Origin of the sequence: Nocardioides sp. 31GB23 (assembly GCF_040012395.1) — a bacterium.
Classification (GTDB): domain Bacteria; phylum Actinomycetota; class Actinomycetes; order Propionibacteriales; family Nocardioidaceae; genus Nocardioides; species Nocardioides salarius.
The window spans coordinates 1-54,670 of sequence record NZ_JBDYKJ010000023.1 but is presented as its reverse complement, the minus strand read 5'-3'; the positions used below and the strand labels follow the sequence as shown (position 1 = coordinate 54,670).

The following is a 54,670-nucleotide window of genomic DNA, read 5'->3' as shown; positions in this document are numbered from 1 at the left end:
ACCCCAAACGTTGATGACCGTGACCTGGTCGCGGAAAGTCGCACTGTCCATGGTGGACCCGTCGAGCAGCCGTGCGGTGAAGTCCGAGACCTGTGTGCGTTCGGAAGGCACGTACTGCTGGACCAGGTCCACCTCCCGCCCCGAGGGTGTCGCCCGGGGCGTGCCGGGCTCCTCCGGCCACAGCATGACCGCGATCAGACCAGCGGCGACCACCGCAATGGTGACCGTACCCAGCAGTCGGCGCCCGCGGATCACAACGGGGCCTGCCATCCCGCGACAAGGACCTGGACCTGCGCGATCAGCTGCGACCAAACGCCAGTCACCTGCAAGACCCCAACGCCGACCAACACGACTGCCCCTCCGCGGGTCAACCAGACAGTTCGAACACGGACCCAGGCGAAGACACGGATCGCCCGAGCCAGCGAGAATGCAGCGAGAATGAACGGGAGTCCAAGTCCGATGGCGTAGGTCAACGAAAGGACCGCTCCCCTGCCCGCGGTCGCCGACGTGGTGGCCAGCGCCAACACCGCAGCCAACGCCGGGCCGATGCACGGCGTCCAGCCCACGCCGAAGGCCGCGCCGAGGAGGGGAGCGCCTGCGAGCCCGGCACGCGGGGTCACACGTGGTCGCACAGTCCTACTTAGCAGCGGTAGGCGTCCGGCCGCACCGGCGAAAAGGAGACCCAAGATGATCGTCAGCATGCCTGACAGACGCCAGATCAGATCCTGATGGACGAGCAGCCGGGAGCCCAGGGAGCCGAGCGCCAGCCCGTAGCTGGTGAACACGGTCGCGAAGCCGAGGACGAACAGCACCGCGCCGGCAACCATGCGCGAACGTGTGTCCGCGACCGGACCGGGCTCCCCGGACTCAGTCCCGGCCATGCCCGCCACATACGAGAGGTAACCAGGCATCAGCGGTAGCGAGCACGGGGTGAAGAAGGACACCAGGCCGGCGAGCAGGGCCACCGGAAGGGCGACCAGCAAGGACCCGTCCAGGATCAGGTCTCGTGCCAAGCCCACGTTCAACGAGACTCCCCCCTCACCACAGGGTCGACCAATACGACCAGAACTGGACAGCAACCAGGGCGAGGACACCGACGAACACCAGAAGCAGCACGGGCGCATGCCAGTCCCGAACAGTGCGGGTTATAGCACTGTCGGCCATGGCGGCTCCCAGCACACCCTGGGCCAGGTTGCGCACGGTGACGTAGTAGAAGAGTGGTACCACGACCGCCCACACCACCATGCAGTACGGACACAGGGCCCCGATGCGGTAGAGGCTCTGAAAAGCCAGCCAACCCACCAACGCCAGAGCCGCGGTGGCGCCGACCTGGAGCCCCATCCAGTACCAACGCGCCAGCCTTGCCCCTGCCAGGAGCGCCGCACCGGTGGCTAGCACCACCGGAAAGCCGGCTACCCCGATGACCGGGTTGGGGAAGCCGAGCAACGAGGCTTGCGCGGACTCCATGATCGACCCGCAGCTCAGCACTGGGTTGAGGCTGCACGTGGGCACGTACTCCTCGTCCCCTGCCAGGCGCAGGCGTTCGATCAGCAGGGTCGTCGAGGCGACCAAGCCGATCAGGCCGGCCGCGAGCAGACCGAGAGCCAAGCGCCGGTCGGACCCCCCGCTCACCCGGCCAACGCCTCGTCGAGGACCTGTGCGAAGTCATCCACGGTCTCCGGCTGGAACGGGTCACCATCGACGAAGAAGGTGGGGGTCCCCTCGACACCTAAGGACCGGCCGTCCTCGACGTCGCGCTGCACCCGATCGGCCACCGACTTGGAGGCGTAGTCGGCGTCGAACTGCTCCATGTCGAGCCCGATCTCCTCGGCGAAGGAGCGAAACAGGTCGTCCTTCGGTTCTCGCGACTCACCCCACGTCGATTGGGTCTCGTACATCCGCGTGTACATCGCCTCGAGCTCGCCCTGTCGAGCAGCTGACTCGACGGCGCGAGCCGCCCGATCTGCGTTGAAGTGACCGGGAAGGGGGAAGTAGCGGATGACGAAGGTGATGTCCCCGGCGTAGTCCTCGCGCAGTTCCTCGACGATCGGGAAGGCTGCCCCGCAGGCTTCGCACTCGAAGTCCAGGAACTCTACGAACGTCACATCGGTCGAGCCCGGTTCGCCCAGCACCCGGCTCTCGTCGCGCACGATGGCGTCCTCCAGGGACGGAATCGTGGCGACGGGCTCGGTGCCATCAAGGCGTGACTGGCTGACCACGCCCAGCACCACTGCAGCTATCGCCAGCATGACGGCCGCCACGACCGTCACCTTGGTCTGCTTGCGCACCCTGATCTCATCTCCTCGATTAGTACTATCGGTGATAGTAACAAAGAATGGGACGTCGCGACCTATGCAGAGGAGGGACCACTCGTGGGATCAGAGCATGGACACGGGCACGCCGGCGCGCGGCACCGTTGGCGTCTCGGCGTCGCGTTCGCGCTGGTCGCGGGCTTCTTCGTCGTCGAGTTGGTCGTCGGTCTGGTCTCGGGCTCGCTCGCACTTCTTTCCGACGCCGGCCACATGGCCGCAGACGTCGTCGCGCTCGGCGCCGCCCTGACGGCCACGACGATCGCCTCGCGACCGGATCGCTCCGGCCGCCGCACTTACGGCTCCTATCGCGTCGAGGTCTTCGCGTCAGGCCTCGCCGTGCTGCTGATGCTGGGCGTCTCGGTCTACGTCATCGTCGAAGCGGTCAGACGCATCGGCGAACCGGTGTCGGTCTCGTTCGGGCCGATGCTCTCGGTCGGCGCCCTCGGGCTGCTCGTCAACGTCGTGTGCCTGCTCCTTCTGCGATCCGGGTCGCGAGAGTCGATCAACGTCAAAGGGGCCTATCTCGAGGTAGTGGCCGATGCCGCCGGTAGCGTGGGGGTGCTGTTGGGTGGACTGCTCGTCGCCCTTACCGGCGCCTCTGGCTGGGACACTGCCGTGGCACTGGCCATCGGGGTGTTCGTAGCCGTGCGGGCAGTGCTTCTAGGGCGGGAGGTCCTGACCGTGCTGGGCCAACACGCTCCCCGGGACGTGGATCTCCAAGCCCTGGTAAGCGACCTCGAAGCACTCCCGGCGATCGCCCAGATCCACGACGTCCACGCCTGGACACTGACCTCGGGGATGAACGTGGCGACAGCACACCTTGTCCTTCGGGTTGGAGCCGACTCGGGCGAGGTGCTGCAACGCGCACAGGCGATCCTGCGCGACCAGCACAGGATCGAGCACGCCACCTTGCAGGTGGAAGCCGATCCCACCCAGGAGTGTCACAGCGCCACCTGGTGAGGAGGTCACCGCTTGACCGGCCAACTACGACGAGAGGTGGGATATGCGCTCGCGGACGCACCTATACCACGAGCGACTGCGGGCGCCCCTGCGATGGTGGGTGCTCTGGAACTTGATGCTCGCCAGCTTCTGGGTCGCCATGATCGTCGCGGTCCCCGAGACCCTGACTTGGGGCATCACCGGAGTGCTGGTGCTCGTCTCGGCGGTCATGCTTCGCACCTACGGGTCAGTCACAATCATTGTCGACACCACGTCGCTGCACGCCGGCCGGGCCCACATCGCAACCCACCACCTAGGTGCGGCGCAGGCGCTCGGCGCGCGCGAGATGAGAGCCGCGGCTGGCCACCGAGCAGATGCTCGCGCCTACCTGCTCCTACGCCCCTACATCCGAACCGGCGTCCGGATCTGGATCAACGACACGCGCGACCCCACCCCCTACTGGTTGATCAGCTCGCGGCGGCCAGCCCTCTTGGTGGCCGCCCTGGACGCCACGGCCCGCGAGTCAGCGCGCCGTCCCGACGAGTCGGTCGACTGAGCCAGCCGCGTCTACTATTGTGGTTAGTATTGACTTCGCCGGCGACCCAAGGATTCTTGCAGTGGCTCAGCATCGTCTCGACCCGGCGCCACGGGTCCCAACTCCTCTACACGCACGACGCGCAGTGGGCCTAGCAGTGGCGGCAACGCTCGCCGTCGTCTCGTGGGGCGTGTCCACCAACTCTCTCGAATCCTCGGTGACCATCGAGGCTGCGGACGGCTCTGGCGTGAGTCCTCGCCCGACCACGGCCCTCGACGAGCACCAGGTCGAGCGACAGCCCGTCATCTCTCGTTCTGCGGAAAGGCTGGAGCCAGAGCCAGCACCCACCCGCGCTGAGCGCATGCTTGAGCCCGGACCGACACGTGCAGCCGTGCGTCGAGCGAGCAAGAAGCGATGGACCACGGCCCCGCTCAACATCTGGAAGACACCCGCCGAGAAGTCCCGCCTGACGGGCCTTCTCGAAAGGGGCTCCCCCGTCCTCGTGACTGGCCGGTCGCTTCGAGGGCGCGTCGAGGTCGTGCTGGACGGTCGCTCCCGCTGGGTCACCCAGGGGTACCTCGTCGACGACTTGCCCGAGCCGGAACCCACCGAGGCGATCAAGGGCTCCGAGGAGGACCAACCTGTCGACGGAAATTGCACGAACGGCACGTCAGTACCGTCGGGGGTCAGCCCCAACATCGTCGAGGTCCATCAGGCTGTGTGCGCAGCATTCCCTGAGATCAGCACCTACGGAACGTTGCGCAGCGACGGTGAGCACGCCCAAGGAATCGCTGTCGACATCATGGTCAGCGGCGACGCGGCGTGGCAGGTGGCCAACTTTGTCAGGCAGAACTCCAGCCGGCTCGGCGTCTCCTACGTGATCCATGCCCAGAACATCTGGTCGGTGCAGAGAAACGGGGAGGGTTGGCGGTCTATGGAGGACCGTGGGTCCGTGACGGCCAACCACTACGACCACGTCCACGTGACCACCAACTGACGACCGGGCGTCAGCCGCTGCCGACCACCCGCTGCCCCATCTCGCTTCCGGACAGGACCACCACGCATGCCCCCTCAGCACCACCCACGCCCCCGCAGGATGACCGCCCGCGTGATCGGGACCGCGGCTCTTGCCCTGACCCTGTCCTCACTCACTGGCGGCTGCTCCGACGGCGGTGGCACCGAGGCAGGGTCGATGGACGGCGACCGCTCCCCCACCAGCACGCCCACCGATGCCGCACCGAGCCGACCAGCCGCCGTTCCCGAGACTCCCACTCCGACCCCGCCAGCGGGCGCGGAGTTGGAGGTGATCGTGGACGGCTCGAGCATCTCACCGAACGGAGCCACGCTCGACCTGGCCGTGGGAGAGCCGCTGAGCATCACCTTCCAGACCGACCGAGCCGGCGAGCTGCACGTCCACTCGAGACCGGAGCAGATCATCAGCTTCGAGGCAGGGACGACGACCGCGCAACTAGTCATCGACAACCCCAGCGCCGTCGACATCGAAGAGCACGCGACCGGGACCGTGGTCGCGCAGCTGGCGGTTCGCTGAGTGGTCAGAACACACGGGATCGGCGGACCCGAAGACCTCCCGATCCCAGCAGACCTTGCCATCCTGGGCGGTGCCGCCGCCCTGGCGGTCTCGTTCCTGGTCCTGCTGATGGCCTGGCGCCGCCCACGCTACGCCGATCCGCGGCCCGAAACGCCGACGCGAGATCGCTCCCGGTTGACTTCGTTGTCCCTCGTCCCCTCAGAGGTGGGCGTCCCGGCCCCCGTGTTGCTGGGCAGGCTGGTCGACAGCCGTGCGTTCGAGGTCCTCTTGCGCGGCGCAGGGTTGGCTTTCTTCGCCTACGTCGCGTGGGCGGCGGTGATGGGCCCCGACCTGTCGATGAACCCGACGTTCGGGGTCGTCTTTGTGCTCCTCTGGGTCGGGATCGTCCCGGCCTCCCTGGTGTTCGGACCGTTCTACCGAGCCATCAACCCTGCCCGGAGCATCTACCTGCTCATCGCCGCGCTCGGCGGCGCTCAACGCTCCCATATGCCACCGCAAGGACTTTGCGGCCGACAACACCGCCACTCGACCGACGACACGCCGGGTCGCGAGTGCCCCGCCGGCGGCGTCGTCGGCGCACTACCCGCCTGGGTCGGCTACTGGCCTGCGGCACTCGCTCTTCTTTGTTTCGTGTGGTTCGAGCTCGTCTACCCTGAGGCCAACTACCTCGCGCCGGTCCGCCTGTGGTTCGCGGTGTACTTCGTGCTCGTCGTCATGGGCGGGGTGTTGCTCGGGCCCCGCTGGATCGCACGTGCTGACCCGTTCGAGGTCTATTCCACGGCGGTGTCCCGGCTCTCGGTCTGGGGGCGGCGCCAGGACGGCACGCTGGTCCTGCTCTCACCGCTGCGCAATCTCGCTACTTTGCCTGGCGAGCCAGGACTCGTGGCAGTCCTGTCCGTCCTCTTGGGGTCCACGGCGTTCGACAGCTTCCGGGGCTGGAATGTCTGGATACGTTACAGCCAGTCGACCGAGGCGAACATGCTCGTGGTCAACACCGCCGTCCTCGTTGTCATGTGCGCCGTAGTGGGCCTGCTGTTCGTTGCGGCAACGACGAGTACCGGCCTTGAGGGAGGTATGCGACGACAACTCCTGCCCGGCACCTTCGCGCACTCCATAATGCCGATCATCGTCGGGTACGTGACCGCTCACTACCTGACCTTGCTCGTCGAGTCCGGTCAGCTCACCCTGGTCCAGCTTTCCGACCCCCTCGGCAATGGTGCCGACCTTCTCGGCACCGCCACGTGGCAGGTCAACTACTGGCTCTCCGACCACCCAACGTTCCTGGCCACGACAAAGGTGTTGGCTATCGTTGCTGGGCATGTCTTGGGTGTGATCGCCGCCCACGACCGCGCGCTAGCCGTCCTTCCGCGGCGCTACCACCTCATCGGACAGCTGCCGCTGCTGCTCGTGATGGTTGCCTACACGTTCGGCGGGCTCTATTTGCTGTTTGGAGGGTGAGGTCGGCCTCCCAAGCATCAGTCGCCCGCGGCGATGATGTGGCAGGTCTCGGCGTCGGTGCAGTCTGCTGGGTCGAGGCGCTCGCTGCGCTCGATCAGGCCTTCGAGCTCCTTCGCCATCGTGGCGAGCTCGCGTTGCCGGGCCCCGACGTCGTCCAGCTTCGCCCGGAGCAGCGACTGGACGTGGGCGCACGGGACGGCGCCCTCCCTGCGTTGGTCGAGGACGCTGCCCAGCTCGACCAGGGTGAGCCCGGCAGCCTGTCCTGAACGGATGAACGCCAGCCGGGCCAGGACCGATTCGTCGTAGTCCCGGTACCCGTTGGGGGCCCGTTTCGGCTGGGGCAGGAGTCCCCGGCGCTCGTAGAACCGGATGGTCTGCGCCGGCACACCAGCAGCCTCGGCCACGTCCCCTATCCGCATGGCCCACCCTAGGGGTTGACCTTGCACCGCGGATCAAGGTCTAGCGTCCCAGCCATCGACGTCACACTGCTCTACTTCGAGGACTGCCCGAGCTGGAGGATCGCCGACGAGCGGCTCGCGGCCCTGGCCCTCGAGCGCGGCGACCTCCGGGTGACCCACCACCTCGTCGAAACCCCGGCTGAAGCCGAGCGCACCGGCTTCCGGGGCTCACCGAGCATCCAGGTCGACGGCGTGGACATCTTCGCCCAGCCCAGCGACGCGGTCGCCCTGGCCTGCCGGCGCTGCCCCACACCCGGCGGGTTCGAGGGCGCACCGACGCTCGACCAGCTCAGGGCGGCCATCGCCGATGCGTGACCGGACCGCCGTCCTCGCCCCGGTCGCGGTAGTCGCCGGCGCGCTCGGTCTCTGCTGCAGCCTCCCCATCCTGCTCTCGCTGGGCGTGGTCGGGGCCGTCACCGGCTGGTCCCTGCAGAGCTGGATCCTCGTCAGCATCGGACTCGCCCTCGCTGCCATCGGCAGCATCCGCTACCTGCGCAACCTGAACTCACGACGCCGTACTTCTCGAGAGGAAGTTCTTCATGAAGCAGACCTTTTACCTGATCGTGGTCGGCGCCGGCATGGCCGGGGTGGCCGCCGCGAACAAGTGCGCGGCCAGGGCTGGTCCGTGGCGATCGTCGACTCACTGCCCTACGGCGGCACCTGCGCCCTGCGTGGATGCGACCCGAAGAAGATCCTGCGCCGCGGCGCCGAGGGCATCGACAGCGCCCGGCTGATGCACGGCAAGGGCATCGACAGCGACGGACTCGCGATCAGCTGGTCGGACCTGATGGAGCACAAGCGCGGCTTCACCGACCCGGTCCCGCAGAGCATGGAGGACGGGCTGGCCGACAGGGGGGTCACCACCCTGCACGGCCGCGCACGGTTCACCGGCCCGCGGACCCTCGAGATCGACGGCGTCGCGCACGAGGCCGAGCGCTTCCTCGTCGCCACTGGCGCGCAGCCACGTCCCCTGGACTTCCCGGGCCACGAGCACCTCATCGACAGCTCCGACTTCCTCGACTTGGCGCAGCTGCCGGGCCGCATCCTGTTCGTCGGCGGCGGCTTCATCTCCTTCGAGTTCGCCCACATCGTCGCCCGGGCCGGCACCAGCGCCGTCGTGGTCGACCGTGGCGAACGACCCCTCAAGAGCTTCGACCCCGACCTCGTCGAGCTCATGGTCGAGCGCAGCACGCAGGTCGGCATCGACCTGCGGCGCCGCACCAGCATCGTGGAGGTGCAGCCGAGCGAGGACGGCTACCGGGTCACCATCGAGCGCGACGGCGAGCAGGAGACGATCCAGACCGACCTCGTCGTGCACGGCGCCGGCCGGGTCGCCGACCTGGCAGACCTGGGGCTCGACGCCGCAGGGGTCGAGTGGGGCGAGCGCGGCATCCAGGTCGCCGCGCACCTGCAGAGCACCACCAATCCCGCCGTCTGGGCCGCCGGGGACTCCGCCGACACCGCCGGCATGCCGCTGACGCCGGTCGCCGTCTCCGAGGCCAAGGTCGCCGCCTCCAACATGCTCAAGGAGAAGACCACCGTCCCCGACTACGCCGGCATCCCCACCGCGGTCTTCACCATCCCCGAGCTGACCCGCGTGGGCATGCTCGAGGCCGAGGCCCGCGACCAGGGCATCGACCTCGCAGTGCGCTACTCCGACACCAGCGGCTGGTACTCCAGCTACCGGGTCGGGGAGACCACCTCGGCGGCGAAGATCCTCATCGACCGCTCCACCGACCAGGTCGTGGGCGCCCACCTGTTCGGACCCGAGTGCGGCGAGCTCGTCAACACCCTGGGCCTGGCCATCAAGCTCGGCCTCACCACGAGGCAGCTCAAGTCCGCCACCGCCGCCTACCCCACCGTGGGATCCGACCTCGGCTCCATGCTCTGACCCCGGCCCGTGCGGCGCTCAGGCGGACATCGAGCGCGACAGCGCCGCCTCGAACGCCTTGAGACGCCGGATCAGCACGATGTTGCTGATGACCACGGCCGACATGAGAGACATCGGCACCAGCACCATGACCGGGAAGGCAGGTGCCTTCTTCATGCCTCAAGGCTAGGAAGGCACCCGCCCGTCGGGTCAACCACCGGACAGGTGAGCGGTCCGAGTGGCCGGTGGGACCCGCTAGTCCCGGAGTCCTGAGCTACGGCGGAAGTACTCGTCCTCGTCCAGCTCCCCCGCTGCGTAGCGGCGACGCAGGATCTCTTCAGGAGAGTCCGCCCGAGGAACCTGGCCGGCGCGGTTTGCGGGGCGCACCGCTCGGACCACGACGACCACGAGCCCGACCAGGAGAGCCAGACCCACCACGCCCCAGATCGTCATCCACAGCATCATGCCGCCCATGCCGTCCATCACGTCCACCATCTCCTCGGTTCCGGTCGTACAGGTCGCCGCGGCCCGCGATTCGAGCCTAGCCCGGGGCACGTGAACATGCGTTTGCGCTGGTCATCCGACGTAGACCGAGATTAGGGCGAAGACGGCGAACCCGGCGGTGAGGGCGATGGGGCCGAGGGGGCTGGTCTCGCCTTCGTGGGCTTCGCTCAACATCTCTTCGACGACGACGCTCGTGAGCGCGCCCCCGGTGGCGGCGAGGACGGAGAGGGTGACGACCTCGGGTGCGTCACGGAGGGCGAAGTAGCCGAGGGTCGCGCCGACGATGATGGGAACAGCGAACGACAAGGACATGAGGATGCGGGTGCGGCGGGTCATCTCGGTGCGACGCAAGGTCGCGACCGAAGCAAACCCCTCGGGGAAGTCGGCGGGGACCTGCCCCAGGGCGAGAAGCAGCCCGAGGGCAGGGTTGATGACCGTTCCGGTGCCGATCATGACGCCATCGCTGAACAGGTCGATGGACACGCCGGAGTAGATGGCGAGCGGACCTTTGGACTCTTCACCAGCCCCGGTGCGGGCTTGGACGTATCCGATGGCGCGTTCCAGAGCGACGAACGCTGCACCACCTCCCACGAACGCGGCGATGGGCACCCACGGCGGGTCGGCGGTGAGCGCCTCGGGCATGAGCTCCAGGCCGACGACGGCCAGGACGATCCCGGCGGCGAGGTGCAGGGCGAGGCTGAGCGATCGTTCGGACACGTCGAACACCTCGGCCGCCACCCCGCCGAGGAAGTTCCCGGCGGCGGGTAGGCAGGCAAGGACGAGTACGAGCGTGAAGCCCTCCAACATCGAAGGTCTCCCCTTTCCGAGGTGGGGTGGGGCGTGGTTGCGGGTCAGTTGCGTCGGCCCCACCAGCGGCGGGTGCGGTGGGTGTAGTCCGTGTAGTGATGCCCGTACAGCTCGGTGAGGTGGCTTTCCTCGACCGGTATCCACGCCGCGTAGATGACGGCGAGGGCGCCGGTCGACGCCAGGGCTGAGCCGCTGCGACGGCCCACTGCTGCGCCCGCGAGGGCTATCAGGTAGCCGAGGTACTGGGGGTTGCGGGAGTGGCCATAGCTGCCGGTGGTCAGCAGGGACTGATTCCTGGTGCCGGCCAGTTCGCCGACGCCGCCGAAACGGCACACTCCGGCCACGCAGAGCCCACTCCCGCCCACGACCAGGGCGGCGCCGGCAACGCGAGCCACTGCTGGTCGGATCGGGAGCGGCGCCCACTGCATGGCCAGTGTCCCTCCGGTCAGAGCAGCGTGGGCGACGTAGGCGGTCCCCATCACAGCAGCTGTCGAGGAGCGCAGCGAGCGGTAGCGCTGCATGTCGTCGGCCAGCCTCTGCATCAGCGGCAATCGGTGAGCGGCGGTCGCAAGCTTGGTGATCTCAGGCTCCTGTCTTCAAGGACCGCCTTTGCCGTCCCAGCCAGGGAAGGAACCGCCCGACTGCGGCTTGGTATTCGACGTAGGAGGCACCGTGCATTCGTCGCAGGTACGCTTCCTCCACCACTCGGACCTGTAGCTGCAGCGCTACCAGCAGCAGAGCGAGTCCGAGGAGTGCCACCATGTTGGGGACCATGAACGCAAGCCCTGCGCCGGTGACTGCCATGGCGGAGAAGATCGGGTTGCGGACAACCGCGAACGGGCCATCCGTGACCAGGTCGGTGGTCTCGGTCTCGGTCTCATCGACGCCGATACGCCAGCTCGATCCCATCGCCACCTGGGTGAGGAACGTGCCTGTGATGCCGACCGCGGCGGTCCCGCTCGCCACGATCTGTACGAGAGGCGTGGTGAGGCTGTCGATGGGATCCAAGCCGAACGTTGCGGTGACCGGACCGAGCACACCCGCGACCAGCGCCGCTGCGAAAGCGGCGCCGGCCCACCATTCCCGAGTGCCTGGACGACCGGAGATCCCCCTCCATCCCGAGTCCCCGGTCCGACGCACCTGGACGACGGTCCGGACCCCGAACCCGACGACCAGGTAGACGGCGAACAGGGTCAGCGCGGCCACGGTCATGGTGTTCCCTGGTTCTCGACGATGGTGGACTGACGGTCGGCCGGAGCGGCCGGTGCGCAGCTGCCATCGGTGCAGCTGGCGAGATCCTCGGAGCTCCCACAGCCATCCACACCCGTGGCAGCGGGGGCAGGTCCGCAGCCGCAGTTCTTCCCGCGCCAGGCGTCCAACCCTTCGCGGGCCGCGACCGCGGCGATGACGAGGCCGGCGACGGGGTCGGCCCACGACCAACCGAGGGTGGCATTCATGACCAGACCGACCAGCAGCACCGCTGAGAGGTAGGTGCACAGCAGGGTCTGCGTGGAGTCGGCCACCACGGCGTTGGAACCGAGGGCTCGACCGGTGCGGCGTTGCGCCCAGGAGAGGAACGGCATGATGAGCAGCGAAGCGGCCGCCAACCCGATCCCCACCGGTGAGGGGTCTGGCTCCGCGCCAGTCAGCAGCGCTCGCCCCGACTCGAAGGCGATGTAGGCGGCGAGCGCGAAGAAGGAGATCGCCATCAGCCGCAGCGCCTGCTCCTCGCGGGACTCCGGGAGCCGGTGGCGGAACTGCCACAGGATGATCAGACCTGACGACACCTCGACCACGGAGTCGAGGCCGAAACCCACCAGCGCGACAGATCCGGCGACGACACCGGCGGTGATGGCGATGACGGCCTCGATGGCGTTGTAAGCGACGGAGGCTGCGGCGAACAGCTGGGCTCGACGTCCCAGCTGTGCCCGATCGGCCGCGGACACGGTCTGGTCGGTGTGCGCGTGGATGGTCACGAACCCGCATCCTCGTGCAGTTGGACGCCGTGGTTGGGGCACAAGGTCACCGCATCCCCCGTCGCGTCCAGGAGTCGTTCAGCGGCCTTCCACAGGTCCATCAGCGCCTCCTCGTGGTTCAGCGAGTACACCGTGGCCCGCCCCACGGGCCGGGCCGTCACCAGTCCGCAGTCGCGCAGGCACGCCAGGTGCTTGCTCACTGTGGACTGCGCGAGACCCAGGTGGGCAGTGAGGTCGACGACTCGGTGCTCGCCCAGCGAGAGGTGTCGCAGGATGGCGATCCGAGACGGGTCCGAGAAACCGTGGAACAGGCAAGCCGCCGCATTCAGACCTCCAGTGGCCCGAAGGTGACTCATAACGCCATCAGACTTTATCATCGTCATGGGGCGATATTAACGCTTCGAATCTTTGAGTTGTCAAATCGCAGCGGACAGCGGACCGCCGCAGGGTCAAGCAACTAGCCGGACCCGTCGCAGAGTCCAACCGCCCGCCACACCGCCGCTTCTTCGAGTGCCATCGGCCCTGCACGCTGCCGTTACCGACCACGCATCTCAGTCACGCCCACGAAGCGCAGAGCCGGGACCCACACACCTCATGCATCTCTGGCCGAATCCGCGGGGTGAACGTTGCCTCTGTGTAGGTGATGAGCCTGCACAAGCTGACCGCTGGAGACGGGTACACGTACCTGACGCGGCAGGTGGCAGTCCAGGACGCCACCGATCGCGGGGCCAGTGGGCTGGCGGAGTACTACGCCGAGAAGGGCGAGTCGCCGGGACGGTGGTGGGGCTCAGGAATGACTGCGCTTGACGTCCCGGTTGGATCGACAGTCAGCGAAGCCCAGATGAAACGACTCTTCGGTGAGGGACGGCACCCGGACGCAGGTTCGCTCGGTCGCGCTCCGGACGGAGACAAGCTGGCGGCCAGCGTCGTTGACCGAACGGCGCGACTTGGGCAGCCCTTCAGGGTGACAACGGGGGCGACGGACTTCACCCGAAGGTTGGCGCGGCTGTTCGTTGACTACAACGGCGCACGGGGCATCGGGGGGTCGGAGCCGATTCCTCCGGGTGCACGGGCGCGACTTCGTACTGAGCTCGCCGACGAGATCTTCGTTGAGCAGCATGGGCGGCCTCCTGCCGACGCCCGCGAGCGCCACGGCTTCATCACTCGTGAGTCGAGGCAGCGGACCTGCTCGGTGGCGGGGTTCGACCTGACGTTCACCCCGGTCAAGTCGGTCTCCGTAGTGTGGGCGCTCGCGTCCCCTGACGTCGCCCACGAGGTCGAGGCGGCTCACGCGGCGGCAGTCCAGAGCACACTGTCGTGGCTGGAGCAGAACGCCCTGTTCACCCGGCGCGGCCACAACGGCGTCCAGCAAGTCCCCGCCCAAGGACTCATCGCGGCGGTCTTCACCCATCGCGACAGTCGCGCTGGCGATCCGAACCTCCACACCCACGTCGCGGTCAGCAACAAGGTGCAGGACTCGTCCGGGCACTGGCTGGCAATCGACGCACGGATCCTCTACAAGGCCAATGTCAGCCTGTCCGAGCGCTACAATACGCGTCTGGAGGCAGAGCTGACCACCCGTCTGGGTCTGCGTTTCGAAGCCGCGACCCGGGACAGCCGTGAGCTCCGACCTGTGCGAGAGGTCGTAGGCGTCGACTCTCGGCTCATGCAGATGTGGTCGCGTCGTCGCAGCGACATCAAGACAAGCCTGTCGTCGCTGACGGCTGGCTTTCAGGACACGCACGGCCGTCCTCCGTCCCCTTCCGAGGCGCTCGCCCTGGCGCAGCAGGCGAACCTGGAGTCCCGCCAGGCCAAGCACGAACCGCGCGCCGAAGCCGAACAGCGTCACGGGTGGGCCAGGCAAGCTGGGCAAGTCCTGGGCTCGCGAGCCGCGGTCAGCCGCATGGTGGCGCAGGCCGTTGGTGGCCGCATCAGCGGAGTCGAAGTTAGTACCTCTCCACAGTGGGTGGCGCGCACCGCTCGCGAGGTGGTGGGAGTCCTGGAAGGCAGCCGCGCCACGTGGCAGGTCTGGCACGTGCACGCCGAGGCTGAACGCCAGGCCCGGTATGCCGACATACCACTGGCGCGCTTGGACGCAGCGGTTGGGGCGCTCACATCGCGTGTCCTCGACGCCGAATCAATCGCGCTGCCCGATCCCGATCCGAGCCATAGAAACGGGCTCACCCCTCGGGCGCTGCGCCGCCGTGATGGGGCACCGGTTCACAGCGTGCACGGCGCCGCTCGGTACACGTCCCGCCGCATCCTGGAGGCGGAGAGGACCATCCTCGACGCGGCCAGCCAAAGCGATGGGCCGGCCGTCTCAGCGGAGCGGGCGCGGGCGTTCATGGAGGCTAGAGCCGCTTCTGCCGGGCGTCCGCGCCTTTCGCGCGAGCAGCAGGCACTTGTCGCCCGACTCGGCATGACGCCGCAGCCGGTGCAGGTCGCGTTGGCACCAGCGGGCTCCGGCAAGACCGTCTGCATGCGCGCGCTGGCTGATCTGTGGCAGTCCAACGGCGGCACGGTGGTCGGTCTGGCTCCCTCGGCCGCAGCAGCGCAGCAGCTCCGGTTGGCACTCGGTGATGACGCCCCAGACGGCGCCAAAGTCGAGTACCAGACTCGCCATGTTCCCGCCTGTGACACGTTGGCCAAGCTCGCTCGGGCGGTGACGCACCCCAAGGATGCGCCCGCGTGGATGTCGTCGATCGACGCCTCGACCATGGTGATCGTCGACGAGGCCGCGATGGCCGGCACCCTGGAACTCGCAGCGGTGGTGCGCCTGGTCGTCGAGCGCGGCGGTTGTGCCCGTCTCGTTGGCGACGATCGGCAGCTGGCCGGGTCGCCGTCGGCGACCACGCGCTGAGGCGTTTGCGGGGGCCGTTCCCGGGGTAGCACCCCGGGGCCGGCCCCTGTGCCGTCGCCCCACGTCCGCGCGGGCCCACTAAGGTGCCTGCGACCACCATCTCCTCGAGGACGGCCCCCATGTCTGCCACCACTGCGACGACCGGTCCGGTCGCGGACCGACCCGACGTCGAGATCCGCCTGCCCGCGGACGGCGCCTACGTCTCGGTGCTGCGCACGACCACCGCCGGCCTGGCGGCCCGCCTCGACTTCACCATCGACGACATCGAGGACCTGCGCATCGCCGTCGGCGAGGCCTGCGCGATGGTGCTGCCCGAGGCCGACGCGCAGTCCGACCTCGTCGGGCAGTTCCACCTGCGCCCCGGCGAGCTCACCGTCTCGGTGGCCGTGACCGCCGCCGCGCCCTCCGCGCCCGACTACGACAGCTTCGCCTGGCAGGTGCTCACCACGCTGGCCGACGCCGCCACGGTGGGCAGCAACGAGGGACGCTTCGTGGTCACCATGGTGATGCACCCGACCGCCCTCGGCGAGGGCAGGTAGCCCGTGCCCGCCTCCCTCCCCCCGGACCCGCCCGTCGCGGTGCCGACCCTGCTGCCGGGCGAGGCTCCCCCGGACCCGCCGGAGGACGACGACGCGACCCGGCGGCGCCTGGGCATCGAGCAGACCCGGCGCCGCAGCGCCGAGCTCTTCGCCGAGATGCGCCACGACGACGCCAGCGACACCACGCGCGAGGGTGCGCGCGACTCCCTGGTGCACCTGCACCTGCCGCTGGTCGAGCACTGTGCCCGGCGCTTCCGCAACCGTGGCGAGCCCTTCGAGGACCTGGTGCAGGTCGGGACGATCGGGCTGATCAAGTCGGTCGACCGCTTCGACCCCGAGCGGGGCGTGGAGTTCTCCACCTACGCCACGCCCACGATCATCGGCGAGATCAAGCGCTACTTCCGTGACAAGGGCTGGGCGATCCGGGTGCCGCGCCGGCTCCAGGAGCTGCGGATGCAGATCGGCAGCGCGACCGCCGAGCTGACCCAGTCGCTGGGCCGCTCCCCCACCGCGAGCGAGCTGGCCGAGCGGGTCGGCTGCAGCGTCGAGGAGATCATCGAGGGCATCGAGTCCTCCAACGCCTACTCGACCCTCTCCCTCGACGCCACCGACGACTCCGACGACGGCACGGCCTCGATGCTCGACGCGCTCGGTGCCGACGACGCCGGGCTCGAGCACGTCGAGATCCGCGAGTCCCTCAAGCCGCTGCTCGACCGCCTCGAGCCCCGCGAGAAGCGGATCCTGCTGCTGCGCTTCTTCAAGAACCAGACCCAGTCGCAGATCGCCGAGGAGATCGGGGTCTCGCAGATGCACGTCTCCCGGCTGCTCAGCCGCACCCTCGACCAGCTGCGCGCCTCCCTCGAGACCCCGGACTGAGGCTCGGCTACCGGGCCGGCTCGTCGCCCAGCGCCCGCATCGACTCGGGGTGGACCAGCCCCGCGATCGCCACCCCGCTGGTGACGGCCAGGACGACCACGACCCCCCAGGCGCCGCGGAAGCTGAAGGCCAGGCCCAGCCCGATGAGCTGGGCCAGCAGCACGGGACCCCGGGCCCAGGTGGCCAGCCGGGTCAGGGCGCCGGCGCACAGCAGCAGCAGCAGCCCGAAGAGCGCGAAGAAGGCCGCGGTGGTCGTGCCGAGGGCCAGCCGCTCGCTCGACAGGCTGGCCAGCTCGGCCGCGGCGAGCAGCAGGAGGACCAGCCCCTGCACCGCGCCGATCGATGCGGCGACCAGCAGCGGTGCCGGTGCGCGGTGACGGTCGGGGCTCGTCTCGGTGTCCACGTCGACGAGCGTAGAGTGCCCCGCCGAGGCCCGATGTCCCCCCTGCTTGGCAAATTGTGGCCGCTGTGACGTAGGAGACCCGACTCCTTGCGGCGTTGGGGGTTGTTTAACGGTCCAATCGTTGGGACGCTGGTCGCTGCGCTCGTCGTCGTCGCGTGCACCTTCGCGTGCCCAACGCCGCAGCCTCGCAGGCCCTGCCACCCCTGGCCTGCACGACGTACAGAAAGAGGGACACCCCAGCCATGGATTGGCGCCACCGTTCGGCCTGCCTCGACGAGGACCCTGAGCTGTTCTTCCCCATCGGCAACACCGGCCCGGCCATCCTCCAGATCGAGGAGGCCAAGCAGGTCTGCCGACGCTGCGACGTGCGCGAGCTGTGCCTGCAGTGGGCCCTCGAGGCCGGCCAGGACCACGGCGTGTGGGGCGGTCTGAGCGAGGACGAGCGCCGCGCGCTCAAGCGCCGCAACGCCCGCGCCCGGGTGCGCACCGCCTGAGGCAGGACCCGCACCACGGCTAGTCCAGCGGCAGGTCGATGTCGACGCGGGTGCCGGGGCCGTGCGGCACCTGGCCCAGCGCCAGGTGGCCCCCGAGCTCGGACTCCACGAGCGTGCGCACGATCGAGAGGCCCAGGCTCGTGGACCCCGCCAGGTCGAAGCCGGCCGGCAGCCCGTGGCCGTCGTCGTCGACGGTCAGGTGCAGGCTCGACCCGGGCCGTTGCACGCGCACCGTCACCGTGCCCTCGCGAGCGTCGTCGACACCCGCGTCGTAGCCGTGCTCGACGGCGTTCTGCAGCACCTCGGTCAGCACCATCGACAATGCGGTGGCCGACTCCGAGGGCAACCGGCCGAACGCACCCTCGCGGCGCACCCGCACCCGGCCGGGGGCGGCGCTGACCTCGGTGACCATCTGGCCGAGCCGGTCGGCGATCTCGTCGAAGTCGACGTCCTCCTCGACGGCCTGGCTCAACGTCTCGTGCACGATGGCGATCGAGCCGACCCGCCGCACGGCCTCCTCGAGCGCCTCGCGGGCCTCGGGCGAGCCGATCCGGCGCGCCTGCAGGCGCAGCAGCGCGGCCACGGTCTGCAGGTTGTTCTTCACCCGGTGGTGGATCTCGCGGATCGTGGCGTCCTTGGTGATCAGCTCGCGGTCGCGCCGGCGCAGGTCGGTCACGTCGCGCACCAGCACCAGCGCGCCGAGGTGCTCGCGGTCCGAGCGCAGCGGGATCGACCGGGCGATCAGGGCGACGCCGTCGCCGCTGAGCTCGGTGTCGCGGTGCACCCGCCCGCCCATCACGGCGCTCAGCGTCTCCTCGTCGACGCGGCGCCGCGGCGGCACCAGCGACCGGGTCAGGTCGGGCAGCACGTGCCCCGCCAGGTCGCCCGAGAGCCCGAGCCGGCGGAAGACCGACTGGGCGTTGGGGCTGGCATAGACCACGCGCCCCGACGGGTCCACCCGCACGAACCCGTCGCCCACCCGCGGGGAGTCGGCGTGGTCGCTGCGCTGGCCCGGCGGCGGGAAGTGGCCCTGGGCGATCATCCGGGTCAGGTCGGCGGCCGACTGCAGGTAGGCCAGCTCGAGGCGGCTGGGGGTGCGCACGCCCAGCAGGTTGGTGTTGCGCGCCACCACCGCGACCACCCGGCCACGGCGACGCACCGGGATCGTCTCGACCCGCACCGGCACGTCGTCGCGCCACTCCGGGTCGCCCTCGCGCACCAGCCGGCCCTCGGCGTGGGCACGGTCCAGCAGCGGTCGCGAGCCGGCGGCCGCGAAGTCGCCCAGCACGTCGTCGACGTACGCCGTCGGGGCGGTCGTGGGCCGCATCTGACCGCCCGCCCAGAACCCCGAGCCGGTGCGGTCGGGCAGCCACAGCACCAGGTCGGCGAAGGAGAGGTCGGCGATGATCTGCCAGTCGGCCTGCAGCAGCTGGAGCCAGGCGACGTCGTCGTCGTCGAGGTCGGTGTGGGCGCGGACGAGCTCGGCGAACGACGACACGCCGACAGCGTAGTGCCGCGCGGTGGCGGGTCGCTGCGCCGACCGGTCCACAGGTGCGCCGGGGGGCGGGGTTTGGCAGGATGGGCGCCATGTCGGCGTCGTACTGGAACCAGGTGCTCGCCGACGGTCTGACGGTCCCCGAGGACCGTCCTCTCGGGGACCTCACAGCAGAGCTCACGCGCATGCTCGGCGACCCCGATCCAGGCCGTCGGGACGAGATCGCACTGCTCACCCTCACCGCGTGGATCGAGCGCGGCGTCTACGACGACCTGCTGGTCGGGCTGGGCGACGGGATGAGCGAGGGCCTGCGCGTCGGGGTCGAGACGCCGGGCACCGACGACGTCTTCCGCCGCGGCTGCTCGGCGCTGGTGCTCGCGCGGTGCCTGGAGCGCGCCAACGCCCACGGCCTCGTGGGCCAGCCCACCATCCTCGACTGGGGCGACCGGCTGGCGACCTGGCTGCTGCGCGAGCAGGACCTGCGCAGCCTGGTCGAGGGCAAGGGCTGGGCGCACGCCGTGGCGCGGGGCGCCGACGCCATCGGCGCCCTGGGCGGCTCGCCGCACCTGGGCGCGCCGGAGCTGACGGTGCTGCTCGACGTGCTGGCCGACCGGGTGCTGGCCGAGCCGCTGGCCGGGCAGCCCCCGCTCGACCACGGCGAGCTCGACCGTCTCGCGATCGCGACCCTGCAGCTGCTGCGCCGCGACCTGCTGCCGCTGTCGGTGCTCGAGCCCTGGGTCAACCGGGTCGCGGGCGCGGCGACCGAGGCGATGGCGGCGCCGGCGGGCCAGGACCCCTTCCCCCGCTGGAACCACGCCGAGGGCTTCCTGCGCGCGCTCTACGTGCAGCTCGCGCTGACCAGCCGGCCGCCGGCGGTCCGCGCCGACCTGGTGCTGGTGGTGGTCGACGCGCTGCGCCGCACCAACCACGCGTTCCTGGGCTGAGCACCCCTGGGTGAACACTCCTCGGTAACCTGCGTCACATGAGTGAGCAGACCACCGACCAGGGTGCCGACCGGCCCGCCGCCACCACCACCGCGCGCGCGGGCGAGGAGCTCACCGGCCACGCCGGCGTGCTGGCCACGGCCGCCGCGCGCGCCCACGGCGTCGAGACGATGTTCACCCTCTCCGGCGCCCACGTCTTCCCGATGTACGACGCCGCCGTCACCGCCGACCCGCCGATGCGCCTGCTCGACGTGCGCCACGAGCAGACCGCGGCCTTCGCCGCGGAGGCCACCGGCAAGCTCACCCGGGTGCCGGGGCTCGCGGTGCTGACCGCGGGACCGGGCGTCACCAACGGCGTCAGCGCCATCGCCCAGGCCCAGTTCAACGGCTCCCCCATGGTCGTCGTCGGCGGCCGCGCCCCGCAGAACCGCTGGGGCTCCGGCAGCCTCCAGGAGCTCGACCAGCCCCCGATCCTGGCGCCGGTCTCGAAGCTCGCTCGCACCCTGCCCACCGCCGGCGAGGTGATGGGCGGGATGGACGAGGCCTTCACGCTGGCCGGCTCCTCGCACCGCGGCCCGGTCTTCGTCGACGTGCCGATGGACGAGTTCTTCAACAGCGCCAGCGGCGTCGTCCCCGCCGGCGGCCCGCAGCGCGGCGCCGAGCCCGACTCCGACGCGATCGACACCATCGCCGGGCTGCTGGCCGCGGCCGAGCGCCCGGTGCTGGTGCTGGGCACCGACGTGTGGGCCGACCGCGCCGAGGAGGCCGCACTGCGCTTCGTCGAGGCCACCGGGATCCCGACCCTGACCAACGGGATGGGCCGCGGGCTCGTGCCCGGCGGGCACCCCCTGCTGGTGACCAAGGCCCGGGGCCAGGCGCTCGGCGGCGCCGACGTGGTCGTCGTCGTCGGCACCCCCCTCGACTTCCGCCTGGGCTACGGCGTCTTCGGCGGCAAGGACGGCGCCCCGGCCGCCCGGGTCGTGCACGTCGCCGACTCCCCCGCCCAGCTCTCCGGCCACGCCGAGCTCGCGGCCTCGGTCAGCGGCGACCTGACCAGCGTGCTCGACGGCCTGCTCGGCGCCCTCGAGCGCCGCGGCCAGACGTCGTACGCCGCGTGGGCGAGCAGCCTGCAGGAGACCGTCGCCGCCGCCGTCGAGCGCGACCGCGCGCTGCTCGGCGCGGAGGCCGACCCGATCCACCCCGCGCGCATCTACGGCGAGCTGGTGCCGCGCCTGGCCGACGACGCCGTGGTCATCGGCGACGGCGGCGACTTCGTGTCGTTCGCCGGCAAGTTCGTCGAGCCCAAGCGGCCCGGTGGCTGGCTCGACCCCGGCCCCTACGGCTGCCTGGGCGCCGGGCTGGGCGCCGCGATCGCCGCGCGCATCGCCCGGCCCTCCGCCCAGGTCGTGCTGCTGCTCGGCGACGGCGCGGCCGGCTTCTCGCTGATGGACGTCGACACGCTGGTGCGCCACGGCCTGCCCGTGGTGATGGTGATGGGCAACAACTCCGCGTGGGGCCTGGAGAAGGGCCCGATGCAGATGCTCTACGGCTACGACGTGGCCGCCGACCTGGCGCCACGCACGGCCTACCACGACGTGGTCAAGGCCCTCGGCGGCGCCGGCGAGAGCGTCACCGACCCGCGCCAGATCGGTCCCGCCCTCGACCGGGCCTTCGCCTCGGGCGTGCCCTACCTGGTCAACATCATCACCGACGTGGACGCGGCCTACCCGCGCGCCACCTTCGGCATCTGAGCGTGCGGATCCGCCTGGCCCGGCCCGACCAGCTGGTCGTGGTCGGCGACGTCACGGCGGCGGCGTACGCGCCGTTCCTGGACGGGCCCGACGACCCGTACGTCGCCCGGTTGCGCGACGCGGCCGCCCGCGCGGGCGAGGCCGAGCTGTGGGTGGCCTCGCCGGACGACTCCGACGAGGTGCTGGGCAGCGTCACCGACTGTCCTCCCGGCTCCCCGTGGCGCGAGGTCGCCGCCGACGGCGAGGGCGAGTTCCGCATGCTGTCGGTCGCGCCCGGCGCGCAGGGCCAGGGTGTCGGTGCGGCGCTGGTCGAGCACGTGCTCCAGCGCTGGCGAGAGCGCGGTGCCGGGGCCGTCGTGCTCTCGTCGCTGCGCGAGATGGCCGGCGCGCACCGCCTCTACGGCCGCCTCGGCTTCGAGCGGCTGCCCGAGCGGGACTGGCAGCCGGTCCCCGACGTCCACCTCATCTGCTTCCGGAGGCACCTGTGAACGACCCGATGCACGCCACGACCCACCACGAGGTGGACGACGACGACACCGCGCTCGCGGTGGGGTCGGGCTCGCTGCCCGTCCTCGGCACCCCGCGGCTGCTGGCGTGGTGCGAGGCCGCCACCTGCGCCGCGATCGACCCCTCGCTGCCCGACGGCTCGACCAGCGTCGGCACCCGGGTCGAGCTCGAGCACCGGGGCGCCAGCCCGGTCGGGGCCACCCTCGAGGTGACCGCGACCCTCACCCACGTCGACGGCCGGCTGCACCGCTTCTCGGTCGCTGCCCGGCACACCGGCGACTCGGGCGGCAAGGTCGTGGCCTCCGGCGAGGTGACCCGGGTGGTCGTCGACGCCGAGCGGTTCCTGGCCCGCCTCTGACCAGGACCGGTGGGGGTGATTTCGTGCCTCGGCCGGTCGTTTGAGAGACTGACCCTTGGCCCAGCCACGGGTCGACCGCGATTCGGAGGAGATCACCATGGGCAAGACCGGCCGCAAGCGCCGCGCTCGTCGCAAGAAGGGCGCCAACCACGGGAAGCGTCCCAACGCCTGACGACGGCGCACACGCTGAAAGAGCCCTCGGACCAGTGGTCCGAGGGCTCTTCGCACGTCCGGGGCTGCGGGCCCGACGCGCGGGCGTCAGCGCTCGGTGATCTCCACCTGCACCTGGCGCATGCGCATCATCACGCGCTCGCGCAGCTCGGCGGGAGCCGCCTCCGAGCAGGAGCGGGCGACGATCTGCTTGACGGTGCGCTGCAGGTCGTACTTCTCCAGGCACGGGTTGCAGGAGTCGAGGTGCAGACGCACGGCGTCGCAGTCGGAGGCGTCGAGCTCGTTGTCGAGGAAGTAGACGATGCGCTCGAGGAAGTCGACGCACTCCTCGGCCGACACCTCGTCGGGGTGCTCGTGGTCGTGGGGCCGGTCCTCGTGGGACGGGGTCTCGTTGCTGGTCATGACACCTCCCCCGGCACCGTCGAGGCGGGCAGCAGGTCGTTGCGACGCACGTGGTCGGAGAGCATGTCGCGCAGCTGGCGACGGCCGCGGTGCAGCCGCGACATCACCGTGCCGATGGGGGTGTCCATGATCTCGGCGATCTCCTTGTAGGCGAAGCCCTCGACGTCGGCGAGGTAGACCGCGAGGCGGAACTCCTCGGGCAGGCGCTGGAGGGCGTCCTTGACCTGCGAGTCGGGCAGGTGCTCGAGCGCCTCGGTCTCGGCGGACTTCAGCCCCGAGGAGGTGTGCGACTCGGCACGGTGCAGCTGCCAGTCCTCCACGTCCTCACCCATCGACTGCTGCGGCTGGCGCTGCTTCTTGCGATAGGTGTTGATGAAGGTGTTGGTCAGGATCCGGTACAGCCAGGCCTTCAGGTTCGTGCCGGGCTTGAACTGGTGGAAGGAGGAGTAGGCCTTCGCGAACGTCTCCTGCACCAGGTCCTCGGCGTCGGCGGGGTTGCGGGTCATCCGCATCGCCGCCGAGTAGAGCTGGTCGAGGAAGGGCAGGGCGTCGCGCTCGAAGCGCGAGGAGCGCTCGGCGTCGGTCTCCGTGTCGCGGTCGACGACCTCGGGGGTCGTCGAGGCGTCGTCAGGGGTCAGGTCCGCGGGCGCGGGGGCCGGGGACTCGGTGGTGTCGCTCATCGAGTCCCAGCCTAGCCGCGGTGCGGTCGGTTCCAGCAGGGCCATCACGCTGGGGGAACCAGCGGGGCCGCCCGGATGTTCCCGGCACCCGGGAGACGCCTCAGGAGCGGGAGCCGGGGCTGCTGCCGACCACGTCGCGCACCAGCCACTCCAGGGTCGTCTCGACGAGCACCGCGAGCGCCTCCTCCTGCGTCAGGTCGCCACGCTTGAGCACCGCGAAGCCGTGGTCGGCGCCGGGCACGACCGAGAGCACCACGTCGGCGGGCAGCTCGTCGGGGAACTCCTCGGGACGCCCCATCGCGTCGCGCTCGCCCTGCACGACCAGCGTGGGTACGCCGCACCCGGTGAGCTCGTCGAGCCGCGAGCGCTCGGGCCTGCCCGGCGGGTGCAGCGGGAAGGCCAGCGCCAGGCAGCCGACCGCGCCGAGGTCGTGCGCGCACCGGGTCGCCGAACGGGCCCCGGCGGAGCGTCCGCCGACCACGAGCGGCGTACCCGTCGGGTGCAGCGACGCCAGCGCCGCGGCCGCCGCCCGCAGGCCGTCGTCGAGGGTGGGCGGCGGCGAGGCGACCTTGCGCCCGGCGACGCGCCACGGCTGCTCGAAGCGCGCCACGGTGATGCCGTTGGGCGGCAGCGCGGCGGTGAGCGCCTCGAGGTCGCGGGTGTCGATGCCGACCCCGGCGCCGTGGCTGAGCAGCAGGCGGCAGCCCTCGTCGGCGGCCGGGGTGACGACCAGGCGGCCGGGGCCGTGGGGGGTCTCGACGGTGCAGGTGGGCTCGTCGCCGCTCATGGCGTCAACCCGGACCGCGCGGCCACGAGGTCGTCGGCGAGCTCGTCGGCGACGCCGTCGGGCAGGTCGTCGAGCGGCAGCGGCGTGACCAGCTCGGGACCGTTGTTGCGCACGTTGCTGACCAGCGGTGCGACCGGGTAGGCCTCGAGCCGCCCCGGGGCGGCGGGGCTGAGCAGCGCCGAGAGGTCGGCGGCGCCCGGGGCCCTGGTCGGGTCGAGCCACTGCGCCCACCGCTCGCGCTCGACCATCATCGGCATCCGGTCGTGGATGCGACCCAGCGCGTCCTCGGCCTCGGTGGTGATCACGGTGCAGGTCCAGCGGAACCGCTCGGGGTCGTCGTCGTCGCGGGTGGGGTCGCGCCAGATCTCGTAGAGGCCCGCCATCGCGAGCACCCCGCCGTCGGCGGGCCGGATGAAGAACGGCTGCTTGCGCGGCCGGCCGGCCGCGGTGGTCTGCGAGGTGGGGTACCACTCGTAGTAGCCGTCGGCGGGCAGCAGGCAGCGCCGCCGGGCGAAGGCCCGCTTGAAGGCCGGCTTCTCGGCCACGGTCTCGCTGCGTGCGTTGATCATCCGGTTGCCGATCGAGGGGTCCTTGGCCCACGACGGCACCAGGCCCCAGCGCAGCACCCGCAGCTGGCGCTCGGGCTCGGGGTCGGGGTCGGCCGCGTCAGCCCCGTCAGCCCCATCAGCCCCATCAGCACCGCGAGGGGGTCGCTGCACGACGGCGTAGACCTCCTTGGTGGGCGCGACGTTGTAGTCGGGCTCCAGCGGGGCCGCGATGCGCGGCTGGTCGATCTCGAACTCCTCGATGAGGTCCTCGGGCCGACGGCTCGAGGCGTACCTGCCGCACATGGCCTCCACCCTAGTCGCGCCCTCACCCCGGGAGGCGACCTCAGCGCCGGGCGGTTCGTGTAGACAGGGGCGCATGTCCTTGAGCCGCATGTTCGCCCGTCCCCTGATCGCCGCCGGGATCCTCTACGGCGCCCAGAACGCCCTGCGCCACACCGACGACCTGGCCCCCAAGGCCGCGGCGGTGACCGACAAGGTGGTCCCGGCCGCCAAGAAGGCCGTGCCGCAGGCCCGCGTCATCCCCGACGACCCGGCCACGCTGGTGCGCATCAACGCCGGCGTGCAGATCGCGGCCAGCCTCGCGCTGGCGACCGGGCGCGCGCCGCGCCTCTCGGCGGGGCTGCTGACCGCCTCGCTGGTGCCGACCACGATCGCCGGGCACGCCTTCTGGGCCGAGTCCGACCCCGACGCCAAGCGGACCCAGCAGATGGCCTTCTTCAAGAACCTCTCCATCATCGGCGGCCTGCTGATCACCTCCGGCGACACCGACGGGCGCCCCGGGGTGGCCTGGCGCGCCCGGCGGGCCGGCAAGGACGCGCGCCGCGAGGCCACGCACCTGGCGAGCGCGGCGAAGCACGAGGCACGGCTGGCCCGCGCCAAGTCCCCGATCGGCTGAGCACCGGGACCGACCGGGGCCCGAGCCGGGGTCGGTAGTCTTCGCGGGTGCCCGACGCTGCTGCCGACCTCCGCTCCGCCCCCTCCGAGCACTGGCCCGCGCCCCGGTCGAGGGGGCCGGTCACGGCGACCGTCTCGCTGCCCGGCAGCAAGTCGCTGACCAACCGGGCGCTGGTGCTGGCCGCCCTGGCCGACGGCCCGAGCGTCGTACGCCGGGCGCTGCGCTCGCGCGACACGACGCTGATGGCGCGCTCGCTGAGCGCGATGGGCGCCCACGTCGACACCGCCGCCGAGGACTGGCAGGTCACCCCCGGGGCGCTGCGCGGCCCCGCCCACGTCGACTGCGGCCTGGCCGGCACCGTGATGCGCTTCGTGCCGCCGGTCGCCGCCCTCGCCGAGGGTGAGGTCTCCTTCGACGGTGACCCCCACATGCGCAACCGCCCCGTCGGCGAGGTCCTCACCGCCCTGCGCGGCCTGGGCGTCGAGGTCGACGACGCCGGACGCGGCGCCCTGCCGTTCACGGTGCGCGGGCGCGGCTCGGTGCGCGGCGGCACGGTCGTGCTCGACGCCTCGGCCTCCTCGCAGTTCGTCTCGGCGCTGCTGCTGGCCGGGGCCCGCTACGACCACGGCGTCGACGTGCGCCACGACGGCAAGCCGGTGCCCTCGCAGCCGCACATCGACATGACCACCGCGATGCTGCGCAGGCACGGCGTCGAGGTCGACGACTCCTCGCCCAACCGCTGGTCGGTGGCCCCCGGCCCGGTGCGCGCCGTCGACCACCTCATCGAGCCCGACCTCTCCAACGCGGCGCCGTTCCTCGCGCTGGCCGCGGTCAGCGGCGGCACCGTGACGGTGCGCGACTGGCCCGCCAGCACCACCCAGGCCGGCGACGCGCTGCGCGAGATCCTGTCGCTCATGGGCTGCGAGGTCGCGATGGTCGACGTGCCCGACGCGACGTCGGGGCGCGGCCTGCGGGTCACCGGTCCCGACCGGCTGCAGGGCATCGACCACGACCTGCACGACGTGGGCGAGCTGGCGCCGGCGGTGACCGCCCTGTGCGCGCTGGCCGAGGGCCCCAGCCACCTGCGCGGCATCGCGCACATCCGTCACCACGAGACCGACCGGATCGCCGCGCTGGCCACCGAGCTGGGGGCCCTGGGCGCCGACGTGGTCGAGCAGCCCGACGGGCTGAGCCTGCGCCCCGCGCCGCTGCACGGCGGGCTCTTCCACACCTACGCCGACCACCGGATGGCGCACGCCGCGGTGATCGTCGGCGCGGGCGTCGACGGCGTCCTGGTCGAGGACGTCGCCACCACCGGCAAGACCTTCCCCGACTTCGCCGGCTTCTGGTCCCGGCTGCTGGGCCCGGCCGCGGACGAGCGGGGCTGAGGCGGCGGTGAGCCCGGTGCGCGGTCGCTACTCGACCCACGACCAGGAGCACTACGAGCGACCGCGCCGGCGCACCCGCCCCCGCACCAAGGAGCGACCCACCTACGACGACGCCCTCGACGGCCTGGTCGTCACCGTCGACCGCGGGCGCTACACGCTGCTGGTCGAGGAGCGCACCGTCACCGCGATGAAGGCCCGCCCGCTGGGGCGCAAGGCCGTCGTGGTCGGCGACCGGGTGCGCGTGGTGGGCGACACGACCGGCGACGACGGCTCCCTGGCCCGCATCGTCGAGGTGCACGAGCGCAGCACGGTGCTGCGGCGCACCGCCGACGACGACGACCCGGTCGAGCGGGTGATCGTCTCCAACGCCACCCAGCTGGTCGTGGTCACCGCACTGGCCGACCCCGAGCCGCGCCCGCGGCTGCTCGACCGCGCCCTCGTGGCGGCGTACGACGCCCGGATGGCGCCGCTGCTGTGCATGACCAAGTCGGACCTCGCCGACCCCGAGGTGCTGCTGTCCACCTACCGCTCGTTGGGGGTGCCCTGGGTGGTGACCCGGCGCGGCGGCGACCTCGACGAGCTGCGCGAGCGGCTGGCCGGGCAGGTCAGCGTGATGGTCGGGCACAGCGGCGTGGGCAAGTCGACCCTGGTCAACGCCCTGGTGCCCGACGCGCACCGCGAGGTCGGCCACGTCAACGCGGTCACCGGCCGCGGCCGGCACACCTCGACCTCGGCGTACATGCTGCGGCTGCCGCCGCTCCCGGGACGCTCCGAGGCCGAGGCGGGCTGGATCGTCGACACGCCCGGCATCCGCTCCTTCGGCCTGGCCCACGTCGAGCCCGAGCACCTCATCGAGGCCTTCCCCGACCTCGACGAGATGACCGAGGGCTGCCCGCGCGGCTGCACCCACGGCGAGGACGAGCCCGAGTGCGGGCTCGACGAGGCGGTCACCGCCGGCGAGGCCGACCCCGACCGGGTGACGTCCTTCCGGCGGCTGCTGGCCGCCCGCTCGGCCTCCGACCACTAGCCTGTGCTCGTGCCCTCCGACGCGACCCCTGCGCACGACTACACCGACGACCTGCGCCTGGCCCACCTGCTGGCCGACGACGCCGACTCGCTGAGCACCGCGCGCTTCAAGGCGCTCGACCTGCACGTGATGAGCAAGCCCGACCTCACGCCGGTCACCGACGCCGACCAGGCGGTCGAGGAGGCGATCCGGCGCACCCTGTCGCGGGTGCGCTCGCGCGACGCCGTGACCGGGGAGGAGCAGGGCACCACCGGCAACAGCCAGCGCCGCTGGATCGTCGACCCGATCGACGGCACCAAGAACTTCGTGCGCGGCGTCCCGGTGTGGGCGACCCTGATCTCGCTGGTCGTCGAGGACGAGGTGGTGCTCGGCGTCGTCTCCGCGCCGCAGCTGCAGCGGCGCTGGTGGGCCTCGTCCGGCAACGGCGCGTGGACCGGCCGCTCGCTGCTCAAGGCAACCCGCATGCAGGTCTCCGACGTGCGCCGCCTCGAGGACGCCTCGCTGTCCTACTCCTCGCTGTCGGGCTGGGACGAGCGCGGACGCCTCGACGACATGGTCGGGCTGATGCGCCGCTGCTGGCGCACCCGCGCCTACGGCGACTTCTGGTCCTACATGCTGGTGGCCGAGGGCGCTGTCGACATCGCCGCCGAGCCCGAGCTCGAGGTCTACGACATGGCCGCCCTCGACGTGATCGTGCGCGAGGCCGGGGGCCGCTTCACCAGCCTCGACGGCACCGACGGCCCGTTCGGCGGCAACGCCCTGGCCACCAACTCCCACCTGCACGAGGCGGCACTGACCTTCCTCGGCTCGCTGCCCGACGACCACGACGGCGGCGAGGACCCCGACTGGCCGCGCAGCGGCCCGGGCTCGGTCTCCCCGCTGCGGGGGCGCCGCGGCAGCGAGTAGCGCCGCCCCGGTCCACGACCTGGGCGGGTCCCGTGCGTGAGCGCGCTCACACTTGTACCGTCGAGGTAGCGGCCGCCGACGTCGGCGACCCCGGTCACGGAGGTGCAGGCACATGAGGATCGCGGACCTGTTGAGCGACAAGCACGGCGAGGGCGTCGTGACCATCTCCCCGGAGGCCGGCGTGCGCGAGCTCGTGGCGCTGCTCGCCGAGCACAACATCGGCGCGGTCGTCGTCAGCTCCGACGGCAGCGCGATCGAGGGCATCGTCAGCGAGCGCGACGTCGTGCGCCGCCTGGCCCAGGACGGCACGGTCGTCAACAACACCGTCGGCGCGATCATGACGCCGGTGGTCGAGTGCGCCGAGCCCGACACCGACCTCGACGCGGTGATGCAGCTGATGACGCAGCGCCGCATCCGGCACGTCCCTGTGCGCCAGGCCGGCGCCCTGGTGGGCATCGTGAGCATCGGCGACGTGGTCAAGCACAAGATCGACCAGCTCACCTTCGAGCGCGACCAGCTCGACTCCTACGTGCACCAGGCCTGACCCGCCCCGTTCACGCGCAAGACATCGACGCATGTCACTATTCATGCATGTCGATGTCCGGATGCGCCCCTGACGACCCCCTGGCCGGCTGCACCCCGCTGGCCCGCGAGCCGCTGAGCGCGGAGCAGGCCGTCGCCGTCGCGCCGATGCTCAAGGCCGTGGCCGACCCGGTGCGGCTGCGCCTGCTCTCGCTGGTGCTCTCGCACCAGGACGGCGAGGCGTGCGTCTGCGACCTGCAGCCGGCCTTCGACCTCTCCCAGCCCACCATCAGCCACCACCTCAAGGTGCTGCACGACGCCGGCCTGCTGCACCGCGAGAAGCGGGGCGTGTGGGTCTACTACCGGGTGCGGCCCGAGGCGATGCAGGCGTTCCTGACGCTCTTCGCCGCCGTCCCCGACCCGCTCGCCGGCGCGGCGAGCGCCACCACCGCAGGAGCACCGGCATGAGCACGACGCAGCAGTCCCCCGACACCGCGGTCGTGGGCCGGCTCTCGACCCTCGACCGGTTCCTGCCGGTGTGGATCCTGGTGGCCATGGCCGCGGGGCTGCTGCTGGGGCGCAGCGTCTCGGGGCTCGACGAGGCGCTGGCCCGGGTCGAGGTCGCCTCGGTCTCGCTGCCGATCGCGATCGGCCTGCTGGTGATGATGTACCCGGTGCTGGCCAAGGTGCGCTACGACGAGCTGGGCCACGTCACCGCCGACCGGCGCCTGCTGGTGGCCTCGATCGTGCTCAACTGGCTCGTCGGGCCGGCGCTGATGTTCGCGCTGGCCTGGCTGCTGCTCCCCGACCTCCCGGAGTACCGCACCGGCCTGATCATCGTCGGCCTCGCGCGCTGCATCGCGATGGTGCTGATCTGGAACGACCTGGCCTGCGGCGACCGCGAGGCCGCGGCGATCCTGGTGGCCATCAACTCCGTCTTCCAGATCGTCGCCTTCGCGGGCCTGGGCTGGTTCTACCTCGACGTGCTGCCCGGCTGGCTGGGCCTCGGCGACGAGGGCGTCGGCGGTGCCGACGGGGGCCTCGACGTCTCGGTCTGGTCGATCGCGGTCTCGGTGCTGATCTTCCTCGGCATCCCCCTGCTGGCCGGCTTCCTGACGCGCACGCTGGGCGAGCGGGCCAAGGGTCGCGAGTGGTACGAGGCCCGGCTGCTGCCGGCCATCGGCCCGTGGGCGCTCTACGGCCTGCTCTTCACCATCGTGGTGCTCTTCGCCCTGCAGGGCGACACGATCACCAGCCAGCCGCTCGACGTCGCCCGCATCGCGCTGCCGCTGCTGGCCTACTTCGCCCTGATGTGGGCGGGCTCCTTCGCCTTCGCGATGGCGCTGGGGATGACCTACGAGCGCACCACCACCCTCGCCTTCACCGCGGCCGGCAACAACTTCGAGCTGGCCATCGCGGTGGCGATCGGCGTCTTCGGCGTGACGTCGGGCCAGGCCCTGGCGGGCGTCGTGGGACCCCTGATCGAGGTCCCGGTGCTGGTGGCGCTGGTCTACGTGTCGCTGTGGGCGCGCAGGCGCTTCTTCGCCAGCTGACCTCCACAGTTTCCTCAACAGTCTGTTGAGTATTAGGCTCACGCCATGACGCAGCCGCCCGCCGCCCACGACGCCCGCCTGTCGATCGGCGACCTCGCCGACCAGACCGGCGTCTCCCCCGCCACGCTGCGCATGTGGGAGCAGCGCCACGGCTTCCCGGTGCCGCAGCGTCTCGAGAGCGGGCACCGGCGCTACCTCGAGACCGACGTCGACGCCGTACGCCGCGTGCTCGAGAGCCGCGACGCCGGCACCCGTCTCGACGTGGCCATCGAGCAGGCGGTGCGCGCGCTGCAGGCCGAGGCCGAGCCGCGCACCCCCTCGGTGTGGGCCGAGCTGCGCCGGCGGCACCCGCAGCTCGACACCCACCGGCTGACCAAGTCGACGCTGCTGGCGCTGTCGTGGGCGATCGAGGACGAGTTCGCCGCCCGCGCCGACCGCGCCCACCTCTTCGGGCTGTTCCAGGTGCAGCGCAACTTCGAGCGCGCCGAGCAGCGCTGGGACGAGCTGGCGAGGGTGGCCGCCTCGACGTACGTCTTCGCGGACTTCGACGGCGTGTCCGACCGCTCCACCAGCGACACGCGCCGCCCGGTGCGGGTGCCGCTGGCCGCCGACGCCCCGATGCGGCGGGAGTGGGCGGTGGTCGTCGACAGCGTCGACCTGCCCATCGCGCTGACGGCCTGGGAGCTGCCCGGCCAGGACGACGTCGCCAACCGCGACAAGGTCTTCGAGTCGGCCTGGACGGTCGAGCCGCGCGCGGTGCGCGACGCGGCGCGCGTGTGCGCCCGTGTGGCCGCCGACGCCGGCGCGCCCGGGGCCGCGGCCACGCTCTACCACCTCGCCGACGAGCCCGGGCCGGGCATGGCCGACCTGCGCTCGGTGACCACCCTGTTCAACCGGGTCGTCGCCTACGTCGACCGCGCGTCGCGCTCGCACGCGTGAGCGGGCCCGACGCCGCCGTCGACGTCGCGGTCGTGGGCGCCGGGCTGGCCGGCCTGCAGTGCGCCCGCGAGCTCGTCGGCGCGGGCCTCGACGTGGTGGTGCTCGAGGCCGCGGAGGCGGTCGGCGGCCGGGTGCGCTCCGAGCGGGTCGACGGGTTCACCGTCGACCGCGGCTTCCAGCTGCTCAACCCCGCCTACCCGGCGGTGCGCCGCTGGGTCGACACCACGGCGCTGGGCCTGCAACCCCTGCCGGCGGGGGTGGCCGCGCGTCTCGACCGCGGCACCGTGCGGGTCGCCGACCCCCGTCGCGAGCCACGGCTGCTGCCGGCGACGCTGCGCGGTGCGCTGCCGCTGCTGCGCAGCGCTCCGGCCGCGGCCCGGTGGGGCCGCCCACTGCTGACCCGCGACCACCGCGGGCTGGCTCGGCGGGCCGCCGCCACCCGGGCCGACCGGTCGCTGCACGCCGCCCTCGACGCCCACGGGGTGGGCGGCGACCTGCGCCGGGTGCTCGACGCGTTCCTGGCCGGGGTGGTGCTCGACGACAGCGGCGAGACCTCCGACCGCTTCGCGCTGCTGCTGACCCGCGCCTTCCTCGACGGCACGCCCTCGCTGCCCCGTGAGGGCATGCAGGCGCTGCCCGACCAGCTGGCCCGCGGGCTCGGTGCGCGGTTGCGGCTGGGCAGGGGAGTCCGCTCCCTGCACCACGACGACGACGGGGCGAGGCTGGAGACCGACGACGGGCCGCTGCGGGCCCGGGTCGCGGTGGTGGCCACCTCGGGGCCGGCCGCCTCCCGGCTCGTCGGCGAGGCCGCGTTGCCGACCCCTCGCACCCGCGGCGTGGTCACCCACTGGTGGGCGGTGCCGCCCGGCCCGGTCGAGCCCGGGCCGGGCCTGCTGCACGTCGACGCCCGCAGCCGTCGGAGCGGCCCGCTGGTCAACACCGCCGTGGTCTCGGCCGCGGCGCCGTCGTACGCACCGGCGGGCCGACACCTGGTGCAGGCCTCGGCCCTGTGGCGCCAGGACCGACCGGCACCCGACGAGACGACGATGCGTCGCCACGCCGCCGAGCTCCTCGGGGCCGGCGGGTCGGGCTGGGAGACGGTGGCGCGCCACGAGGTGCGCGACGCCCTGCCCGCGCAGCCCGCTCCCCTGGCGCACCGCCAGGAGCAGGTGCTCGGCCCCTCGCTGGTGGTCTGCGGCGACCACCGCGACACGGCCTCGCTGCAGGGTGCGCTGGTCAGCGGCCACCGCGCCGCCGCTGCGGTGCGCCGGCTGGTCGGCGCCCGGTGAGGCACTCCCGTTGAGCGCGGCGAGCGCGCCCGAGGTGGTGCTGGCCCTGGTGGCGAGCGCACACCTGGGCTTCCAGGCCACGGTCACCGTGCTGGTCTACCCGGCGCTGGCCGGGCTGGCCGGGCTGGCCGACGAGCCGACGTGGGCCCGGGCGCACACGTCGCACAGCCGCCGCATCACGCCGCTCGTAGCGGTGCTCTACCCCGCGCTCGTGCTGAGCGGGGCGTGGCTGGTCGTCGACGGTCCGGGAGCCGCGGGGTGGACGGCCCTGGTGGGGGTGACGGTGGCGATCGGTGCGACCGCCGTGTCGGCCGCACCCACGCACGGACGGCTGGGCCGCGAGGGCCCCGCCCCCGCGCTCGTACGCCGCCTGCTGCTGGCCGACCGGGTCCGCCTGGCCGGGGCCGTGGTGGCCGCCCTGGGGGCGGCCGCCGTCGCGCTCTGACCTCAGGCGCGAGCCGGCGACAGGTCGGGCAGGCTCTCGAGCAGACCCGACAGCTCGGGTGTCGCGGCGGCCTCCCCCAGCGCGTCGACGAGCGCCGCGTCGTGCACCGGCCTGGCGTCGGCCAGCACAGCCCGACCCTCGGCGGTCAGCTCGGTGTAGATGCCGCGCCGGTCGTCCTGGCACAGGATGCGCGTGAGCAGACCCCGGCTCTCCAACCGGTTGACCAGGCGGGTGGCCGCGCTCGGCGAGAGTGCCGCCGCGCGGGCCAGCTGTGCCATCCGCATGTGCCAGCCGTCCTGGCGCGAGAGGGCGTCGAGGACGGTGTACTCGACCACCGAGAGCCCGGTGCGAGTCGACAGCTCGCGCTCGAGGGCCGACTCGATGACCGCGTGCAGCGCGGCCAACCTGCGCCAGCCGCTCGCGCGGACCTCGACGGCGTCGTCCTGGATGCCCATGCGCCCAGACTACCAGCGTTTGGCTATTGCCCGCGTGTGCAACTAGTTTAGTTGCACACGCGCTTTATTGATGAGCGCACCAATGAAAGGAGTGGACGTGCCACTCGCTCTCCTCGCCCTCGCCGCCGGCGGCTTCGGCATCGGGCTCACCGAGTTCGTGATCGCCGGGCTGCTGCCCGAGGTCGCCACCGACCTCGCCGTCGACGAGGCCACCGCCGGGTGGCTGATCTCCGGCTACGCCCTCAGCGTCGCCGTGGGCGCGATCCTGGTCACCGCCGCCGTCTCCCGGTGGCCCCGCAAGCAGGTGCTGCTGGGACTCATGGTCCTCTTCGTGGCCGGCAACCTGATCTGCGCCGTCGCGCCGACGTACGACGTGATGCTGGCGGGGCGGGTCGTGGCCGCGCTGTGCCACGGCGCGTTCTTCGGCATCGGCTCGGTCGTGGCGGCGGGCCTCGTGGCCCCCGAGCGCAAGGCCGCCGCGATCGCCACCATGTTCGCCGGCCTCACCGCCGCCAACGTCCTGGGAGTGCCCCTCGGCACCCTGCTGGGCCAGCAGCTGGGCTGGCGCTCGACCTTCTGGGCCATCACCGTCATCGGCGTCGTGGCGATGGTGGCGATCGCCTCGTTGGTGCCCGCGACCTCCCCCGACGAGGAGCCTGCGTTGCCGCTGCGCCACGAGCTCGGCGCGTTCCGCAGCCGCCAGGTCTGGCTCTCGCTGGGGGTGACCGTCCTCGGCTACGGCGGCATGTTCGGCGCCTTCACCTACATCGCCTACACCCTCACCGGCGTCAGCGGCTTCTCGAGCGGCGCCGTGCCCTGGCTGCTGGTCCTCTTCGGAGCCGGCCTCGTGGTCGGCAACACCGTGGGCGGCAGGGCCGCCGACCGCTCGGTCGCGCGCACCCTGGTGGTGGCGATGAGCCTGCTCGTGGTCGTGATGGCGGTCTTCTCGGTGGGCGCCTCCTCGAAGCCGCTCACCCTCGTGGCGCTGGTGCTGATGGGGGCGCTGGGGTTCGCGACCGTGCCGGCCCTGCAGATGCGCGTGATGCAGCACGCCGGCGACGCACCGACCATGGCCTCCGCCGCCAACATCGCCGCCTTCAACGTCGGCAACGGCTTCGGGGCCTGGATCGGCGGGGTCACCATCACCGCTGGTCTCGGCTACGCCTCACCGCTGTGGGCCGGCGCCCTGGTGACGACGGCGGGACTGCTGGTGCTGCTCGTGGCCGAGACGCAGGTGCGCCGTCAGTCGAGCGCGTCGAAGGCGTCGGGCTTGTCGAGCAGCGAGAACCTGCTGGCGGGCCAGACCCGGGCGAAGACCTTGCCGACCACGAGGTCGGTGGCCACGTAGGCGTCGGTGGCGTCGCAGCCGCCTGCCTCGGCGTCGGCGTCGGTCTCGGCCCGGTCGCCCCGGCGGCGCTCGCGCTCCTCGGAGACGTCGCAGCGCAGGTGGAAGCTGGAGTCGGCGGAGTCGTCGCGGTGGTCGCCCATCACGAAGACCGAGCCCTCCGGCACCGGGCCGGCCGACCACTCGCACGAGGCGATCATCGGGCCGTCGCAGTCGCGGTCGTTGCGGGTGAAGACGCTGGAGTCGAGCGGCTCGCCGTTGACCAGCAGCCGGCCCTGGTCGTCGCAGCAGGTGATGGTGTCGCCGGCGACGCCGATGACGCGCTTCACCAGGTGGCCGCCGGCGGGGTAGAGCCCGATCCGACTCAGCGTGCTGGCCACGGCCCCGGTGGGACCGGCCGACTCAGCGGGGCTCAGCCAGCTGCCGGGGTCCTCGAAGACGACGACGTCGCCGCGCTGCGGCTCACCGGTCCAGTAGGAGACCTTCTGCACCAGGATGCGGTCGTTGACCTCCAGGCCGGGCTCCATCGACCCCGAGGGGATGTAGAAGGCCTGCACCAGGAAGGTCTTGACCACCAGCGCGAGCACGACCGCCAGCCCCATCAGCAGCAGCGACTCCTGCCACAACGGCATCGAGTGGCGCTTGCCTGCCCTGTCGGCGGCTGACGCTTCGTCCGGCACGTGCCCTCCTTCACTGCGCCGGCACCCCACCGGTCGCGGCAGACCCTACCCGCCGGGCACTAGGGTCTGACCCATGGACAAGCCTGAGATCGACTTCCCCGACTTCGACCCGCCCGCCGACCTCGTGGTCACCGACGTCACCGTCGGCGACGGCGCCGAGGCCTCCTCCGGCCAGACCGTGTCGGTGCACTACGTGGGCGTGGCCCACTCCACCGGCGAGGAGTTCGACGCGTCGTACAACCGCGGCACCCCGCTGCAGTTCCGCCTCGGCATCGGCCAGGTCATCAGCGGCTGGGACCAGGGCGTGCAGGGCATGAAGGTCGGCGGCCGCCGCAAGCTCGTGATCCCGCCGCACCTGGGCTACGGCGACCGCGGCGCCGGCGGGGTCATCAAGCCCGGCGAGACACTGATCTTCGTCGTCGACCTGCTCGGCGTCTCCTGAGCACCGGCTGAGCACCCCTCGAGCACATGGGCCACTTCGGAGACCACCAGATCTCGATCTACGTCGACGGGATGATCGGCGGCACCACGCCGGCGATCACCACCGACCTGGCATCGCTGGAGACCGCTGCGGCCCAGGTGCTCGACCCCGCCCCGCTCGGCTACATCGTGCCGAGCGCGGGCGGGGGCTCGACGGCGCGCGCCAACGTCGCCGCCTTCGAGCGCTGGCGGATCGTGCCGCGGATGCTGCGCGACCACGCCACCCGCGAGCTGTCCACCGAGGTGCTCGGCACCGCGATGGCCGCCCCGGTGCTGCTGGGGCCGGTGGGGGTGCAGACCCTCGCCCACCCCGACGGCGAGCTGGCCAGCGCCCGCGCGGCGACCGCGATGGGGCTGCCGTTCGTGCAGTCCACGCAGGCCGACCACTCGATCGAGCAGGTCGCCGAGGCCTCCGGCGACGGCGCCCGGTGGTACCAGCTCTACTGGCCCTCCGACCCCGAGCTCTGCGAGAGCTTCCTGGCGCGGGCCCGGGCCTCCGGCTACACCCACCTCGTCGTCACCCTCGACACCACGATGCTGGGCTGGCGCCCCCAGGACCTCGACCGCGGCTACCTGCCGTTCCTGGCCAACCAGGGCATCGCCTCCTACACCACCGACCCGGTCTTCAACGCCCGCCTCGAGAAGCCGGCCGACGAGGACCCGGTCGGCGCCGGCATCGCGTTCGCCGGCGTCTTCCCCAACCCCGGCCTGAGCTGGGACCAGCTGCCGTGGCTGCGCGAGCGCTGGCCCGGCCCGATCGTGCTCAAGGGCGTCCAGCACGTCGGCGACGCGCGGCTGGCCCGCGACCACGGCGTCGAGGGCATCGTGGTCTCCAACCACGGCGGCCGCCAGGTCGACGGCGCGGTGGCCTCCCTCGACGTGCTGCCCGGCATCGCCGAGGCCGTCGGCGACGACCTGTGCGTGCTCTTCGACTCGGGCGTGCGCTCGGGCCCCGACGTGTTCAAGGCCCTGGCGCTGGGCGCCGAGGCGGTGCTGCTGGGCAGGCCCTACCTCTACGGCCTGGCCCTGGGCGGGCAACCTGGTGTCGAGCACGTGCTGCGCTGCCTGCTGGCCGAGCTCGACCTGACGCTGGGCAACGCCGGCTACGCCAGCCACCGCGACCTGGGCCCGGAGGCACTGGTGCGGGGCTGAGTCCCGGCCGCTACCAGGGCAGCCCGTCGTCGTACGACGCCTCGTCGGCGACGCGCGCCGCCTGCGGTCCGAGCCGCACCACGTCACCCATGGTGAGCTGGCGACCGCGACGGGTCTCGACCTCGCCGTTGACCAGCACCTCGCCGGAGGCGACGACCTCCTTGGCCTGCGAGCCCGACTCGATCAGGTTGGCCAGCTTGAGGAACTGGCCCAGGCGGATGACGGACTCCTCGCGGACGGGGACGTCGAAGGGCTCCACTGGTTCAGGCACTCCCCCAGTCAACCACTCGCGCGACGGCGCGCCCCTCAGGCCGCCTGGAAGTCGTCGGCGAGGACGACTGGGAGGTGGTGGCGGTAGAGGTGGACCACGGGACCCAGCCCCCGGGGCTCCCGGGCCGGTGGGTCGCCGGGTGGCAGGGCGGGTGCTCTGGAGCGGGCCTGGTGGCCGGTGGGGGTCGTCGTGGTGACGACGCCGTCATGGGTGGTGGCGGCGAAGCCGGGGGCTTCCTTGGCCTGGTTGCAGGCCTCGCACAGCCCTTGACCGTTCACTGCGCTGGTGGGACCGCCGGCGTGGTCGGGGACGACGTGGTCGTGGTGCCGGATGGGTGCGTCGCACCAGGGGGTGCGGCACGACTGGTCGCGCAGGTCGATGAACAGCCCCAGCGACGCCGGGAAAGTGCGGGAGCGGGAGTCCATCGCGACGAGGGCACCGCTGCTGGTGGTGTAGAGCCGCCGCAGCGTGACTTGTGCTTCCGCCAGGGCGGTGGCGACCAGGTCACGAGCGACCCCGGCCGGCACCGGGCCGTACCCGGCGATCCAGCCCGGCTGGTGGCCGCCACCGAGCAGGGTGGCATCGGAGACGGTCAGGTTGACCGCCACCGGCACCGGGCCAGGAACTGGCGCCGGCTCGGCGGACTCTGAGCTGGTGGGGGTGGTCAGGGAGGCGACCAGGGCGTCGGCCATCACCTGGCCACGGGAGCGCTCGTCACCAGCGGCACGGGCCTGGTCGGCGGCGCGGGTCAGGGCGGCGTAGACCGAGACTCCTTGGGCGACCGGGAGCAGCGCGGTCAGGTAGGTCATCGTGTCGGGCGCGGGTCGCAGCGAGACGTGCCGCTCGCCCTCGGCCCTGCGCGAGCGCTTCAGGGCGGCGTGCGGGTCGAGCTCGTAGGCCCGGGCCCGCGCCGCGGCGACCAACCGCTGGTCGCCCCAGCCGTCGGTGGTGGCCGGGTCGGCCATCAGCTCCGCGTCGATGCGGCGACGGTCCTCGAGCGAGAGGCAGGCGGTCTCGCGGGCGACCAGGGTGGCGCGCCACTCGGTGCACCACCCGGAGCGCATCGCGGCCAGGGTGTGCGGCAGCTCGGCCACCAGGGTCTTCGCCAGCCCGAGGTGGCGGGCGCCCCGGTTGGGCGACTCCCGCCGGGCCAGGGCGACCTGCGAGGCCACCCCGGCGCCCTGCTTCTCCGCGCGCACACCGGCTGCGGCGTGGCGGCGGCGTACGACCTCGTCGAGCCGCGCCGTCACCTCGACCTGCAACGCCTCGAGGCGGCACTTCTCCTCCTCGGCCGCGCGCAGCACCTCGACCAGCTCGACCTCGGAGAGGTCGGCCAGGTCGAGACCGGGTGTGGGAGCGAGTGCCATGCCGACACTCTACTCGAACACGTGTTCGACTGCAAGGGTGTGACGACCCCGCCTTCGCGCTCTCAGAGCCGTCACCGCCCTCCTGGCGGGACCCCGCGCACCCCTCGACCCCTGGCCCCACCTGGCCGGCCCGTCGCCGGAGAGCCACTTCCAGGAGACAGGTCCACCGGCCACGACCCATCCGGGCCGTCGGGTCGTGCACCCGGCTCTGCCACGTGATGGGAGGGCGGGTCGAGCGAGTCGAGGACGACTGGACGCGCATCACTCGACTGCCGATCAGCGGTGGCGTCCAACATGAGGGACTACAAGCCCTTGTCGTCCGACCACCGTCAGCTCGGCGAGCGTCCGGGCAGCGGCCGTACTCTGCGCGTCATGACCGAAGACCGACGCACGAGCCGCAATCCCCGGGAGCCTGCCAAGCACGGTCCCAGTGGCGCAGAGCGTTGGGCGGACTACCTGGACTGGCTGCGAGAGGACATCATCGATGGTGTCCTCGGACTCCCGCTGTCAGAACGAACGGCGTCACGACTGCCCAGCGGATGGTCGCCCATCGAACTGCTGAGCCATCTCCTCCACATGGAACAGCGCTGGTTCGTCTGGGGATTCCTGGGCGAGCGAGTCCCTGACCCCTGGGGCGACTGGAACGTTGACGACCCATCGGTCGACTCCGCACCGACGGGCATCGTCCCTGCTTGGCGAGTCGCTGACGGAGCAGCGGCAGAAGACATCGCCGCCCTCCTGCGCGACATGGGCCGGCGCACACGAAAGGCTCTCGACACCCACGGTCTCGAAGAACGCGCCCGTGTCGGTGGCAGGTTCACCGATGACCCTCCCACCTTGGAGTGGATCTGCTTCCACGTTCTCGCGGAGTACGCCCGCCATGCGGGCCAGTTCGACGTTGTACGCGAGTTGAGCACGCCTGGGTCCAGCGACCACTGATGCGCGTTCACCTGCCACGTAGCGCTCAGTGCTGATTGGAGCGAACCTCACTGCGCAGTCTGTTCGTCGCGAACCTGTACTCGAGCTTGAACCCTTCGCCCAGTGCCTCGCCAACTTCGTGGCTGAGTGCGTAGCCCCGCTTGTCGTGGTCGTAGATGTACTCGGGCGTCCACTCGAAGCACGGGTCGCCGATGTGCTCGGCGTACTCATCGACCCACTCCTGCACCCGCCCTCGAACGTCGTCCGGCAGCGGCAGATCGACGTCGTCGAGATCTGTGGACTGGGGCCAGAGCCCGATGCCGGTCATGTCGTCGACGAACATGCGCACCCGGACCACGTCGGACCGCCGGGACCTAGCACCCACGTGCAGCATCTTGCCTTTCACTCGAGGGAATCGCACTCATCCGCTGCCGACAGTGGCAGCCCTTCCCCGCGCCCGCGCACCTCGTCGTCAGCCGGGATCGGTGAAGCTGACCGGCTTGCCCGCCGCTCGGGCGTAGTCGATCTCTCGTCGCGTCGACTCGCCGACGTACCCGCCGGGGTTGACGACGAGCACCCGGTCGGCGAGGTCGATCTTGCGCAGGTGGAGGGCGTCGAGCACGGCCTTCTGCTCCGACGTCGGTGACTCGTCCGCGTCGCTGGGGGCCAGCACGATGACTCCGGCGAAGGTGAGCTCGCGGTCCGCTGCGCGCATCTGGGTCATGAACCTCGCCGATCCGCAGAGGCAGACGATCTCAGGACGGCCGATCACGAGGCGACCCTAGCGACGTACCCGCATGTCACGCTCGGCAGGAACTCACGCCGGCTCGCGAGGAACTGGCGCCGGCTCGGGTCAGGGCAGCAGCACGTCGAGGGTGTGGATCAGCACGCCGACCAGCCCGCCGACGATGGTGCCGTTGATCCGGATGAACTGCAGGTCGCGGCCCACGTGCAGCTCGATGCGCTCGGCGGCCTCGCGGCCGTCCCAGCGCTCGATGGTGTGGGTGATGACGGCGGTGACCTCCTGGCCGTAGCGCTCGACGACGAAGACGGCGGCGTCGGCGGCGCCGGCGTCGAGGCCGTCGCGCAGGTCGGGCTCGGTGACCAGGCGGTGGGCGAACCGGTCGACCTCGGTCTGCAGCCGCTCGCGCACCGCGCCGCGGGGGTCGCCGAGCGACTCGGTCAGTGCCCGGCGCAGGGCGTCCCACAGGGCGATGGCGGTCGCGATCACCTGCGGCTGGTCGAGCAGGCGGTCCTTGAGCGCCTCGGCCCGCTCGCGGGTGCCGGGGTCCTCCAGCAGGTCGTGCGAGAGCTGGCGCAGCATCGAGTCGAGCGCGGCCCGGGCGCGGTGGCGCGGGTCGTCGCGGATGTCGGAGACCCAACGCACCAGCTCGAGGTGGATGCGCGAGGTGACCCGCTCGTTGACGCTCTGCGGGGCCCACCACGGCGCCCGCTCCCCCAGCACCTCGGCGACGGTGTCGGGGTTGTCGACCAGCCACCCGTGCAGCTCGTCGAGCACCAGGTCGATCACCCCGTGGTGCAGGTCGTCGCGCATCGCCTCGGCCAGCAGGTTGCCCAGCAGCGGCGAGATCGGCTCCTCGTGGAAGCGCGGCACCAGCGCGTCCTCGACCAGGCTGCGCACGTGCTCGTCGCGCACCTTGGCCAGCCCCGTGGCGACCACCTCGGCCACTTCGTCGACCACCCGCCGCGAGTGCTCGGGCTTCGAGAGCCAGGCCCCGACCCGGGCCGCGACCTGGGCGGCGCCGACGCGCTCGCGCACGACGTCCTCCTGCAGGAAGTTCTCGCCGACGAACTCCTGCAGGCCGCGGCCCAGGTCGTCCTTGCGGCGCGGGATCAGCGCCGTGTGCGGGATCGGGATGCCCAGGGGGTGCCGGAACAGCGCAGTCACCGCGAACCAGTCGGCGATCGCGCCCACCATCGACGCCTCGGCGCCGGCGTTGACGAACCCCCAGAAGCCGTCGGCGCCACGGGTCAGGGCGTAGACGACGGCCGCCAGGAGCAGCAGCCCCAGCGCCACGCTGCGCATGCGGCGCAGCGCGCGACGGCGTACGTCGTCCTGCGTGGTGTCGGTGCGAGGGGCCGGGGCCGCGGTCTGGGTGCTCATCAAGGCCAGATTCTCGCGCACGGGTGTCTGGTGCGAGACTTCGCGGCATGTCGGCACCCTCATCCACGGCCCGCACCGTGATCACCTTCGGGACCTTCGACGTCTTCCACGTCGGGCACCTGCGCGTCATCGAGCGCGCCGCGGCCCTCGGCGACCGGCTCGTGGTGGGCGTCTCCGCCGACGAGCTGAACATGCGCAAGAAGGGTCGCGAGCCCGTCTTCAGCGAGGGCGAGCGGATGGCGATCGTGGCCGCGCTCAAGCCGGTGCACGCGGTCTTCCTGGAGGAGAGCCTCGAGCTCAAGCGCGACTACATCCTCGAGCACGGCGCCGACGTGCTGGTGATGGGCGACGACTGGGAGGGCCGCTTCGACGAGTTCCGCGACATCTGCGACGTCGTCTACCTGCCGCGCACCCCCGCCATCTCCACGACCGCGCTGATCGAGAAGATCTCCGCGACCGGCTGACCGGCGCGTCCGGCCGACCAGGGGCGCCGGCGCGGTGCAAGGTGGTCCAGACCTCCCGCGGGCCCCAGACGCAGGCCCCCGACGCTAGGACCACGATGCGCCGCAGACCCGTCGCCCCGCCCCGCCGCCGCACGACCGCGGCGGCGCTCGCCGTCGCCATCGCCGCCGCCCTGCTCACGAGCACGGCCAGCGCCTCCACCCCCGGGCCCGACCTCTCCGACGTCCCGGCCCTCCCCGCCGGCCCCGCCGGCCCGGGTGAGACCGGCGACCCGGGCGACGACCCGCGGCAGGCGCTCGCCGCCGCCCGCGAGGCGCTCGGCCTGGCCGGCTCCGCGCAGGGGCGCGGCCCGGGGCAGGCCGTCGGCGAGGCACGCGAGGCGACCCTGGCGCTGCGCGACCTGCAGGTCGCGCTGCCCCGTCTCGCCGACGACGAGCGCGACCTGGGCGAGGCGCTGCTGGCCCGTCCCACCGACGGCGACGCCGACCCGGTCGGCCAGGGCTACGCCAGCCGCTCGAAGCGCATCTGCGGCGACCACGTGTGCGTCCACTACGTGACCAAGGGCGCCGACAAGCCCTCCAACCAGGCGTGGGTGCGCACCACCCTCGCGGTGATGGAGCGGGTGTGGGACTTCGAGACCGGCCGGCTCGGCTACCGGACCCCGGTCAGCGACCGCTCCCTGCCGAAGCGGGAGAACGGCGGCAACGGCAAGTTCGACGTCTACCTCAAGGAGCTCAGCGGCCAGCGCCTCTACGGCTACTGCTCCCCCGAGTACCTCGTCAAGGGCAACAAGCGCCTGGCCAACGGCTACTGCGTGCTCGACGACGACTTCGCCCGCTCCGAGTACGGCCGCAAGCCCAAGGACACGCTGCGCGTCACCGCCGCCCACGAGTTCTTCCACGCGATCCAGTTCAACTACGACTACCGCGAGGACCGCTGGCTGATGGAGTCGACCGCGACCTGGGCCGAGGAGCGCTTCGCCGACGACGTGAACGACAACCGGCAGTACCTGCCCGTGGGCCAGGTGCGGGTGCCCGACGCGCCCCTCGACGTCTTCAGCACCACCTTCGGGCGCCACTACGGCAACTGGGCGTGGTGGGAGCACCTGAGCCAGCGCCACGGCAACGCCCTCGTGGCGAAGGTGTGGAAGCAGGCGGGACAGTTCCGCGGGGCCGGGCGCGACTACTCGACCAAGGCCCTGACCAGGGTGCTGCGGTCGAAGGGCGGCTTCAGCCGCGAGTACACCCGCTTCGTCGCCGCCAACCTCGACACCCGCGCGTCGTACGCCGAGGGCCGGCACTGGCCGAGCCCCACCCGGGCGGCCAGCGCGCGCCTGACCAAGGACTCGCCCACCGCGACCCGGCGCACCGCGGTCGACCACATGGCCGCCAAGCACGTCGACCTGAGCCCCGCCGCGGCCCTCAAGGGGCGCAGGTGGCGCCTGCGGCTGGTGCTGGACGGGCCGGGCTCGGCCTCACGGCCGATGGCCGCGGTGACCGTGACCACCACGAAGGGAGCCGGCACGCAGCGGATCCTCAGCTTCGACGACGACGGCCGGGCCAGCACCTCGGTACCCTTCTCGACCTCCACGGTGGAGTCGGTCACCGTCTCGTTCGTCAACACCTCGACGAGCTTCGACTGCCACGAGGACAAGCCCTACTCGTGCTCGGGCGTGGCCAGGCACGACGAGAAGCCGTTCCGCGTCGTGGCCAAGGCCTTCCGCCGCTGAGCCGCGGACCTGCTCGACCCGCTTGACCTGCTCGACCTGCTTGAACTGGTCGAGCTGGTCGACCTGGTCCCCGAAGGGGCGGTCCGCGACCTCGCCCAGGGTGTCGACCACCCGGACCACGGTGGCGCCGGCCGGCTGCGACAGCCCGCCGGTGAGCTCGTCGAGGCTCTGGGTGACCGCGGCGGCCACGGGGTCGAGCAGCGAGGAGACCGGCCCCTCGCCTCCGCCGCCCGGCGGGGTGCCGGGGTTGCCGGGCGGGGTGCTGGACGGGTTGCTGGGCGGGCTGGGCGCGGGACCCTGCGGGCCGCGAGGCCCGGGTGCCGAGGGCGCCGGCTGGGCGACGGGCTGGGTGACGGGCTGGGCCGGCGTGGCCCCGGGCTGGGCCACGGGCGCCGTGGGCTGGTCCTCGACCCGGTCGGTCGCCTCGGGGGCCGGGCTCCGGGACGGGACGCCGGGGGCCTCGGGGCGCAGCTGCGCGCCCGTCAGGACCCGCTGCTGCGCGGCCAGCACCGGCTTCTCGGCGCCCAGGTCGGGCAGCACGTCGACCAGGGTCGTGGTCACCACCAGCGCCGCGACGAAGGAGCCCGCGCCGACCAGCAGGCCGGCGTAGCCCAGGCGCACGTCGCGGTCGCGCCGGGTCACCACCCTGCGCATGCGCACCACCACTGCCACCACCTCGTCGTCACGTGTCTGAGCCGGAGGCTACTGACGCCGTGCCACGCGCGCAGCCCCCGGGGGCCAACGATGTCCGGGAGGGCCAGGGGAAATGACCGAAAGGACGACGGCGCTGTCTAGGGTCGGGCGGGTGAGCGAGCGCCGGGGCACCGACCCGCAGGTCGACGTGTGCGTCATCGGGGCCGGGCAGGCCGGGCTGGCGGCCGGGTTCTACCTGCAGCGGGCCGACCGCGAGCGGCGCCGGCGCGGCGACCGCGCGCTGTCGTGGGTGGTGCTCGACGCGCACGACCGGCCGGGTGGCTCCTGGCCCGAGACGTGGCCGAGCCTGCGGCTCTTCTCCCCCGCCGCCTACAGCTCGCTGCCCGGCTGGCCGATGCCGCGCTGGAGCGGCGAGGACAACCCGCCCGCCTCCCACGTGGTCGCCTACCTGCGCGACTACGAGCAGCGCTACGGCCTCGACGTGCGCCGGCCCGTGAGGGTGCACGAGGCGCGCCGCGACGACGGCGAGCGACTGCGGGTGCGCACCGACCACGGGGACTGGTCGGCCCGCTCGGTGATCAGCGCCACCGGCACGCAGTCGCGGCCCTTCGTGCCGGCCGTGCCCGGCGCCGACGAGTTCGAGGGCACCCAGGTGCACACCGCCGGCTACCGCGGCCCCACGGCGTACGCCGGGCAGCGCGTGCTGGTCGTCGGTGGCGCGAACTCCGCGGCCCAGGTCGCCGCCGACCTGCTGCCGAGCGTCGAGCGGCTGCACTGGGCGGCGCTGCGACCGCCGCGCTACCTGCCCGACCACGTCGACGGGCGGGTGCTCTTCGAGACCGCCACCCAGGCGGTGCGCGACCGGGCCGCCGGCCGGCCGACCCGGGGCGTGGCCTCGCTGGGCGACGTCGTGGCCGTGCCCGCGGTCCGCGAGGCACGCGACCGGGGCGGGCTGCGTGCGGTGCCGATGGTCGAGCGGCTGACCCGCACCGGCGCGCGCTGGCCCGACGGGCGCGAGGAGCCCCTCGACGCGGTGGTGTGGGCCACCGGCTTCCGGCCGGCGCTGGGTCACCTGCGCTCCCTGGGCCTGGCCTCCGCCGGCGGTCACCTGCTCACCGAGGCGCCGGCGGGCGGCACGATGCCGGTGCAGGCGGCCGGGGAGCCCCGCGTGCTGCTGCTGGGGTACGGCGACTGGTGCGGGCCGGCGTCGGCGACGCTGGTCGGCGTGGGTCGCCCGGCGCGGGAGGCCGTGGCCGCGGTCGAGGCCCTGGTCGACCGGTCGGCCGGCTCAGGCGAGGACTGAGGGCCCCAGGTCGAGGTCGGGCACCAGCGCGACGAGCAGCCCGCGGACCCGCTCGTCGAGGTCGGCCACGATCGCGCGCACGGTCGCGGGGTCCTGCCCGCCCGGGTCGGCGACCGGCCAGTCGACGTACCGCACGCCGGGCACGTAGGGGCACTCCTCGCCGCAGCCCAGCGTGATGGCCATGGTGCTGGCGGCGATGGTCTCGCGGGTGAGCCGGGTCGGCACCTCCTGCGAGGTGTCGAGGCCGAGCCGCTCGAGGGCGTCGGCGACCTCGGGGTGGATGTGCTCGCCGGGCTGGGTACCGGCCGAGAGCGCGCTGACCCGGCCCTGCGCGTAGTGCTCGGTCAGCACCCGGCTGATCACGGAGCGGCCGCCGTTGCGCACGCAGGCGAAGACGACCTGCGGCACGTCGCCGTGGCCGGCGTGGCCGGAGTGGCCGGAGTGGCCGGAGTGGTCGGTGGTGCTGGTCATGCGCTCTCCTCGGGGTGGTGGGGCTCCGGGCCCGTCCGGGGGCTCGTCCGGGGGTTCATCCGGGTGGCCAGCAGCGCGACGCGCCGCTCGATCTCGGTGGTGGCGTCGTCGAAGGCGTCGTCGGTGCCGACGGGCACCGGGTCGGGCACCGACCAGTGCGGGCCCAGCGGCTCACGGCCGGCCAGCTCCTCGTGGGCGCGGTCGCAGACGGTGACCAGCAGGTCGCCCTCGGCGGCGACGTCGGCGAGCCGCACCGGCGGGCCGGCCAGGTGCAGGCCGCGTCGCTGGGCGACCGCGCGGGCACCGGGGGCGACCTGGTCGGCGGGGTGGGTGCCCGCCGAGACGCCCGGCACCGTCGCCGCGCTGTTCCACAGCGCCGCCGCCAGCTGGGAGCGCGCGGAGTTGGCGGTGCACACGAAGACCACCCGCCGCGCGGCCAGGGCCTCCTGGGCGTCCGAGCCGGTGACCCGCAGCGCGTCGAGGGCGCCGGGCAGCAGGGTCACGTAGCTGCGCCGCCGATCGGCCTGCGAGGGGTGGCGGCGCACGAGTCCGGCGCGCTCGAGCACCCCGAGGTGGTGGGCCAGCAGGTTCGAGCTCAGCCCGAGCGCCGCCCGCAGCTCACCCGGCGAGGCGTCGCCCAGGCTCAGCAGGTCGACGACGCGCAGCCGCGCCTCGTCGGCCAACGCCGCGTGCCGGGCCACCCGCACCGCCAGTGACCCACCATTCATCTCAACATCCATTGAGGCTATTCAACCAGATGTCAGCGCACCGTGATGCGGGCGCCCTCCCCGGCACGGCGGGCCACGACCTCGCCGACCACTGGGTGGCCGGGCAGCTCACCGGCGACGAGCAGGCCCCCGGAGGTCTGCGCGTCGGCCAGCATCACCAGCTCGTCCTCGTCGACCCCGGCGTCGAGGTGGGGACGCACCCAGTCGAGGTTGCGGCGGCTGCCCCCCGGCACGAACCCGGCGGCGTACGACGCCCGCGCCGGCTCGAGGTAGGGCACGGCCGCGGCGTCGATCACCGCGTCGACCCCGCTGGCCCGGCACATCTTGTAGAGGTGGCCCAGCAGCCCGAAGCCGGTGACGTCAGTGGCGGCGGTGTGGCCCGCGGCCAGCGCGGCGCGCGAGGCGTCGCGGTTGAGCGCGGTCATCACCGCGACGGCCTCCTCGAAGACCTCGCCGGTGGCCTTGTGGCGGTTGTTGAGCACCCCGAGGCCCAGCGGCTTGGTCAGCGTCAGCGGGGTGCCGGGCGCCGCGGCGTCGTTGCGCAGCAGCCGGGACGGGTCAGCGGTGCCGGTCACGGCCAGGCCGTACTTGGGCTCCGGGTCGTCGATGCTGTGCCCGCCGGCGAGCAGGCAGCCGGCCTCGGCGCAGGTCGCCGTTCCCCCGCGCAGCACCTCGGCGGCCACCTCGAACGGGATCCGGTCGCGCGGCCAGGCCAGCAGGTTGACCGCGACCAGCGGCTCCCCGCCCATTGCGTAGACGTCGGAGAGCGCGTTGGCGGCCGCGATCCGCCCCCAGTCGTAGGGGTCGTCGACGACCGGGGTGAAGAAGTCGGTGGTCAGCACCACGGCGCGGTCGGCGTCGAGGCGCACCACCGCTCCGTCGTCACCGTGCTCGAGCCCGACCAGCAGGTCGGCGCCGGCGGCCACCGGCAGCCCGGCCAGCACGCGTTCGAGCTCGCCGGGCGGCACCTTGCAGGCGCAGCCGCCCCCGGAGGCGTGCTGGGTCAGTCGGAGGGTGTCTTGCGGAGTCGTCTCACCGGTCACACGGACACAGTGCCCGATCCCTGGCGACGCGCCTCCTCCTCTCGGGCGCGAATGCGCTCTCGCTGCGGCACCACGACGTACTTGGGGTCGCGCGCGGACTCCTTGCCGGCCTCGAAGACCGCGAAGCGCAGCGCCAGCGAGCCGGCGGAGTACGACGCCCCGGCCACCCGGCGCAGCCACGGACGACGCTGCCCGAGCGCGCTCAGCCCGAGCCCGGTGACGGTCAGGGCGCGCGAGAGCTTGGTCAGCTTGCCGGCCAGCCCCTTCTCGTAGGGCTCGGCGAGCATCCCGAGGCGCTGCTCCATGTGGTGGGCCAGCCCGAGCTCGGCGACCGCGCCGACGCCCGCCATCCGCACGGCGGGGCCGCTCTCGGCGGCCGGAGCCAGCATCATCGCGGTGCCACCGGCGGCGGCCGCCGCGGAGGCGCCGAAGACGAACGGCAGCTCGCGGTGCGCCTCGTGCCAGACCGGGATCGCGGTGTTGGAGAACAGCGCGGCGGTGTAGGTGGCCAGCGGTGGGCCGAACACGGCGGCCCCGGCCCCGGCCAGGCGGCCCAGGCGGGGCGCCACGCCGGTGACGTTCGAGGCCGCGGCGGCGCCGGCGAGGCTGCTGAACGGTGCGAGGATGTAGGAGCCGACCGACAGCGGCGAGGTCGGCTTGAAGACCCGCAGCATGTTGAGGAACCGCTCGGGGCGGCCCAGGTCGTGCACCAGCGCGACGGTGCCGATCGCGGCCCCGGTGGCCGCGGTCAGCCGGGTGACCCGCTCGAGGCCCGGGCGTCCGCTGAGCGCCGCTCCCTCGGCCAGCAGCGACGAGCCGCCGGCGATGCCACCGATCCACAGGTAGATCGGGACGTCGGGGGTCTTCCAGGTCGGTTCCTTGAGGATCGGGCGCCCGTAGTAGGACTGGAACTCCGGCTCCGGCACCATCGACTGCTCGCCGCGCTTCATCGGCGCCTGCCCAGGAAGGACGCGGCGCCGAGACCGGCCAGGGCCAGCGCACCGGCCCCGACGTGGCGCCACATCGAGCCCAGGTCGCGGGTGGTCACCACCGGGTCGGGCGGCAGGCCGTAGACCTCCGGCTCGTCGAGCAGCAGGAAGAACGCCCCGTCGCCGCCGACGCCGTCGTCGGGGTCGGCGCCGTAGAGCCGGGCCACGTCGACGCCCTGGTCGTGCAGCTGCTCGACACGGGCGGCCGCGCGCTCGCGCAGCTCGTCGAGGTCGCCGAACTGGATCGACTCGGTCGGGCAGGCCTGCGCGCAGGCGGGCGTCTGGCCCTCCTTGAGCCGGTCGTAGCACAGCGTGCACTTGAAGGCGCGGCCGTCGTCCTTGCGCTGGTCGATGACGCCGTAGGGGCAGGCCGGCACGCAGTAGCCGCAGCCGTTGCAGATGTCCTCCTGCACCACCACGGTGCCGAACTCGGTGCGGAACAGCGAGCCGGTCGGGCAGACGTCGAGGCAGGCGGCGTGCGTGCAGTGCTTGCAGACGTCGGACGACATCAGCCACCGCACCCCGCTGTCGCCGGAGGCCGCACCCTGCGGGTCGCCGTCGACGAGGTCCTCGCCCAGGGTCACCTCGCGCTCCCAGCCGGGTGGCTTGCTGCCCGGCATCCCCAGGTCGGTGGGCGGCGCCCCCGTCGAGGGCGCTCCGACCGGCTGCTCGATGAAGGCGACGTGGCGCCAGGTGCTGGCCCCGAGCTGCTGGGTGTTGTCGTAGGACATCCCCGTCAGCAGGTAGCCGTCGTCGGGCACCTGGTTCCACTCCTTGCACGCCACCTCGCAGGCCTTGCAGCCGATGCACACCGAGGTGTCGGTGAAGAAGCCCTTGCGGGCCGGGTGCTCCTCGTAGCCCGCGTTCTCGCTGGGGTCGTCGAGGCGTCCCCACAGGGACTCGGGGGACAGGAACTCGCTGAGCCTGCTCACGTGTCGGTGCCTCCGTCGGTGGGGTGGTCCAGGTCGACGCCGGCGCGCCTGCGGTAGTCGTCGACGTACGCCGTCAGGTCGGCGCCGCGCGGGCGGCGGCCGGGGCGGATGTCGCAGGTGCCGACCTTGTCCTGGATCGAGACGTTGGGGTCCATCGTCACGTTGACCAGGTCGTTGGGCGAGTCGCCCTTCGAGATGCCGTTGACGCCCCAGTGGTAGGGCAGGCCGACCTGCTCGACCCACTGCTCGCCCAGCCGCAGCGAGCGCAGCCGCTCGGTGACCAGCACCCGTGCCTCGATGGCGGTGCGGGCGGTCACGATGGTCACCCACTGGCCGTGCTCGAGGCCGCGCTCGGCGGCCAGGCGCGGGGAGACCTCGCAGAACGGCTCGGGCTGCAGCTCGGTGAGGTAGGGCAGGGTCCGGCTCATCGCCCCCGTCGTGTGGTGCTCGGTGAGCCGGTAGGTGGTGAACACGTAGGGGAACACCTCCGAGAAGCTCGGGTTGACCGGGTTCGACGGGGTCGAGAGCTGCTTGCGCCCGGGGTTGTTCTGCTGGGCGTAGACCGGGTTGTGCACCGGCGACTCGGGCGGCTCGTAGTGCGCCGGCAGCGGACCGTCGGCGACCCCGACCGGGGCGAAGAGCCACCCCTTGCCGTCAGTCTGCATCACGAATGGGTCCTGGCCGCCGATGGCGTCGGGACCCTTCGCGCCGTCCTCCGGCACGTGGTCGGGCGCCCGGTCCACGACGAAGTCGGGCACGTCGGAGCCGGTCCAGCGGCCCTGCTCGGCGTCCCACCACACGTAGCGCTTGCGCTCGCTCCAGGGGGTGCCGTCGGGGGCGGCCGAGGCCCGGTTGTAGAGGATGCGCCGGTTGGCGGGCCACACCCAGCCCCACTCGGAGGCCACCTGGTCCTGCTCCCAGTGCGGCTTGCGCCGCCGGGCCTGGTTGACCCCGTCGGCGAAGACGCCGCAGTAGATCCAGCAGCCGCAGGAGGTCGACCCGTCGGCCTCCAGCTCGGTGTAGGACGAGAGCGGTGCCCCGTCGGGGCCGGTGCCGTTGATCTCCCGCAGTACCGCCTCGGCGTCGGGCTCGCCGTGCTCGTCGACCGGGTAGTCCCAGGCCAGGTCGAGCAGCGGACGGTCCATCTCGTCGGTGGAGCCGGCGAGCTTCTCGCGGATCCGGTTGCCGAGGTCGACGTAGAACTCCAGCTCGCTCTGGCAGTCGCCCGGCGGCTGGACCGCCTGGTCGCGCCACTGCAGCATCCGCTGGGTCTGGGTGAACGAGCCGGCCTTCTCGACGTGGTTGGCCGCGGGCAGGAAGAAGACCTCGGTGCCGATCTCCTCGGTGACCAGCTCGCCGGTCTCGATCTCGGGGCCGTTCTTCCAGAAGTCCGCGGACTCGATCATCTGCAGGTCGCGCACGACCAGCCAGTCGAGGTTGGCCATCCCGAGGCGCTGCATCTTGCCGTTGGCCGAGCCCACGGCGGGGTTCTCCCCCACCAGGAAGTAGCCCTTGACCCTGCCCTCGATCTGCCCCTTGACCGTGCTGTACGTCGAGTGGTCGCCGGTCAGGCGCGGCAGGTAGTCGAAGCAGAAGTCGTTCTCGGGCGTGGCCGCGTCGCCCCAGTAGGACTTGAGCAGGCTGACGGCGTAGGAGCGGATGTTGCCCCAGAAGCCCGCCTTGCCCTCGTCGGCGCGCACCCACTCGTCGAGGCTCTGGTGGTGGTCGGCCAGCGGCATCGGCAGGTAGCCGGGCAGGATGTTGAACAGGGTCGGGATGTCGGTGGAGCCCTGGATGCTGGCGTGCCCGCGCAGCGCCAGGATTCCGCCCCCGGGACGCCCGATGTTGCCCAGCAGCAGCTGCAGGATCGAGGCGGTCCGGATCATCTGCGCGCCGGTGCTGTGGTGGGTCCAGCCCACGGCGTACGCGAACGCGGTGGTGCGCTCGCGACCGCTGTTGGTGGTCAGGGCCTCGGCCACCTGGCGCAGCTGCTCGGGCCGGATGCCGCAGGCCTGCTCGACCATCTCGGGGGTGTAGCGGGCGAAGTGCCGCTTGAGGATCTGGAAGACGCAGCGCGGGTGCTGCAGCGTCTCGTCGCGCAGCCCCTTCCAGTTGACCGGCGCTCCTCCCGAGCCGTGGCTCTCGGAGCGGGCGGCCTGGTGCGAGCGCTTGGCGTCGTCACCGGTCGCGGCCGCGTCCGCCTCCTCGCGCAGCTCGCGGTCGCGCTGGCGCTCCTCCTCGTTCATCTCCTCGGGCGGCTCGTAGCGCCACGTGATCGGGTCGTACTGCCCGGTCTCGGGGTCGAAGCCGGAGAACAGCCCGTCGAGGTCGTCGGGGCCCTGGTAGTCGGCGTCGATGACGTTGGCGGCGTTGGTGTAGGCCACGACGTACTCACGGAAGTCGAGGTCGTTGCTCAGCACCTGGTTGACCAGACCGCCCAGGAAGGCGATGTCGCTGCCGGCGCGGATCGGGACGTGCAGGTCGGAGACCGCCGAGGTCCGGGTGAACCGGGGGTCGACGTGGATGATCGTCGCGCCCCGGCGCTTGGCCTCCATTACCCACTGGAAGCCCACCGGGTGGGCCTCCGCCATGTTGGAGCCCTCGATGAGGATGCAGTCAGCGTTCTGCAGGTCCTGCAAGCTGGTGGTAGCCCCACCACGGCCGAACGAGGTACCCAGACCGGGCACCGTGGAGGAGTGTCAAATACGGGCCTGGTTCTCGATCTGTATCGCCCCCATGGCCGTGTACAGCTTCTTCATGAGGTAGTTCTCCTCGTTGTCGAGGGCTGCCCCTCCGAGGCTGGCGATGCCGAGGGTGCGGCGGGTGCGCCGCCCCTCCTCGTCCTCCCACTGCCAGAACTGCTTGCGGGTGGCGATGACCCGGTCGGCGATCATGTCGAGCGCGGTCTCGCGGTCGAGGTCCTCCCACTCGGTGCCGTGCGGGCGGCGGTAGCGGACCTTGGTGACCCGGCTCGACGAGGTGACCAGCTGCTTGCTGGCGCTGCCCTTGGGGCACAGCCGCCCCCGCGAGATCGGGCTCGCCGCGGAGCCCTCGATCTGCACGACCTTCTCGTCCTTGACGAAGACCTTCTGGGCGCAGCCCACGGCGCAGAACGGGCAGACCGAGTCGACGACCCGGTCGGCCTGCACGGTGCGCGGCTCCAGGGTGCGGCTGCGCTGCGACATCGCCGCCGCCCCGCGGCCCAGCTTGTCTCGACCGAGGACCTGCCGCACCAGCGGCCACCCGAGGAACTGCTCCATGGGCTGCAGCCTGCCGCACGTGCGGGCCTGGCGCTGGTGACGATGGAGGTCCTCACCGACTTCGCGACGGTGCAGTACTTCAACGTGCGCACGGTCTC

Annotated in this window: 63 protein-coding genes (1 of these 63 cut by a window edge); 32 read left to right on the top strand and 31 right to left on the bottom strand. The window is 72.1% G+C overall.

Annotated features, from left to right (window positions below):
* The 4 genes in view from ABKW28_RS09540 to ABKW28_RS09525 are tightly spaced (at most 25 nt apart) and all read right to left on the bottom strand, a layout consistent with a single transcriptional unit that may run on beyond the window.
* Positions 1–255, bottom strand: partial view of a TlpA disulfide reductase family protein gene (locus ABKW28_RS09540; RefSeq protein ID WP_348608710.1) — the start only. The gene continues 330 nt to the left of window position 1, outside the view; only the first 255 of its 585 coding nucleotides appear in the window; its start codon is at positions 253–255; its stop codon lies off the left edge, out of view.
* Entirely contained in the window at positions 252–1,013 is a 762-nt protein-coding gene (locus ABKW28_RS09535; protein ID WP_348608707.1) for a cytochrome c biogenesis protein CcdA, read from the bottom strand. The genes ABKW28_RS09540 and ABKW28_RS09535 overlap by 4 nt, the downstream gene beginning before the upstream one ends.
* Positions 1,014–1,038: 25 nt before the next feature.
* Positions 1,039–1,632: a vitamin K epoxide reductase family protein gene (locus ABKW28_RS09530; RefSeq protein ID WP_348608704.1), complete on the bottom strand. Its 594-nt coding sequence runs from the start codon at positions 1,630–1,632 to the stop codon at positions 1,039–1,041.
* Positions 1,629–2,288 carry a thioredoxin domain-containing protein gene (locus tag ABKW28_RS09525; RefSeq protein ID WP_348608701.1) on the bottom strand — a complete coding sequence of 220 codons (660 nt, stop codon included), beginning with the start codon at positions 2,286–2,288 and terminating at the stop codon, positions 1,629–1,631. Before ABKW28_RS09525 ends, ABKW28_RS09530 begins: the two co-directional genes overlap by 4 nt.
* Positions 2,289–2,372: 84 nt before the next feature.
* Between ABKW28_RS09525 and ABKW28_RS09520 the strand changes: the two genes are divergently transcribed.
* From ABKW28_RS09520 to ABKW28_RS09500, 5 genes are all read left to right on the top strand, one after another.
* Positions 2,373–3,272, top strand: coding sequence for a cation diffusion facilitator family transporter (locus ABKW28_RS09520; RefSeq protein ID WP_348608698.1), 900 nt, complete (start codon positions 2,373–2,375; stop codon positions 3,270–3,272).
* 43 nt (positions 3,273–3,315) lie between these two features.
* The gene (locus ABKW28_RS09515) at positions 3,316–3,807 is read left to right on the top strand and encodes a DUF3093 domain-containing protein (RefSeq protein WP_348608695.1); all 492 of its coding nucleotides are present in this window, start codon (positions 3,316–3,318) and stop codon (positions 3,805–3,807) included.
* A gap of 169 nt (positions 3,808–3,976) precedes the next feature.
* A complete protein-coding gene (locus ABKW28_RS09510; protein WP_348608692.1) occupies positions 3,977–4,783 on the top strand; it encodes a hypothetical protein in 807 nt (268 codons plus the stop codon).
* Positions 4,784–5,095: 312 nt separating this feature from the next.
* Positions 5,096–5,335, top strand: a complete 240-nt coding sequence (locus ABKW28_RS09505) for a hypothetical protein (RefSeq protein ID WP_348608689.1) — start codon at positions 5,096–5,098, stop codon at positions 5,333–5,335.
* Positions 5,336–6,793: a hypothetical protein gene (locus tag ABKW28_RS09500; protein ID WP_348608686.1), complete on the top strand. Its 1,458-nt coding sequence runs from the start codon at positions 5,336–5,338 to the stop codon at positions 6,791–6,793.
* A gap of 17 nt (positions 6,794–6,810) precedes the next feature.
* Here ABKW28_RS09500 and ABKW28_RS09495 read toward each other — a convergent pair whose 3' ends face one another.
* Positions 6,811–7,212: a heavy metal-responsive transcriptional regulator gene (locus ABKW28_RS09495; RefSeq protein ID WP_348608683.1), complete on the bottom strand. Its 402-nt coding sequence runs from the start codon at positions 7,210–7,212 to the stop codon at positions 6,811–6,813.
* A gap of 21 nt (positions 7,213–7,233) precedes the next feature.
* Between ABKW28_RS09495 and ABKW28_RS09490 the strand changes: the two genes are divergently transcribed.
* The gene (locus ABKW28_RS09490) at positions 7,234–7,566 is read left to right on the top strand and encodes a thioredoxin family protein (protein WP_348608680.1); all 333 of its coding nucleotides are present in this window, start codon (positions 7,234–7,236) and stop codon (positions 7,564–7,566) included.
* On the top strand, positions 7,559–9,142 hold the full coding sequence (locus ABKW28_RS09485) for an NAD(P)/FAD-dependent oxidoreductase (protein ID WP_348608677.1): 1,584 nt from the start codon (positions 7,559–7,561) through the stop codon (positions 9,140–9,142). Before ABKW28_RS09490 ends, ABKW28_RS09485 begins: the two co-directional genes overlap by 8 nt.
* Before the next feature lie 18 nt (positions 9,143–9,160).
* On the opposite strand, the gene ABKW28_RS09480 is transcribed toward ABKW28_RS09485, so the two are convergent.
* The 7 genes from ABKW28_RS09480 to ABKW28_RS09450 form a co-directional block, all read right to left on the bottom strand.
* Complete coding sequence (locus ABKW28_RS09480; RefSeq protein ID WP_348608674.1) at positions 9,161–9,298, bottom strand: hypothetical protein; 138 nt, start codon at positions 9,296–9,298, stop codon at positions 9,161–9,163.
* Between the two features lie 78 nt (positions 9,299–9,376).
* Positions 9,377–9,613, bottom strand: a complete 237-nt coding sequence (locus ABKW28_RS09475; RefSeq protein WP_348608671.1) for a hypothetical protein — start codon at positions 9,611–9,613, stop codon at positions 9,377–9,379.
* 84 nt (positions 9,614–9,697) lie between these two features.
* The gene (locus tag ABKW28_RS09470; RefSeq protein ID WP_341228799.1) at positions 9,698–10,432 is read right to left on the bottom strand and encodes a ZIP family metal transporter; all 735 of its coding nucleotides are present in this window, start codon (positions 10,430–10,432) and stop codon (positions 9,698–9,700) included.
* Between the two features lie 44 nt (positions 10,433–10,476).
* Entirely contained in the window at positions 10,477–10,974 is a 498-nt protein-coding gene (locus ABKW28_RS09465) for an isoprenylcysteine carboxylmethyltransferase family protein (protein ID WP_341228798.1), read from the bottom strand.
* 40 nt (positions 10,975–11,014) lie between these two features.
* Entirely contained in the window at positions 11,015–11,644 is a 630-nt protein-coding gene (locus tag ABKW28_RS09460; RefSeq protein WP_348608669.1) for an isoprenylcysteine carboxylmethyltransferase family protein, read from the bottom strand.
* The gene (locus tag ABKW28_RS09455) at positions 11,641–12,408 is read right to left on the bottom strand and encodes a cation transporter (protein WP_348608663.1); all 768 of its coding nucleotides are present in this window, start codon (positions 12,406–12,408) and stop codon (positions 11,641–11,643) included. The genes ABKW28_RS09460 and ABKW28_RS09455 overlap by 4 nt, the downstream gene beginning before the upstream one ends.
* Positions 12,405–12,785, bottom strand: a complete 381-nt coding sequence (locus ABKW28_RS09450; protein ID WP_348608737.1) for a metalloregulator ArsR/SmtB family transcription factor — start codon at positions 12,783–12,785, stop codon at positions 12,405–12,407. Before ABKW28_RS09450 ends, ABKW28_RS09455 begins: the two co-directional genes overlap by 4 nt.
* A 266-nt stretch (positions 12,786–13,051) precedes the next feature.
* Here ABKW28_RS09450 and mobF point away from each other — a divergent pair, with 266 nt between their 5' ends.
* The 3 genes from mobF (at position 13,052) to ABKW28_RS09435 (ending at position 16,683) form a co-directional block, all read left to right on the top strand.
* Positions 13,052–15,268, top strand: a complete 2,217-nt coding sequence (mobF, locus tag ABKW28_RS09445) for a MobF family relaxase (protein WP_348608660.1) — start codon at positions 13,052–13,054, stop codon at positions 15,266–15,268.
* A 119-nt stretch (positions 15,269–15,387) separates the two neighbouring features.
* Positions 15,388–15,807 carry an anti-sigma factor gene (locus tag ABKW28_RS09440; protein ID WP_348608658.1) on the top strand — a complete coding sequence of 140 codons (420 nt, stop codon included), beginning with the start codon at positions 15,388–15,390 and terminating at the stop codon, positions 15,805–15,807.
* 3 nt (positions 15,808–15,810) lie between these two features.
* Positions 15,811–16,683: an RNA polymerase sigma factor SigF gene (locus ABKW28_RS09435; RefSeq protein WP_348608655.1), complete on the top strand. Its 873-nt coding sequence runs from the start codon at positions 15,811–15,813 to the stop codon at positions 16,681–16,683.
* Positions 16,684–16,690: 7 nt separating this feature from the next.
* Here the strand turns inward: ABKW28_RS09435 and ABKW28_RS09430 are convergent, their stop codons facing one another.
* Positions 16,691–17,086: a hypothetical protein gene (locus tag ABKW28_RS09430; RefSeq protein ID WP_348608653.1), complete on the bottom strand. Its 396-nt coding sequence runs from the start codon at positions 17,084–17,086 to the stop codon at positions 16,691–16,693.
* 242 nt (positions 17,087–17,328) lie between these two features.
* Between ABKW28_RS09430 and ABKW28_RS09425 the strand changes: the two genes are divergently transcribed.
* Positions 17,329–17,580, top strand: coding sequence for a WhiB family transcriptional regulator (locus ABKW28_RS09425; RefSeq protein ID WP_068113543.1), 252 nt, complete (start codon positions 17,329–17,331; stop codon positions 17,578–17,580).
* Between the two features lie 19 nt (positions 17,581–17,599).
* Here ABKW28_RS09425 and ABKW28_RS09420 read toward each other — a convergent pair whose 3' ends face one another.
* Positions 17,600–19,078, bottom strand: coding sequence for a histidine kinase N-terminal domain-containing protein (locus tag ABKW28_RS09420; protein WP_348608647.1), 1,479 nt, complete (start codon positions 19,076–19,078; stop codon positions 17,600–17,602).
* 89 nt (positions 19,079–19,167) lie between these two features.
* Between ABKW28_RS09420 and ABKW28_RS09415 the strand changes: the two genes are divergently transcribed.
* The 4 genes from ABKW28_RS09415 to ABKW28_RS09400 are packed head-to-tail and all read left to right on the top strand — an operon-like array spanning position 19,168 to position 22,635.
* The gene (locus ABKW28_RS09415) at positions 19,168–20,019 is read left to right on the top strand and encodes a DUF2785 domain-containing protein (protein ID WP_341231080.1); all 852 of its coding nucleotides are present in this window, start codon (positions 19,168–19,170) and stop codon (positions 20,017–20,019) included.
* A 38-nt stretch (positions 20,020–20,057) separates the two neighbouring features.
* Entirely contained in the window at positions 20,058–21,770 is a 1,713-nt protein-coding gene (locus ABKW28_RS09410) for an acetolactate synthase (protein WP_348608644.1), read from the top strand.
* A 2-nt stretch (positions 21,771–21,772) separates the two neighbouring features.
* Positions 21,773–22,258, top strand: a complete 486-nt coding sequence (locus ABKW28_RS09405) for a GNAT family N-acetyltransferase (RefSeq protein ID WP_341231078.1) — start codon at positions 21,773–21,775, stop codon at positions 22,256–22,258.
* A gap of 8 nt (positions 22,259–22,266) precedes the next feature.
* Complete coding sequence (locus tag ABKW28_RS09400) at positions 22,267–22,635, top strand: hotdog domain-containing protein (protein ID WP_348608642.1); 369 nt, start codon at positions 22,267–22,269, stop codon at positions 22,633–22,635.
* 258 nt (positions 22,636–22,893) lie between these two features.
* Here ABKW28_RS09400 and rsrA read toward each other — a convergent pair whose 3' ends face one another.
* From rsrA to ABKW28_RS09380, 4 genes are all read right to left on the bottom strand, one after another.
* A complete protein-coding gene (gene rsrA / locus ABKW28_RS09395) occupies positions 22,894–23,208 on the bottom strand; it encodes a mycothiol system anti-sigma-R factor (protein ID WP_348608639.1) in 315 nt (104 codons plus the stop codon).
* Positions 23,205–23,888, bottom strand: a complete 684-nt coding sequence (locus ABKW28_RS09390) for a sigma-70 family RNA polymerase sigma factor (RefSeq protein ID WP_227491277.1) — start codon at positions 23,886–23,888, stop codon at positions 23,205–23,207. The genes rsrA and ABKW28_RS09390 overlap by 4 nt, the downstream gene beginning before the upstream one ends.
* A gap of 100 nt (positions 23,889–23,988) precedes the next feature.
* Positions 23,989–24,675 (bottom strand): alpha/beta family hydrolase, encoded by a 687-nt coding sequence (locus tag ABKW28_RS09385; protein WP_348608637.1) that lies wholly within the window; start codon positions 24,673–24,675, stop codon positions 23,989–23,991.
* Positions 24,672–25,526, bottom strand: a complete 855-nt coding sequence (locus ABKW28_RS09380; RefSeq protein ID WP_348608634.1) for an SOS response-associated peptidase — start codon at positions 25,524–25,526, stop codon at positions 24,672–24,674. The genes ABKW28_RS09385 and ABKW28_RS09380 overlap by 4 nt, the downstream gene beginning before the upstream one ends.
* Before the next feature lie 73 nt (positions 25,527–25,599).
* Here ABKW28_RS09380 and ABKW28_RS09375 point away from each other — a divergent pair, with 73 nt between their 5' ends.
* From ABKW28_RS09375 to ABKW28_RS09330, 10 genes are all read left to right on the top strand, one after another.
* A complete protein-coding gene (locus tag ABKW28_RS09375) occupies positions 25,600–26,139 on the top strand; it encodes a DoxX family membrane protein (RefSeq protein WP_193667564.1) in 540 nt (179 codons plus the stop codon).
* A gap of 47 nt (positions 26,140–26,186) precedes the next feature.
* Positions 26,187–27,527, top strand: a complete 1,341-nt coding sequence (aroA, locus tag ABKW28_RS09370) for a 3-phosphoshikimate 1-carboxyvinyltransferase (RefSeq protein ID WP_348608631.1) — start codon at positions 26,187–26,189, stop codon at positions 27,525–27,527.
* A 7-nt stretch (positions 27,528–27,534) separates the two neighbouring features.
* Positions 27,535–28,554: a ribosome small subunit-dependent GTPase A gene (gene rsgA / locus ABKW28_RS09365; protein WP_193667566.1), complete on the top strand. Its 1,020-nt coding sequence runs from the start codon at positions 27,535–27,537 to the stop codon at positions 28,552–28,554.
* Positions 28,555–28,563: 9 nt separating this feature from the next.
* Entirely contained in the window at positions 28,564–29,460 is an 897-nt protein-coding gene (locus tag ABKW28_RS09360) for an inositol monophosphatase family protein (protein ID WP_193667567.1), read from the top strand.
* A gap of 112 nt (positions 29,461–29,572) precedes the next feature.
* The gene (locus tag ABKW28_RS09355; protein WP_193667568.1) at positions 29,573–30,004 is read left to right on the top strand and encodes a CBS domain-containing protein; all 432 of its coding nucleotides are present in this window, start codon (positions 29,573–29,575) and stop codon (positions 30,002–30,004) included.
* 47 nt (positions 30,005–30,051) lie between these two features.
* On the top strand, positions 30,052–30,450 hold the full coding sequence (locus ABKW28_RS09350) for a metalloregulator ArsR/SmtB family transcription factor (protein ID WP_348608628.1): 399 nt from the start codon (positions 30,052–30,054) through the stop codon (positions 30,448–30,450).
* A complete protein-coding gene (gene arsB / locus ABKW28_RS09345; RefSeq protein ID WP_348608625.1) occupies positions 30,447–31,535 on the top strand; it encodes an ACR3 family arsenite efflux transporter in 1,089 nt (362 codons plus the stop codon). The genes ABKW28_RS09350 and arsB overlap by 4 nt, the downstream gene beginning before the upstream one ends.
* 45 nt (positions 31,536–31,580) lie before the next feature.
* Positions 31,581–32,474, top strand: a complete 894-nt coding sequence (locus tag ABKW28_RS09340) for a DICT sensory domain-containing protein (RefSeq protein ID WP_348608622.1) — start codon at positions 31,581–31,583, stop codon at positions 32,472–32,474.
* Positions 32,471–33,763, top strand: a complete 1,293-nt coding sequence (locus tag ABKW28_RS09335; RefSeq protein WP_348608619.1) for an NAD(P)/FAD-dependent oxidoreductase — start codon at positions 32,471–32,473, stop codon at positions 33,761–33,763. The genes ABKW28_RS09340 and ABKW28_RS09335 overlap by 4 nt, the downstream gene beginning before the upstream one ends.
* Positions 33,764–33,773: 10 nt before the next feature.
* Complete coding sequence (locus ABKW28_RS09330) at positions 33,774–34,208, top strand: hypothetical protein (RefSeq protein ID WP_348608616.1); 435 nt, start codon at positions 33,774–33,776, stop codon at positions 34,206–34,208.
* A 2-nt stretch (positions 34,209–34,210) separates the two neighbouring features.
* Here ABKW28_RS09330 and ABKW28_RS09325 read toward each other — a convergent pair whose 3' ends face one another.
* Positions 34,211–34,663, bottom strand: coding sequence for a MarR family transcriptional regulator (locus tag ABKW28_RS09325; RefSeq protein ID WP_348608613.1), 453 nt, complete (start codon positions 34,661–34,663; stop codon positions 34,211–34,213).
* Between the two features lie 97 nt (positions 34,664–34,760).
* Between ABKW28_RS09325 and ABKW28_RS09320 the strand changes: the two genes are divergently transcribed.
* Positions 34,761–36,011, top strand: a complete 1,251-nt coding sequence (locus ABKW28_RS09320; RefSeq protein WP_348608610.1) for an MFS transporter — start codon at positions 34,761–34,763, stop codon at positions 36,009–36,011.
* Here ABKW28_RS09320 and lepB read toward each other — a convergent pair.
* Positions 35,906–36,688, bottom strand: coding sequence for a signal peptidase I (gene lepB / locus ABKW28_RS09315; protein WP_348608607.1), 783 nt, complete (start codon positions 36,686–36,688; stop codon positions 35,906–35,908). The genes ABKW28_RS09320 and lepB overlap by 106 nt on opposite strands.
* A 73-nt stretch (positions 36,689–36,761) precedes the next feature.
* Between lepB and ABKW28_RS09310 the strand changes: the two genes are divergently transcribed.
* The gene (locus ABKW28_RS09310) at positions 36,762–37,130 is read left to right on the top strand and encodes an FKBP-type peptidyl-prolyl cis-trans isomerase (protein ID WP_193667573.1); all 369 of its coding nucleotides are present in this window, start codon (positions 36,762–36,764) and stop codon (positions 37,128–37,130) included.
* Between the two features lie 26 nt (positions 37,131–37,156).
* Complete coding sequence (locus ABKW28_RS09305) at positions 37,157–38,320, top strand: lactate 2-monooxygenase (RefSeq protein WP_348608604.1); 1,164 nt, start codon at positions 37,157–37,159, stop codon at positions 38,318–38,320.
* Between the two features lie 10 nt (positions 38,321–38,330).
* On the opposite strand, the gene ABKW28_RS09300 is transcribed toward ABKW28_RS09305, so the two are convergent.
* Both ABKW28_RS09300 and ABKW28_RS09295 read right to left on the bottom strand, forming a co-directional pair.
* The gene (locus ABKW28_RS09300) at positions 38,331–38,591 is read right to left on the bottom strand and encodes an RNA-binding S4 domain-containing protein (RefSeq protein ID WP_348608601.1); all 261 of its coding nucleotides are present in this window, start codon (positions 38,589–38,591) and stop codon (positions 38,331–38,333) included.
* A 35-nt stretch (positions 38,592–38,626) separates the two neighbouring features.
* On the bottom strand, positions 38,627–39,958 hold the full coding sequence (locus tag ABKW28_RS09295; RefSeq protein ID WP_348608598.1) for a DUF222 domain-containing protein: 1,332 nt from the start codon (positions 39,956–39,958) through the stop codon (positions 38,627–38,629).
* Positions 39,959–40,252: 294 nt separating this feature from the next.
* Here ABKW28_RS09295 and ABKW28_RS09290 point away from each other — a divergent pair, with 294 nt between their 5' ends.
* Entirely contained in the window at positions 40,253–40,897 is a 645-nt protein-coding gene (locus ABKW28_RS09290; RefSeq protein ID WP_348608595.1) for a DUF664 domain-containing protein, read from the top strand.
* Between the two features lie 25 nt (positions 40,898–40,922).
* Here ABKW28_RS09290 and ABKW28_RS09285 read toward each other — a convergent pair whose 3' ends face one another.
* From ABKW28_RS09285 to ABKW28_RS09275, 3 genes are all read right to left on the bottom strand, one after another.
* The gene (locus ABKW28_RS09285; protein WP_348608592.1) at positions 40,923–41,225 is read right to left on the bottom strand and encodes a hypothetical protein; all 303 of its coding nucleotides are present in this window, start codon (positions 41,223–41,225) and stop codon (positions 40,923–40,925) included.
* Between the two features lie 123 nt (positions 41,226–41,348).
* Positions 41,349–41,600, bottom strand: coding sequence for a hypothetical protein (locus ABKW28_RS09280; RefSeq protein ID WP_348608589.1), 252 nt, complete (start codon positions 41,598–41,600; stop codon positions 41,349–41,351).
* 129 nt (positions 41,601–41,729) lie between these two features.
* Entirely contained in the window at positions 41,730–43,001 is a 1,272-nt protein-coding gene (locus ABKW28_RS09275; protein WP_348608586.1) for a DUF445 domain-containing protein, read from the bottom strand.
* Between the two features lie 47 nt (positions 43,002–43,048).
* On the opposite strand from ABKW28_RS09275, the gene ABKW28_RS09270 reads away from it, so the two are divergent.
* The 3 genes from ABKW28_RS09270 (at position 43,049) to ABKW28_RS09260 (ending at position 47,149) form a co-directional block, all read left to right on the top strand.
* Complete coding sequence (locus tag ABKW28_RS09270; RefSeq protein WP_193667579.1) at positions 43,049–43,465, top strand: adenylyltransferase/cytidyltransferase family protein; 417 nt, start codon at positions 43,049–43,051, stop codon at positions 43,463–43,465.
* 95 nt (positions 43,466–43,560) lie between these two features.
* On the top strand, positions 43,561–45,192 hold the full coding sequence (locus ABKW28_RS09265; RefSeq protein WP_348608583.1) for an MXAN_6640 family putative metalloprotease: 1,632 nt from the start codon (positions 43,561–43,563) through the stop codon (positions 45,190–45,192).
* A gap of 805 nt (positions 45,193–45,997) precedes the next feature.
* Entirely contained in the window at positions 45,998–47,149 is a 1,152-nt protein-coding gene (locus ABKW28_RS09260) for an ArsO family NAD(P)H-dependent flavin-containing monooxygenase (RefSeq protein WP_348608580.1), read from the top strand.
* On the opposite strand, the gene ABKW28_RS09255 is transcribed toward ABKW28_RS09260, so the two are convergent.
* The 6 genes from ABKW28_RS09255 to fdh are packed head-to-tail and all read right to left on the bottom strand — an operon-like array spanning position 47,135 to position 54,572.
* Positions 47,135–47,620, bottom strand: coding sequence for a heat-shock protein HtpX (locus ABKW28_RS09255; RefSeq protein WP_348608577.1), 486 nt, complete (start codon positions 47,618–47,620; stop codon positions 47,135–47,137). The genes ABKW28_RS09260 and ABKW28_RS09255 overlap by 15 nt on opposite strands.
* Positions 47,617–48,360, bottom strand: coding sequence for a helix-turn-helix domain-containing protein (locus tag ABKW28_RS09250; protein WP_348608574.1), 744 nt, complete (start codon positions 48,358–48,360; stop codon positions 47,617–47,619). Before ABKW28_RS09250 ends, ABKW28_RS09255 begins: the two co-directional genes overlap by 4 nt.
* A 20-nt stretch (positions 48,361–48,380) precedes the next feature.
* Positions 48,381–49,391 carry a selenide, water dikinase SelD gene (gene selD, locus ABKW28_RS09245; protein WP_348608572.1) on the bottom strand — a complete coding sequence of 337 codons (1,011 nt, stop codon included), beginning with the start codon at positions 49,389–49,391 and terminating at the stop codon, positions 48,381–48,383.
* On the bottom strand, positions 49,388–50,341 hold the full coding sequence (nrfD, locus tag ABKW28_RS09240) for an NrfD/PsrC family molybdoenzyme membrane anchor subunit (protein ID WP_348608569.1): 954 nt from the start codon (positions 50,339–50,341) through the stop codon (positions 49,388–49,390). Before nrfD ends, selD begins: the two co-directional genes overlap by 4 nt.
* The gene (locus tag ABKW28_RS09235) at positions 50,338–51,312 is read right to left on the bottom strand and encodes a 4Fe-4S dicluster domain-containing protein (RefSeq protein ID WP_348608566.1); all 975 of its coding nucleotides are present in this window, start codon (positions 51,310–51,312) and stop codon (positions 50,338–50,340) included. Before ABKW28_RS09235 ends, nrfD begins: the two co-directional genes overlap by 4 nt.
* The gene (gene fdh / locus ABKW28_RS09230; RefSeq protein ID WP_348608563.1) at positions 51,309–54,572 is read right to left on the bottom strand and encodes a formate dehydrogenase; all 3,264 of its coding nucleotides are present in this window, start codon (positions 54,570–54,572) and stop codon (positions 51,309–51,311) included. The genes ABKW28_RS09235 and fdh overlap by 4 nt, the downstream gene beginning before the upstream one ends.
* Between the last annotated feature and the right edge of the window lie 98 nt (positions 54,573–54,670).

Coding starts and splice junctions, on each gene's coding strand:
- ABKW28_RS09515 (WP_348608695.1), top strand. CDS start 3,316: ATGCGCTCGCGGACGCACCTATACCACGAGCGACTGCGGGCGCCCCTG.
- ABKW28_RS09495 (WP_348608683.1), bottom strand. CDS start 7,212: ATGCGGATAGGGGACGTGGCCGAGGCTGCTGGTGTGCCGGCGCAGACC.
- ABKW28_RS09485 (WP_348608677.1), top strand. CDS start 7,559: ATGCGTGACCGGACCGCCGTCCTCGCCCCGGTCGCGGTAGTCGCCGGC.
- ABKW28_RS09480 (WP_348608674.1), bottom strand. CDS start 9,298: ATGAAGAAGGCACCTGCCTTCCCGGTCATGGTGCTGGTGCCGATGTCT.
- ABKW28_RS09470 (WP_341228799.1), bottom strand. CDS start 10,432: ATGTTGGAGGGCTTCACGCTCGTACTCGTCCTTGCCTGCCTACCCGCC.
- ABKW28_RS09465 (WP_341228798.1), bottom strand. CDS start 10,974: ATGCAGAGGCTGGCCGACGACATGCAGCGCTACCGCTCGCTGCGCTCC.
- ABKW28_RS09460 (WP_348608669.1), bottom strand. CDS start 11,644: ATGACCGTGGCCGCGCTGACCCTGTTCGCCGTCTACCTGGTCGTCGGG.
- ABKW28_RS09450 (WP_348608737.1), bottom strand. CDS start 12,785: ATGATAAAGTCTGATGGCGTTATGAGTCACCTTCGGGCCACTGGAGGT.
- mobF (WP_348608660.1), top strand. CDS start 13,052: ATGAGCCTGCACAAGCTGACCGCTGGAGACGGGTACACGTACCTGACG.
- ABKW28_RS09440 (WP_348608658.1), top strand. CDS start 15,388: ATGTCTGCCACCACTGCGACGACCGGTCCGGTCGCGGACCGACCCGAC.
- ABKW28_RS09425 (WP_068113543.1), top strand. CDS start 17,329: ATGGATTGGCGCCACCGTTCGGCCTGCCTCGACGAGGACCCTGAGCTG.
- ABKW28_RS09415 (WP_341231080.1), top strand. CDS start 19,168: ATGTCGGCGTCGTACTGGAACCAGGTGCTCGCCGACGGTCTGACGGTC.
- ABKW28_RS09410 (WP_348608644.1), top strand. CDS start 20,058: ATGAGTGAGCAGACCACCGACCAGGGTGCCGACCGGCCCGCCGCCACC.
- ABKW28_RS09400 (WP_348608642.1), top strand. CDS start 22,267: ATGCACGCCACGACCCACCACGAGGTGGACGACGACGACACCGCGCTC.
- rsrA (WP_348608639.1), bottom strand. CDS start 23,208: ATGACCAGCAACGAGACCCCGTCCCACGAGGACCGGCCCCACGACCAC.
- ABKW28_RS09390 (WP_227491277.1), bottom strand. CDS start 23,888: ATGAGCGACACCACCGAGTCCCCGGCCCCCGCGCCCGCGGACCTGACC.
- ABKW28_RS09385 (WP_348608637.1), bottom strand. CDS start 24,675: ATGAGCGGCGACGAGCCCACCTGCACCGTCGAGACCCCCCACGGCCCC.
- ABKW28_RS09380 (WP_348608634.1), bottom strand. CDS start 25,526: ATGTGCGGCAGGTACGCCTCGAGCCGTCGGCCCGAGGACCTCATCGAG.
- ABKW28_RS09375 (WP_193667564.1), top strand. CDS start 25,600: ATGTCCTTGAGCCGCATGTTCGCCCGTCCCCTGATCGCCGCCGGGATC.
- ABKW28_RS09355 (WP_193667568.1), top strand. CDS start 29,573: ATGAGGATCGCGGACCTGTTGAGCGACAAGCACGGCGAGGGCGTCGTG.
- ABKW28_RS09350 (WP_348608628.1), top strand. CDS start 30,052: ATGTCGATGTCCGGATGCGCCCCTGACGACCCCCTGGCCGGCTGCACC.
- arsB (WP_348608625.1), top strand. CDS start 30,447: ATGAGCACGACGCAGCAGTCCCCCGACACCGCGGTCGTGGGCCGGCTC.
- ABKW28_RS09340 (WP_348608622.1), top strand. CDS start 31,581: ATGACGCAGCCGCCCGCCGCCCACGACGCCCGCCTGTCGATCGGCGAC.
- ABKW28_RS09325 (WP_348608613.1), bottom strand. CDS start 34,663: ATGGGCATCCAGGACGACGCCGTCGAGGTCCGCGCGAGCGGCTGGCGC.
- ABKW28_RS09310 (WP_193667573.1), top strand. CDS start 36,762: ATGGACAAGCCTGAGATCGACTTCCCCGACTTCGACCCGCCCGCCGAC.
- ABKW28_RS09305 (WP_348608604.1), top strand. CDS start 37,157: ATGGGCCACTTCGGAGACCACCAGATCTCGATCTACGTCGACGGGATG.
- ABKW28_RS09295 (WP_348608598.1), bottom strand. CDS start 39,958: ATGGCACTCGCTCCCACACCCGGTCTCGACCTGGCCGACCTCTCCGAG.
- ABKW28_RS09290 (WP_348608595.1), top strand. CDS start 40,253: ATGAGGGACTACAAGCCCTTGTCGTCCGACCACCGTCAGCTCGGCGAG.
- ABKW28_RS09280 (WP_348608589.1), bottom strand. CDS start 41,600: ATGACCCAGATGCGCGCAGCGGACCGCGAGCTCACCTTCGCCGGAGTC.
- ABKW28_RS09275 (WP_348608586.1), bottom strand. CDS start 43,001: ATGAGCACCCAGACCGCGGCCCCGGCCCCTCGCACCGACACCACGCAG.
- ABKW28_RS09270 (WP_193667579.1), top strand. CDS start 43,049: ATGTCGGCACCCTCATCCACGGCCCGCACCGTGATCACCTTCGGGACC.
- ABKW28_RS09265 (WP_348608583.1), top strand. CDS start 43,561: ATGCGCCGCAGACCCGTCGCCCCGCCCCGCCGCCGCACGACCGCGGCG.
- ABKW28_RS09255 (WP_348608577.1), bottom strand. CDS start 47,620: ATGACCAGCACCACCGACCACTCCGGCCACTCCGGCCACTCCGGCCAC.
- ABKW28_RS09250 (WP_348608574.1), bottom strand. CDS start 48,360: ATGGATGTTGAGATGAATGGTGGGTCACTGGCGGTGCGGGTGGCCCGG.
- nrfD (WP_348608569.1), bottom strand. CDS start 50,341: ATGAAGCGCGGCGAGCAGTCGATGGTGCCGGAGCCGGAGTTCCAGTCC.